Origin of the sequence: Pseudomonas sp. NPDC087598 (assembly GCF_044743525.1) — a bacterium.
Classification (GTDB): domain Bacteria; phylum Pseudomonadota; class Gammaproteobacteria; order Pseudomonadales; family Pseudomonadaceae; genus Aquipseudomonas.
Map to the genome: position 1 here is coordinate 57,672 of NZ_JBIUWQ010000004.1, position 49,445 is coordinate 107,116.

Below are 49,445 nucleotides of genomic sequence, written 5' to 3' on the forward strand. Positions count from 1 at the left end.
TGAATGCGTGGTATTGGGGCGCGGCAAAAAGAGGCAGCAATGGCGGTAAACAGAGTTATTCCGATGGGCGATACGCAGGACCCGCACGCGACGCCGGGGTCAGGGTTTGGCAACTTGCATTTAATCCGCTGGGCCAGGGAATACTGGCTGCTGCCAATCATGCTGTTGGCGGCAGCGGTGCGTTTTTATGACCTGACGGCGGCGGCGATCTGGGGTGACGAGGGATCCAGCCTGCTGCTGGCTCGTTATTCGCTGGGCGGGATCTGGCACCACGCGGCGTTCGATGTGCATCCGCCGCTGTACTTCATGTTGCTGCATGGCTGGATCGAGCTGTTCGGCGACGGCATTTTTGCCCTGCGCTGTCTCAGCGCGTTGGCCGGCATTGCCGCAGTCGGCCTCGGCGTGTGGCTGGTGGATCGACTGGCCACGCGCCGCGCCGCACTCATCGCCGGCGTGTTGCTGGCGTTGCTGCCGACGGCAGTGCGCTACAGCCAGGAAGTGCGCATGTATTCGCTGCTCGGGTTGCTGCTGATTGCGGCCACGCTGGCGCTGGTCTACTGGATCCGTCGTCCGCAGCGCCATCGCTATCTGGTGTTTTATGCGCTGTTGATGACCGCCGCGTTGTACACCCACTACTTCGCCGTGCTGGCGGCGCTGTGTCACTGGATTTATCTGGGGGTGATCCGCGTGCAGCGCGGTTACCGGTTCCGGCATATCCAGCGTGCCAGTTGGTGGCTGGCGAATCTGGCCATCGTTGTGCTGTACCTGCCGTGGCTGCCCAATCTGCTCGATCTGATGCAGCACATGGAGCAACTGAAAGTCGGTGGCGATGTCGGCTGGGAGGACCCGGTTACGCTGTCGTCGCTACCGTCGATGGTCTGGTCATGGCTGATTCAGGACGACGGCGAACAGCTGCCGCTCCCGGTCTTCCTGGCGCTGCCATTGGCGCTTTTGGGACTCGCGGCGGTGGCGGTGATGCGAGATCGCAGTGTGTCCCGTGGCAGTGTTCTGCTGGCGCTCTATACCGGGCTGCCACTGGTGCTGGTGTTTGCGGTGTCGTTTATCACGCCGATGTTCATCGAACGGTATCTGACCGCTTATGCGCTGGGCTTGCCGCTGCTGGCGGCACTGGCCATTGACCGTTTGTACAGTCGCACGCGGGCGTTCGCGCTGGCGGTGTTGGTGTCGTTGATCGGAGTTGAACTGATTGGCGTGAGCAACAACGCGATGGTCGACAGCAACGATCAACTCGACCATGTGGTGAATTACGTCAATCAGCATTTCCAGCCCGGTGACCGCATCGTCACCAGCGACATGCTCTGGTATCTGAGTTACGTCTATTACGATCGAACCGGCGTTCAAGTGCGCCTCTACACGCCACCCGCAGCCGACGGCCATTCAACGCGGCCGAATGAGTACGGTTTTGGCACGCTGGTGACCGACGATGTCTATCTCGACAGCCTTGCCGAGTTGCCCGGCAAGGACCGGGTCTGGTTGGTCGGGACCTTCGGTGATCCGGGAGAATTTCCGTCGTTGCCAAAGACTTGGCAAGCCGGCGGCGAAGCGCACGCGGGCGGGGTTCAAGCGCGATTGTTCGTGCCGAAATCGACGGCTGAATGAGCCTAGAATGGACTAAAACGTTTCACCTTTATATTCGCGATTAAAAATTAACTGCTTAGTCCTTTTTGCTCTGAATTGATATCAAAACACTACTAGTCGAAGGGTTACTGTTGAACTACGCTTTGTCGGACAAAAGGACTTCTGATTACGGTGAAGGGATTGCAGCAGTTCCACTTTATCTCCGGCTTGCCGCGCTCAGGCTCGACCCTGCTTTCTGCGATCCTTTTGCAGAATCCGCGCTTTCACGCCGGTATGACCAGCCCGGTCGGCTCCCTCTTCTCCAGCGTCCTCGAACAATGCAGCGCCGGCAGCGAATTCGGCGCGGTCATCGACAACCAGATGCGCCGTCGTCTGTTGCGTGGATTATTCGATTCCTTCTATGCCGACAAGGCCGACAAACCGGTGGTGTTCGACACCAACCGCCAGTGGAGCGCGCGCCTGCCGGCAATCAATGACCTGTTTCCCAAGGCCAAGGTCATTGCCTGTGTGCGCAACGTCGCCTGGGTGATGGACAGCCTCGAGCGGTTGTACCGGGCCAATCCCTACGAAAACACCAAGCTGTTCGGCGATGCCGTCGAACGCAACACGGTCTATAGCCGCTGTGAAACCCTCGCCCAGCGCAATCGCCTGGTCGGTTTCGCCTGGGCGGCGCTCAAGGAAGCCTATTACGGCGAACATGCCGATTCGCTGCTGATCATCGACTATGACTTGCTGACCCAGGCCCCGGAACGGGTACTGCGACTGGTCTACGAGTTCATCGGCGAGCCGTGGTTCGAACACGATTTCGACCATCTGGCCTATGACGCCCCGGAATTCGATCAAGCCCTCGGTGTGGCCGGCCTGCACAAGGTCAAACCGAAGGTGGCCCTGCAGTCGCGGCGCACCATCCTGCCGCCGGATTTGTTCAAGCAATACGCTGATTTGTCCTTTTGGCTCGATGGCTCAGCCAGCGCCGCCAATGTCATTCGTATGAAGTCCGACGCCGCGATCAGTTGATCGCGGCGTTTTTCATTGATGTATCAACAACTGTGTTCGAGTCCGGGTGAGCGACATGTGGTGGAGCAAGAAACAAGCGCAGGGAACCGCAGGCCAACGCACGCTGGCGGCGCCGATGATCATGCCGCTGGAACCGCGCATGCTGTTCGACGGCGCTGTCGCCGCCACCGTGGCCGACACCGCAGCCCAGGCCGATAGCCACCCCACGGCGGACGCGGCCAAGACGCCAACCGCCGATCACCCGTCGGTCAGCAAGGACACCCATGGGCAGGCCGACGCCGCTCCTGCCGCCAGCCCGGTTGCGGTGCCGGGCCAGAGCGTGGTGTTCGTCGATTCGCGGGTCAAGGATGCCGACAGCCTGCTCAAAGGGGTCGCGCCGGGCACACAAGTGGTCAAGCTCGATGCGAGCAAGGACGGCTTGCAGCAGATCGCCGACTACCTGGGGCAGCATCAGGGCGTCAGTTCGGTGCAGATCATTGCTCACGGCAATGCCGGTGACTTGTGGCTGGGCGACAGCTACCTGTCTGCCGACAACGTCGCGCAACGCAGCGCGATCCTTGGCGAAATCGGCAAGGACATGAATGTCGGCGGCGACATCCTGATCTACGGCTGCTACACCGCCGAAGGCGAGCGCGGTCTGAGCTTCGTTGACTCGCTCGCACAACTGACCGGTCGCGATGTGGCGGCTTCGAACAACCGTACCGGGGTGGGTGGCGACTGGGATCTGGAAATCGCCACCGGCACCATCGAAAGCGCCAACGTGCTGTCGACCAAGGCCATGAGTGAATATCAGTGGGGCCTGGCCACGTGGACCGCCACCAACAATGCGAACACCGGGGTTGGCTCGCTGCGCGCAGCCCTGGCCTCGGCGCAGAACGGCGATATCGTCACGTTCAGTAGCGGCATGACCGTGCAACTGACGTCTGAATTGCTGATCAACAAGAACATTACCGTCGATGGCGACCTGAACAATGATGGTGTCGCCGACGTCACTCTGGATGGTCAGTACAAAACCCGGGTCGTGGAAATCACCTCTGGCAGCACGGTGACGCTGGACGGTTTGGTGATCACTCGCGGCCTTGTTTCCGGTAACGGCGGCAATGGCGGCTACGGGGCGACCGGCGCCATGGGCGGCGGGATCTTCAACGCCGGTATTCTCACGCTGAACAACGTCTCGGTAACCGGCAACGCAGCAGCGGGCGGTGGCGGTGGCGGTGGTGTCACGGGCGCCAACTATGGCGGTGGCGGTGGCGGTGGTGGCGGCCTCGGCGGTCAGGGCGGCGGCCATGGCGGCATTGCCGGGCCGGGTACCGGTACGCTGGGCGGCCAGGCCGGCAGCGGCGGCGTCGGCGGTTACGGTGGCGGTTACGACGCGACGCACATGGGCGGTCGCGGTGGCAGCACAACCGGTGGTGTTGGCGGTGTCGGCGTGGCTGATTACAGCAACGGTGGCAATGGCGGCACGGCCAGCAACGGCACTATTTCCATTGGCGGCGGCGGTGGCGGCTCCGGCTGGGACAAGGTCGGCGGCGTCGGCGGCAATGCCGCCGGCGGTATTTACAACGCCTCGACCGGCACCCTGAAAATCGTCGGCACCTCGGTCATCAGCAACAACATCGGTGCGGGCGGCGGTGGTGGCGGTGGCAGCGGCCTGGGCAGCAACAATCTCAACGGCGGCGATGGCGGGCGCGGTGTCGGCGCGATCTGGAACCAGGGCGGCACGGTATTGATCACCGCTGCCAACTTCAGCGCCATCAGCGGCAACGCTGCCGGCAACGCTGCCGGCAGCGGCGCCGGTGGCACGGAACTCGGTGGCGGCGTGTCGGGTTCTGTGCCGTTGGCCTTCGCAGCGATCTACAACAACGGCGGCACGCTCAACACCGCCTATGTAGAGCCGCCGACCGCCACCATCGTGATGGCCGACACGGCGCTGAAAATCGGCGAAACCTCGCTGGTGACCATCACCTTCAGCCGCGCAGTGACCGGCTTCACCAACGCCGACCTGACGATTGCCAACGGCACGCTGACGGCGGTGAGCAGCAGCGACGGCGGCCTGACGTGGACCGCGACTTTCACGCCGACCAACAACATTACCGACAGCACCAACCTGATCACCCTCGACAACACTGGGGTGAATGCGATCAGCGACGGCGTGGCGGGCGTCGGTACGACCAGTTCCGTCAATTACGCGATCGATACCGCACGGCCGACCGTGACCATCGTGATGTCCGATACGGCATTGAAAATCGGTGATACCTCGCTGGTGACCTTCACCTTCAGTGAAGCCGTGACCGGCTTCACCAACGCTGACGTGACCATCGCCAACGGCACGTTGACGGCAGTGAGCAGCAGCGACGGTGGCATCACCTGGACCGGGACCTTCACCCCGACCGCGAGCATCACCGACACCACCAACCTCATTACCCTGGACAACACCGGCATCGCCGACCTGGCCGGCAACGCCGGCAGCGGCACCACCGATTCGGCCAATTACGCGATCGACACGGTGCGGCCGACCGCGACCATTGTCGTTGCCGACACCAATCTGGCGGCAGGCGAAACCTCAGTGGTGACCATCACCTTCAGCGAAGCGGTGAGCGGCTTCACCACCGCCGACCTGACCGTGGCCAACGGCACCCTGAGCGGACTGAGCAGCAGCGACGGCGGCATCACCTGGACCGCCACGCTGACGCCAACCACGAGCGTCACCGACACCACCAATCTGATCACTCTGGACAACACCGGGGTCACTGACCTGGCCGGCAACGCCGGCACTGGCAGCACCAACTCCAACAACTACGCGATCGACACCGCACGGCCGACGGCGACCATCGTGGTCGCTGACAACGCGCTGAAAATCGGTGAAACCTCGCTGGTGACCATCACCTTCAGCGAAGCGGTGACCGGGTTCACCAACGCCGACCTGACCATCGCCAACGGCACGTTGACGGCGGTCAGCAGCAGCGACGGCGGCGTTACCTGGACGGCGACGTTCACGCCGACCGCCAGCATCACCGACGCGACCAACCTGATCACCCTGAACAACACCGGCATCAGCGATCTGAGCGGTAACGCCGGCAGCGGCACCACCGATTCCAACAACTACGCCATCGATACCGCACGCCCGACCGCCACCATCGTATTGACCGACAACAGCTTGAGAATCGGCGAAACCTCGCTGGTGACCATCACCTTCAGCGAAGCGGTGAGCGGCTTTACCAACGCCGACCTGACCATCGCCAACGGCACGTTGACGGCGGTGAGCAGCAGCGACGGCGGCATTACCTGGACCGCGACGTTCACGCCGAGCGCCAACATCACCGATGCGACCAACGTCATTACCCTGGATCAGACCGGTATTGCCGATCTGGCCGGCAACGCTGGCAGCGGCACCGTCGATTCTGGTAACTACGCGATTGATACTCAGCGCCCGACCGCGACCATTGTGGTCGCGGATTCCAGCCTGAGCGCCGGTGAAACGTCGTTGGTGACCATCACCTTCTCGGAAGTGGTGAGCGGTTTCACCAATGCCGACCTGACGATTGCCAACGGTACGCTGACGGCGGTGAGCAGCAGCGATGGCGGCATTACCTGGACGGCGACGTTCACCCCGAACGTCGGTGTCAACGATGCCACTAACTTGATCGCACTGGCCAATGCCGGTATCGCCGATCTGGCGGGCAACGCTGGCAGCGGCACGACCAACTCCAACAACTACACCATCGACACCATACTGCCGACCGCGACCATCATCGTGGCCGACCCTGGTCTGAAAATCGGCGAAACCTCGTTGGTGACCATCACTTTCAGCGAGGCGGTGACCGGCTTCACCAATGCCGATCTGACGATTGCCAACGGTACTTTGAGCGCTGTCAGCAGCAGCGACGGCGGCATCACCTGGACGGCTACCTTCACGCCAACCAGCAACATCACCGATGCCACCAACCTGATTACGCTGGACAATTCCGGCGTGCAAAACCTGTCCGGTAACGCCGGCAGCGGCACCACTGACTCGAACAATTATTCGATCGACACTGTGCGCCCGACCGCCACCATCTTGGTCGCTGACACAGCGCTCGGCGTCGGCCAGACGTCGCTGGTGACCATTACCTTCAGCGAGGCGGTGAGCGGTTTCACCAACGCCGACCTGATCATCGCCAACGGTACGCTGAGCGCGGTGAGCAGCAGCGATGGCGGTATCACCTGGACGGCCACCTTCACGCCGGCACCGGGTATCACCGACACCACCAACGTCATCACCCTGGACAACACCGGCATCGCTGATCTGGCGGGCAATGCCGGGAGCGGCACCACCGATTCCAACAACTACGCGGTCGACAGTCAGCGTCCGACCGCCACGATTGTCATGAGTGATAGCGATCTGCGTCCCGGCGAAACCGCGCTCGTCACGATCACCTTCAGCGAAGCGGTCACTGGTTTCGACAATTCCGACCTGAGTGTCGCCAACGGCACCCTGAGCAATGTCTCGTCGAGTGACGGCGGCATCACCTGGACGGCGACATTCACCCCGACCATTGGCGTCAGCGACGCCACCAATCTGATCGTCCTGAACAACACTGGTATCAGCGATCTGGCCGGCAATAGCGGCACCGGCACCACCAGTTCGGCCAACTACGCGGTGCAGACCGAAGTGCCGACGGCGACGATCATTGTTGCGGACACCGCGCTCAAGGCCGGGGAAACTTCGACGGTAACCATCACCTTCAGCGAGGCCGTCAGCGGTTTCACCAACGCTGACCTGACCATCGCCAACGGCACGTTGAGCAACGTGGCCTCCAGTGACGGCGGCACTACCTGGACGGCGACGTTCACGCCAACCAGCAATATCACCGACACCAGCAACCTGATCACCCTCGACAACAGCGGCGTGACCAACGCTTCCGGCAACAGCGGTGTCGGCACCACCGATTCGAATAACTTTGCCATCGACACCGCATTGCCAACCGCGACCATCGTGGTCGCCGACAATCGCCTGGGCATTGGTGAAACCACCACGGTGACCATCACTTTCAGCGAAGCGGTCAGCGGTTTTGACCTGTCGGACATCAGCGTCGCCAACGGAACTTTGTCGAACCTGACCAGCAGCGATGGCGGCATCACCTGGACCGCAACCCTGACGCCGACCGCCAACGTCAACGACACCACCAACCTGATCATTGTCGACACCGCCGGTGTTCAGGACCTGGCCGGCAACCTTGGCGCCAGCATCGCGATTTCCAACAACTACGTGCTCGACGCGACCCGGCCGACGGTGGACATTGTCGTCGCCAATCCGCACCTGGGTATCGGCCAGACCACCACGGTGACCTTCACCTTCAGCGAGGCGGTGAGCAATTTCGACCTGTCCGACCTGAGCGTGACCAACGGCGATTTGAGCAACCTGAGCAGCAGCGACGGTGGCAAGACCTGGACCGCGACGTTCACGCCGACGGCCGATGTCACCGACCCGAGCAACTTCATTGCGCTGGACACCAGCAACGTCACCGATCTGGCCGGCAACGTCGGTAGTACCGTCGCGGTGTCGAACAACTACTCGCTCGACAGCGAACGGCCGAGCGCCACGGTGGTCATCGCCAACCCGAACATGGGCATCGGCCAGACCTCGCAGGTGACCATTACCTTCAACGAGGCGGTCAGCGGTTTTGATCTGGCGGACATCAACGTTGGCAACGGCACCTTGTCCAACCTGAGCAGCAGCGACGGCGGCAAAACCTGGACCGCAACCCTGACGCCGAACGCCAACGTCAACAGCGCCAGCAACGCGATCAGCGTCAACAGTGCCGGGGTCAGCGATGCGTCCGGCAACAGCGGCAGCGGTGTCAGCAGCTCCAACAACTACGCAATCAACACCGTGCCGGTGGTCATTCCGCCTACCGTGCCGACCACGCCGATCAGCGTCGTGATCCCGGATCCACTGATTCGCAGCAGCGACCCGGTGGTACCGCCACCGCCGCTGAACGTGCCGTTGCAACCGATCATCTTCACTCCGCCAACCGGCGACCTCGGCTCACCGCTGACCTTCGCGCCGTTGTTCGAGCAACGGGTGATCGGCAACGGTATTCGTCCGATTGGCGATATTTTCATCAATCACGGTGCCCTCAGCCGCAGCTTCATCGCGCAGGTGTTCGGCAGCAGTGACAGCGGCGGCGATGGTTCCGGCCACGGCTTCCTCGGCTTTGGCGGTGGTGATGGTGGCGTATTCGCCAGCAGCACGCTGTCGAGCCTGTTCAACCAGAACAGTGGTGCCGAGCGTGATTCCTTGAATGCCTTCGGCAGCCAGTCGCTCAAGGCCGGCGATGTTTCCCAGGGCCTGCGCGGCGTCTTTGGTGCGCCGACACTGGGGCAACAACTGCAAGAAATAAAAGACACCGAGCAACACCGGGTGGACAGCCTGGCGGCAGCTCTGCAACAGATCGGCATCAGCGAAATGTCGGCCTGAAAAAACAACTACTCAACACTGTGCGGGACCTAGGGGCGATCCAGGGATGAAGAAAAGTCAGAAGTTGTTCGGCGCCAGCCTGCTGGCGCTGGCGATCAGCGGATGTGCAGTAACCAGTGAGCCGATTGAACGCAGCGTCAGTGAGCAGCGGGCGAAAACCGATCTGCAAAGCATGTACAAGGATCAGGAACCGCTGCGCGGCCCGTTGACCCTGCACCAGGCCATGGCCCGAGCGGTGAAATACAACCTCGAAGGCCGTTTGAAAATCATGGAGGAAGCGCTGGCCAAGCGGCAGCTCGACCTCGCCAGTTTCGACATGTTGCCGCGTATGGCACTGGACGCCGGCTACGTCGGGCGTAACAACGTCAATGCCTCCAGCAGCCAGAGCGTGCGCACCGGCACGCAGTCTCTGGAGCCGTCGACCTCGCAGGATCGTGACCGCGATGTCGCCGACCTGACCATGGTCTGGAACGTCCTCGACTTCGGTGTCAGCTACATCAGCGCCAAACAGCAGGGCGATCAGCGTCTGATCGTCCAGGAACGGCGGCGCAAAGTGATCAACACCATCGTTCAGGACGTGCGCTCGGCCTATTGGCGGGCGATGGCCGCCGAACGTCTGCTCAAGCAGATCGACAGCCTGATGGCGCGGGTGCAAACCGCCCGCGACAACAGCCAGACCCTGAGTGATCAACGCATTGGTGATCCGGTGCAATCGCTGGGTTATCAGCGTTCGCTGATCGAAGCCACCCGACAGCTGGAAGAGCAGCGCCGTGCGCTGTCGCTGGCGAAAACCGAGCTGGCGACCCTGATCAACCTGCCGTTGGGCACCAACCTGACCCTGGCCACCGATGACGGCTATCAGATTCCCGAGCTCAAGGTCGATCTGGCCAAACTGGAACAGGAAGCCCTGACCAGCCGCCCGGAACTGCGCGAACAGGATTACCAGACGCGCATCAGCGCGGCGGAAACCCGCAAAGCCATGCTGCGTCTGTTGCCGGGCCTGGAGTTTTCGGCAGGCGGGCATTACGACAGCAACTCGTTCCTGGTCGAGCAGGGTTGGGCCGACTACGGCGTCAAAGTCACTTGGAACCTGTTCAACGTGATTTCCGCCCCGGCGGCGATCAACGTCGCCAAGGCCGGTGAAGAAGTCGCCACTGCGCGACGTCAGGCGATGTCGATTGCGGTGCTGGCGCAGCTCTATGTGGCCAACGCCAACTATCAAGAAGCCCTGCGCCAGTTCAAGACCAACCAGCAACTGTCGGACATCGACGGGCAAATCGTCGGTCAGTTGCGCAATCGGCATCAGGCTGCCGGGATTGGCGAACTGGAGCTGATTCAGGGTGAGCTGAACAACCTGCAGGCGGATCTGCGTCGCGACCTGTCGTACGCCGATCTGCGCAATGCCTACGGCCAGATCTTCGCCAGCGCCGGCCTCGATCCGTTGCCGGATCAGGTGCAATCCACTGAAGTGCAGTCGATCGCCACCGCACTGGCCAATCGCGAGTCGGCATGGGCGGCGGGGGATATTTCGGTGCGAGAGGTGACCCATGCTCCGGCGCAATAATGATGTGCTGGCGCCGAGCGCCAGCGTCAGTCGCACGCAAAGCGAGGCCCGTAACGGCCATCGCGGTGCGGCGATTTTACTGACCGGTTTACCGGCAGCGGGCAAATCGACGCTCGCCCAGGCATTGCATGCGCAATTGTTTGGGCTTGGTGTGCAGAGCTTAGTACTTGATGGCGATGGTTTGCGCATCGGCCTCAACCGTGACCTCGGTTTCACCGACAGTGACCGGCTGGAAAACATTCGCCGCGCCAGCGAGCTGGCGGCGTTGCTGGTGGAAAACGGGCAGATCGTGATTCTGGCGATGATCGCGCCGCTGGCAGAACTACGCGAAGTGTTTGCTGCGCGCTTGGGTGGGGACTATCGCGAAGTCTGGTGCAACGCAGCGCTGGCGGTGTGTGAACAACGTGATCCGAAAGGGCATTACGCCCGTGCGCGACGTGGTGAACTGCCTGGGTTTACCGGGGTGTCGGCGCCCTACGAGCCACCGTTGCAGGCATCTTTGGTGGTCGACACCGGCGCGCATTCGGTCGAGGCCTGCCTTGATCGTCTGCTGACCTGGCTCGGCGAATGTTCGGTGTTGCCAAACGCATGAACCGGCCGGCGTTTTCGCGTTTGCCGGTGACGCTGGATCTGCCGCTGTTGTTGCAAGCGCTGGCGGCGATTGCCGATGACGCTTGGCGCAGTCACTTCAATACGGACTACTTTTCGGGCGACTGGAGCGGCGTGGCGCTGATTTCGGCGGCTGATGCGCTGACCGAGTTATCCCCCGGACGCGGCGCGCCTTTGTGCCGCGCACCGTGGTTGCTGGATGATCGCTGGCAACAAGGGCTGCGCGATCTGCCGTTGACGATCGTCAGCGCCCGTTTGTTGCGCCTGGGGCCGGGTGGACGGATTCATGAACACCGGGACTACGATCTCGATGGCCCGGACGCCGATCTGCGCCTGCATATCCCGTTGCTCAGCCCGCCCGAGGTGGACTTCTGGCTAGATGGCCAGCGGATCCCGATGAGGGCGGGGGAATGCTGGTTTCTCGATCTGGCGCGAGCGCATCGGGTGGACAACCGCGATACATCGGCGCGGGTTCATCTGGTCCTCGACTGCCGGCCCGAAGCGTGGCTGGGGGAGAGAATTGCCGAAGGCGTGGCGAGTACGCCTGAAGCGGAGTTGGCCGAGACCACGTTGCAGTGTTTTCAACGGCTGGTCGCCAACGATGACTCGCTGTCGCTCGCCTTGCGCGAGCTGCACGATCCTGAGCAGTTCATCTCCCGAACCCTGGAACTGGCTGCCGCACAAGGCCTGCCGTTCTCCCGCGAAGAACTGCGCGCAGCGATGCGCAACGGTCGTCGGCAATGGAATGAGCAATGGAGCGGCTGAACTTCGATGGCTGGTTGCCGATTCGTATCTGGCCGGTTGCCGGGCAGTGGCAGGTGGACTGGTGCTGGTTCGGTGACAGGCCGCTGCACCAGCCGTTTTTCCGCGACGCGGTCGACGATGCACTGCGTCTGCCGTTCAATCAGGCTTTCCGTCGGCAGACACCGCTGGCGGCACTCAGCGATTGGCACGCGCAGAATCCGGGCTTGACGCCAAGCGCGTTCATTCTGCACGCCTCGCGCTGTGGCTCGACGCTGATCAGCCAGATGCTCGCCCGACTCGATGATCACATTATCGTCTCCGAACCGCCGCCGCTCGATGCGTTGTTGCGCAGTGATTTACCTGCGCCTGAGCGTCGGGCCGCGATCGTCGGGCTGCTTTCGGCATACGGGCAGCGTCGCCGCGGCGTGGAACAGCGCCTGGTGATCAAACTGGATGCCTGGAACATCGGCGAGTGGCCGCGGTTGCAGGAATGTTTTGCGGATACGCCGTGGTTGTTTGTGTATCGCGATCCATTGGAAATCGCCGTCTCCCATTTGCACCGCCCGGGCATGCACATGGTGCCGGGCATGCTCGGTGATTGCGTGCTGGAGGATGGTTTGCCGTTCGCCGGCCGCGAGGGTTTCATCGCCCGACGCTTGGGGCGGTTGCTTGAGGCCGGGTTCATCCATTGCCGCGACTCGGGCGGGCTGCCGGTGAATTACAGCGAGTTGCCAGATGCAATGGCGGGGCGGTTGGCGCGGTTCTTTCGCCTCGATGATGTACAGCGCGGGAAAGTGTTTGCGGCGGTGGATTTACATGCGAAGCAGCCGTCGCAACCCTTCGTTGCCGATGGTGAAGACAAGCGTCGCGAGGCTTCGGCGTTGATGAAAGAGCGAGTGCGTCACTTTACTCAGCGTTCTTTTGTGGATCTGGAGTTGCTGCGCAACTTGTGAAAGATCGCAGCCTTCGGCAACTCCTACACGTGTCCCTGTACGAGTTGCCTAAAGCTGCGATCTTTTGCTTTTCAGGATTTTCCGGACAAATCCGCCATCCCTTTAAGTAATTCGATCGGCAGCGGAAAGACAATCGTCGAGCTCTTGTCTCCGGCAATCGAGCTCAAGGTCTGCATGTAACGCAATTGCATGGCGCCAGGCTGGCGACCGAGCATTTCAGCCGCCTGCATGAGTTTTTCCGACGCCTGCAACTCGCCTTCGGCGTGGATCACTTTCGCTCGCCGCTCCCGTTCCGCTTCAGCCTGTTTGGCGATCGCCCGGACCATCGACTCGTTGAGGTCGACGTGCTTGATCTCGACATTGGCGACTTTGATGCCCCAGGCGTCAGTCTGCGCGTCGAGCACTTGCTGGATATCGATGTTCAGTTGCTCGCGCTCGGCCAGCAATTCATCCAGTTCATGTTTGCCTAGCACGGCGCGCAATGTGGTCTGGGCCAATTGGCTGGTGGCCGAAAGAAAATCCTCGACCTGAATGATCGCCTTCTGCGGATCGAGCACGCGGAAATACAGCACCGCGTTGACCTTCACCGAAACGTTGTCGCGGGTGATCACGTCCTGCGGCGGCACATCGAGGACGACGGTACGCAGGTCGACCCGGACCATTTGCTGCACCACCGGAATCAACAGGATCAGCCCAGGGCCTTTGACCTGCCAGAACCGCCCGAGCTGGAACACCACGCCGCGCTCGTATTCGCGCAGGATGCGGAACGTCGACCCGGCAAGGGCGATCACCAATAACAGCAGCGCAACAAAACCGATTTGCAGACCCATGATCACTCTCCGTGTTGAGCCGCGTCAGTCGCGGTGACTTTCAGCAATAAGCCTTTACGCCCGACTACGCGCACCGATTGCCCGCTATGCAGCGGCGTGGCGCTGAGGACCTGCCAATGTTCGCCTTGCAATTGCACCCAGCCGTTATGGGCGTTTTCCGGCTGAACACCGGTCACCGCCGTGACACTGCCGACCAGACCGGCATCGCCACTGACGGCGTGGCGCGGTCGGGTCTTCAAGGCGCGGATGATCAGTGCAAGGAGCAATAGGGCGCTGATCAGGCCGAGGCCGATCATCATCGGCACCGGCAGTTCGGCATTGCCCAGGATCAGCGCACCGATGATGAACATGATGATCCCGCCCAGGCCGATCACGCCGTAATTGGGCAGGGCGGCTTCGGCGATCAGGAAAACGATGCCCAACGTAATCAGCCACAACCCTATCGGGCTCATGGCTGGCAACGGCGTGTCGGCAGCGAGTACCGATCCGCTGATCAACAGAAGCAAGGCAAACGCACAACATCGGCTGTTCACGTGACCCTCCGCGAGAGTCCTGGCTGGTTCTTTCAGTCTAGTTGAGGGTTGCGCTGGATGAATTTTGATCAATGTGCGGATGTGTCCGGTGAGCGGATTTCCCTTCGGCGGCAGCCTGTCGAACTAGACTCAAAGACACAGGAACAAACGTTCAGCGCAATACCGAGGTGCATCATGCGTATGGCCAAAAAAGTGCAAGGCAGCCTGACCCGGGCGCATTGCGAGTACGACATCCTCGCCCATCCGCACTCGTCCAGCAGCCTGGAAACCGCCCGCGTTTCCGGGGTTCCGGCCGAGCGAGTGGCGAAATCGGTGATCCTCGACGACCATCACGGGCATTACCTGATGGCGGTGCTGCCGGCCAGTCGGCATCTGGACTTGAGCAAGGTGCGCAACAGCGGCGAATGGCAGATCACCCGCGAAAGCAACCTGGCGCACATCTTCGACGACTGCGAGCGCGGCGCGGTGCCGCCGCTGGGAGATTCCTACGGGCTGGACATGGTCATCGACCCGCTGCTGACCCGCCAGCAAGACATCTATCTGGAGGCCGGCAACCATCACAACCTGCTGCACATGAGCATGCCCGAATTCCTGAAAATGGTGCCGCATGCCGAGGTGCGGGAGTTGAGTCATTAGGTTTTTCAGCGCCAGTGCTGACGCCATCGCGGGCAAGCCACGCTCCCACAGGTTTTGAGGTGTACACACATTTTGTGTTTCCCTGAAAGTCCTGTGGGAGCGGGCTTGCCCGCGATTAATTTTCCTGACACCGCTAATTTCAAGGATCACTGCAATGGAAAGTCCAACCCATAGCCTTCCCTCCCTCTTCAAACAACTCGGCCTGGACAACGACCCGGTCAGCATTGATCAGTTCATCGCCACCCATTCCCCGTTGAAACCCGAACTGCATTTGGCGGACGCGTTTTTCTGGACGAAGTGCCAAGCGGATTTTCTGCGGGACGAGATTCTTGATGATGCGGATTGGGCGGAGGTGGTGGATCAGTTGAATGTTTTGTTGCGTAAGGGGCGTTCAGGTTAATCAACTTCTGCCCGTTGTCATTTAGCTAAAGTTGCCAGTTGTTGATGATCGAAAAATAGACCAAAATCACGACCTCAATAGAGGTCTTTTATTATGCAGAATGTTCTAGCCGATATGGCTGTCAGTGTTTCCGAACTAAAGAAAAACCCCTCCGCCGTTTTGAGCGGCGCTCATGGCGGCGCTGTGGCCGTTCTCAATCACAATCGCGTCATGGGTTATATGGTGCCTGCCGATGTTTACGAAGCAATGATGGAGAGGCTTGATGATCTAGAGCTTGCTGAAATCGTTCGCGCCCGCAGCCATGAGACGCCAATTTCGGTAAGCCTGGATGACCTATAAGCTCGAATTTCTGCCGTCTGCTCATAAAGAGTGGAATAAGTTGGGTCATACGCTTCGAGAACAATTCAAAAAGAAGCTTGGTGAGAGGTTGAAGCTGCCGCGGGTCTCTGCTGATGCGCTGCATGGAATGCCTGACTGCTACAAAATCAAGCTTAAGGCTTCCGGTTATCGCCTGGTTTATCAGGTGATTGATGAACGCGTTGTCGTCTCTGTGGTTGCAGTGGGCAAACGTGAGCGCAGTAGTGTTTACGAGAATGCGAAAAAGCGTTGAGTAGCCACTGAATAAAATTCTACTGGCTCGAATAGGTTCAATTGTTTCAAAACTTGACTGAATTTCCCCACCAATGCGATATTGATAGTTAGCAAACTAACAGTGTGCATTGTCCCGTGCCCGATACCCTCGACGCTCTCCAGATGAACATCAGCAGTGCCATGGTGGTGGCCGCCAGGCATTGGCGGAAGATCTGCCAGACCACGCTGGTCAACTATGGAATTTCCGAAGCCTGCGCCGTGCCGCTGTTGATGATCGGCAGGCTTGGCGAGGGTGTGCGACAGGTGCAGGTGGCGCAGGCGGCCGGGATGGAGAGTCCGTCGCTGGTGCGTCTGCTCGATCAGTTGTGTCATGCCGGGTACGTCTGCCGTACCGAAGATGCGCAGGATCGCCGCGCCAAGTGCCTGAGCCTGACCGACAGCGGTCGTGAACTGGTGCAGGCGGTCGAGATCGAACTGGTGCGCTTGCGTCATGAGGTGCTCGAAGGCATCGATCAAAGCGATCTGGAAGCTACGCTTCGGGTACTCAGAGCTTTTGAGGCGGCCAATCCGCCAGTGGTGGTCAATTCTTGAACGGTTTTTTCACTGGCATTCCGCCGGCCCGGGACTGGTTCTACGGGGTTCGTACTTTTGCAGCGTCGATGATCGCGCTGTACATCGCCTTGCTCATGCAAATGCCGCGTCCGTATTGGGCGATGGCCACGGTGTACATCGTCTCCAGTCCGTTCCTCGGGCCGACCAGCTCCAAAGCCTTGTACCGCGCCATCGGCACCTTTCTCGGTGCGGCGGCAGCGGTTTTTTTCGTGCCGATGTTTGTGCAGAGCCCGTATGTGCTGGTGGTGGTGATTGCGCTGTGGACGGGGATTCTGCTGTTCCTGTCCCTGCATCTGCGCACGGCCAACAGCTACGCGCTGATGCTCGCCGGTTACACCTTGCCGCTGATCGCCTTGCCGACAGTGGATAACCCGCTGGCGGTGTGGGACGTGGCGGAAGCCCGTACCGAAGAGATTTTCCTCGGCATCGCCGTCGCCGCTGTGGTGGGTGCGATGTTCTGGCCGCGTCGTCTGGCGCCTGTGTTCAACGATGCCGTGAGCAAATGGTTCGCCGACGCGACAACTTACAGCCTGAAATTCCTCAGCCGCGACGTGCAGCCCGAAGAAGTCACCACGCTGCGCATGGCCATGGTCGCCAATTTCAACAGTCTTGAACTCATGATCGGCCAGTTGCCCCACGAAGGTTCGCGGCCGCAAACCGTGCGCAACACCAAGGAATTGCGCGGGCGAATGATCCATCTGTTGCCGGTGATCGATGCCCTGGAAGATTCGCTTTACGCCCTTGAGCGACGCACGCCGGAGCTGGTGGAAAAGTTTGCGCCACTGCTCACCGCCACCCGTGAATGGCTCGGGCACAAGGATGCCGATCTCGACCGCTGGCAAGCCTTGAAAGATCAGCTCGAAGCCCTGCAACCGAGCGCCGAAGCGCTGGAAGATCGCAAGCAATTGCTGTTCTCCAATTCGATTTATCGCCTCGGTGAGTTCATCGATCTATGGCAGGACTGCCGCAGCCTGCAGGATGCGATTCTCTGCGAGCGTCAGGACAGTTGGCGCGCGGTTTACCGGCACTGGCGCCTCGGTCGCCTGACGCCGTTTATCGACCGTGGCCTGATGCTGTATTCGGTGGCCTCGACGATTCTGGCAATCATCGTTGCCTCGACGCTGTGGATTCTGCTTGGCTGGCCGGATGGCGGCAGTGCGGTGATTCTGGCAGCGGTGGCGTGCAGTTTCTTCGCCTCGATGGACGACCCGGCGCCGCAGATCTACCGGTTCTTTTTCTGGACCGGGATGTCGGTGCTGTTCGCCAGTCTTTATCTGTTTTTGATCCTGCCGAACCTGCACGACTTCCCGATGTTGGTGCTGGCGTTCGCCATCCCGTTCATTTGCGTGGGTACGCTGACCGTCCAGCCGCGCTTTTACCTCGGCATGCTGCTGACGCTGGTCAACACTTCGTCGTTCATCAGCATCCAGGGCGCTTACGACGCGGACTTCTTTGCTTTTGTGAACTCCAACCTGGCCGGCCCCATGGGTTTGCTGTTCGCGTTTATCTGGACCTTGATCGCCCGCCCGTTCGGCGTCGAACTGGCGGCCAAACGTCTGACCCGTTTCAGCTGGAAGGACATCGTGCACATGACCGAGCCGGCCAACCTTGCCGAACACCGGCAACTGGGCGTGCAGTTGCTCGACCGTCTGATGCAGCACTTGCCACGGCTGGCGATGACGGGCCAGGACACTGGCATCGCCATGCGTGAAGTGCGCGTGGGTCTGAACCTGCTCGACCTGCTCGCCTACACCCCGCGAGTGACCGGCGCACCGAACGTTTTGTTGCAGCAAGTGGTCAGTGAAGTCGGCGAGTATTTTCGCGCCTGCCTCAAGGCCGGCGAACGCTTGCCGGCGCCTGCCGCATTGCTGATGACCATGGATCGCGCTCGCCGCGCACTCAATGGTCACGGCGATGATGAAACCCGTCTAAACCTGTTGCACGCCTTGAGCGGTTTGCGTCTGGCGTTGCTGCCCGGTGTTGAATTCGTTTCCAGCGCCGAGCCCGAAGAACCGCTGCCCGATGGAGCGCCCCTATGATCGGTGATCTGGACATCAGCGGCATTTTCCTGCCGACCTTGCTGGTGGTGATGGGCATCACTTATGTGCTGTTTTTGTTGGTGCACGGCGTGCTCACGCGCGTGCACTTTTACCGTCTGGTCTGGCACCGGGCATTGTTCAACGTGGCCCTCTACGCGGTACTGCTGTACGGCGTGGACTCACTCAGTCGATACCTGATGACATGAAAAAACCGTTTTTGACCATTGGTCGCGTGGTACTGACCCTGCTGATCGTGACTTTTGCCGTTGTCCTCGTCTGGCGCATGGTGATGTATTACATGTTCGCGCCGTGGACCCGTGACGGCCATATTCGCGCCGACATCATCCAGATCGCTCCGGACGTGTCCGGTCTGATCCAGCAGGTTGAAGTGAAAGACAACCAGTTGATCAAGCGCGGCCAGGTGCTGTTCAGCATCGATCAGGACCGTTTCAAACTGGCCCTGCGTCAGGCCAAGGCAGCCGTCGCCGACCGCGAAGAAACACTCGCCCAGGCGCAGCGTGAAGCCAAGCGTAACCGTGGCCTCGGCAACCTCGTGCCGGCCGAGCAACTGGAGGAAAGCCAATCGAAAGTCGCCCGTGCGCAATCGGCGCTGGCCGAAGCGCTGGTGACCGTGGACAGCGCCCAACTCAACCTCGACCGCTCGGTGATCCGCAGCCCGGTGGACGGCTACGTCAATGACCGTGCGCCGCGCCCGCAGGAGTTCGTCACCGCCGGACGTCCGGTGTTGTCGGTGGTCGACAGCAACTCGTTTCACATCGACGGTTATTTCGAAGAGACCAAACTCGACGGCATTCATGTCGGCCAATCGGTGGATATCCGCGTGATCGGTGACAAAGCCAAGCTGCGCGGGCATGTCGAAAGCATCGTCGCCGGTATCGAAGACCGTGACCGCACCAGCGGCAGCAACTTGTTGCCCAACGTCAACCCGGCGTTCAGCTGGGTGCGGCTGGCGCAGCGGATTCCGGTGCGGATCGCCTTTGATGACGTGCCGGAAGACTTCCGCATGATCGCCGGGCGTACGGCCACGGTGTCGATCATCGACGATCAGCCAGTCGACAATCGCAAGCAGGAGCCCGGGAAATGAACAGGGCGCTGATGATCGCCGGATTGGGCGTGATGCTCTCGGCCTGTCAGATGGTCGGGCCGGATTATCACGTGCCCGAAGACGCGGCAGTCCAGCGCAAGGACTTTCAGGGCGAATTGGCGGTGGACGGCAAACCGGTGGTGTCGGCGCCCGTGCCGGCCGACTGGTGGCGCTTGTACAAGGATCCGCGTCTGGATCAACTGGTGCAGCAGGCCATGGCCTCGAACACCGATCTACGCGTTGCGGCGGCTAACTTGCAACGAGCCCGTGCTCAGGTCGATGAGGCCGAAGCGGCCGGTGGCTGGAGCGCTGGCGTGAAAATGGGCGCGCAGCGTTTGCAGGAATCCGGACAGGCATTCTTGTTGCCGGAAAAAGTACCGGTGGCCAATGTCGGCGATATTGGCATCAGCGCGTCGTACCAGTTCGACCTGTGGGGCACGCTGCAACGCGGGATCGAAGGCGCAAAGGCCAATGCCGACGCGACTCAGGCTGCCGCCGACACCGCACGCATCACGTTGGTGGCGGACGTGGTTCGTGCCTACACGCAAGTCTGCGCGGCCAACGAAGAACGGGAAATTGCCCAGCATTCCCTTGATCTGCAATCGCAAGGCACCACGCTGATCCAGCGTTTGCGCGATGCCGGCCGTGGCGACGAAACCCAGGTCACCCGCTCGCAAACCCAATTCAAATCCCTGCGCGCCGACATGCCGCGTTATGAAGCGACGCGTCAGGCCGGGCTGTTCCGCCTGTCGATGTTGCTGGCGAAACCGGTCGATCAGCTGCCTGCCGGCACCGCGACCTGCGCCGATTTGCCGAAAATCGCTCAGTTAGTTCCGGTCGGTGATGGTGCTGCGCTGCTCAAACGTCGTCCGGACATTCGTCAGGCCGAACGACGTCTGGCGGCCGCGACCGCCGGCATCGGTGTTGCCACCGGCGAGCTGTACCCGGACATCAGCATCGGCGCGACCATCGGCACCGTCGGCATCATCGACGACCTCGGTGATCCGTCGACCAACCGCTGGGGCTTCGGACCGTCGCTGAGCTGGAAAGTACCGACCAACGGCGCTCGTGCGCGCATTCGCGAAGCAGAAGCGACCACACAGGGCGCGCTCGCGCATTTCGATGGCATAGTGCTTAACGCCATTCGCGAAACCCAGACCGGCCTGGCCCAATACACGGCGTTGCTGCAACGTCGCGATGCGCTGGCCGATGCCGAGCAATCGGCGAAACTGGCTGCAGACCAGACTCACCGCTTCTTCCAGGCCGGCCGCGAGTCGTTCCTCGCCGACTTGCAAGCGACCCGCACCTACACCGATGTCACCGCGCAACTGGCCGCAGCCAATACGCAAGTTGCCATGAGCCAGATCGATTTGTTCCTTGCCCTCGGCGGCGGTTGGGAAAGCGGACGAACGCAAGCTTCAAGCGCGAGCAAACCCTGACGCCGTAGCTATGCTTTGAAGTGTTGGAAGGGTGCCTCGAGCAACGCACCCTTCCAGCGCACATTGCTAGCGCTGGTCTAGGGGAAACCAATAATGAAAAACCCTTACGCTCTCGGCTTCTGGTGCGCCCTCGCAGCGCTGGTGCTGCTCTCGGCCACCTATTTCTACGGCATCATGCTGGCCCATCAGATCGACAAGGCGATGGTGTTCCTCGACAGCGCGACGGCGCTGATCGCGGTCATGGCCATCGTCGTCGTGGCGTGGGCCTCGGTTCAGGTGCAGCGCGTCAAGAAAAGACAACTTGAGCAGGGTAAAACCCTGGTGTTGATCTGGGACACCAAAGTCGCCCTGCGTCGGGTCGAAACCGTGTTCGACCGGTATTTCTGGGGCAGCTACTGGCAGCCTGGGCGAACTTTCGCCGAAGTCATGGGCGAACTCACCGGCACGCCGCTGGAAAAAAGCCTCGAAGCGCTGAAGAAGCAGTGCCTGGAACTCGACAAACAGATCGCCGATGAGGGCTGGCACTGGTTGAACAATGCCCGCGAACTGTCGGACGTTGCCACGGCCATGGCCCGTGAGCGTTATCAGCTGGATTTCTGCGACCCGCGCGCGGATGGGCCGGGCGGGGCGGTGATCGATCGGGATTTTGAAGTGCTGGTGTACACCTGGACCGCGCGGCTGAAAAGCTTTGATCATCAACTGGATGAGATCGAGGTTCAGTATTCCTGATTCTTCGCTAAGTCATCTGACCCCTTCGCGAGCAGGCTCGCTCCCACAGGTACAGCGTTGTCCTTGTGGGAGCGAGCCTGCTCGCGAAGGCGGACTGAAAAACACCGAAACTCTTCGCACCTGCCCACTGTCCACTCTCCCCATAGACACTCTTTCACCTTTAAACATTGGGCCGCCTCGTGCCGCCAGTGCTAATCTCCACCGCTAATTCAAGCGGAGTCGAGCCGCGACCCGGTCACGGGTTCAGGGAAGACGACCACACTCACAGCCACGGAAATCGATCAGGTCATTCATGAATAAATCAGCAGGCGTGCTTCTCGGAATTGTTGTTGCCATCGGCGCGATCAGCGCAGGCGGGGCCTGGTACACCGGGACCAAGATCGAAGGCGTACTGAATAACGCCGTCAGCAATGCCAACAAAGAGCTGCAAACCGCCATGGCCGGCTCCAACGGCACCGCGTCGCTGGAACTGGTGTCGCTGGAGCGTCACACCTTCACCAGCACCGCGCACTATCGCCTCAAGGGCGAAGGCGAGATGTTCGGCGACAAACCGGTCGAGCTGCTGTTCGTTGACCACATCGAGCATGGTCCGCTGCCGTTCTCGCGTCTGGTCTCGCTGAAATGGCTGCCGGTCATGGCTACCAGCAACTATGAGCTGGAAAAGAATCCGGCCACCGAGAAGTGGTTTGCCGCCACCAAAGGCGCCGCACCGCTCAAAGGCGTGACCAGCATTGGCTACGACGAATCGACCACCAGCACCCTCGACCTGCTGCCGTTCGAAACCGCGCTGGATGAGCAGTCGAGCCTGAAGTTCTCCGGCCTGACCATGAATATTTCCGCCAGCGCCCAGGCACAGAAGGTCAAGGCTGACGGCTACATGGACAACCTGAAGCTGGTGACCGTGGCCGAAGATCAGGCACCGGTACAGGTCGAACTCAACGGTCTGACGCTGGCCAGCAACCTCGCCAAGAGCAGCTATGGCTACTACACCGGCGAAAACACCCTGGTGCTGACCAACAGCAAAACCACCTTCGGCACCAAGCAATCGGTGCTTGGCGTGAAGAACTTCGAAATGAAGAACCTCACCGAAGAAAATGGCAGCAATGCGTCCGGTCGTGCTGACTACAAGATTGGTGAAGTCAGCCTCAACGACAAGAAAATTGGTTCGGCAAACCTGGCCTTGAGCCTGAAGAACCTCGACATCCCATCGACGATGTCGCTGATGCAGATCTACCAGACCAAATTGCAGCCGTATGAAAAGGCTGCCGCCGAGGCCACCGCTCAAGGTTTGCCAGCACCCGAGCTGAACCTGACCGACGCTGAAAATGCACAGGTCAAAGCCGATCTGCAAAAACTCCTCGCGGCCGGCCCGCAGATTGCCCTGGAAAACCTCTCGTTCAACACCGCCAACGGTGAGAGCAAGGCCAATCTCGTCATTGACCTGACCAAACCGCAATCGATGGATCTGCCGCCGGATCAACTGGGCAAACAACTGATCGCGTTGCTCGACCTGAATATCCAGGTGTCCAAGCCAATGCTGGTCGATTTGCTCAGCGTACAGGCGCAACTGGATGGTCAGACTGACGCCAAAGCCATCGTCGATCAATCCAAGGAAGCGGCCGACATGTTCGCCGGCATGGCGGTCGGTTCGCAATTGGCCGTCGTCGACGGCACCAACGTCGTGACCAAGCTGCATTACGCCGCCAATCAGGTGGAATTCAACGGCCAGAAAATGACCGTTGAGCAGTTCGTCGGTTTCCTGATGAGCAAGTTCGCAGGCGTCACGCAAGTGCAGTAATCCTGCGTTCTAAATAGCTACGCCCGGCCTCTGTATTGCACAGACGCCGGGCGTTTTGCTGTGTGGCGTTCGGGTTTTCACTGCTTCGGCTGAGCCGCCCCCACGATTCTGAACAATTATTGTGTTCTGAATACTGGTCTACGCTTGCATGCAAGACTGCCTGACTAAGCTTGGCCGAGATGTTGTATGTCCCGGCCAAAGTTACGAATGGGCAAGGAGGGCATTGCGACCCGGCTGGCCATGTAAGGATGCTGACGAATGCCGCGTATTGATGTTCCCGTATTACATCGTGGTTTACGCCCTTTGTTTCGAGTCGCGCTGTGCAGCCAGTTGCTCTGGCCGGCACTGGCGTTTGCCGACACACCCTACGATCAGATGGTGCGCGACGCCCGTGCCGGGCAAACCACGCCTGCGCTGAATGTGCTGCGTCAAGTGCCGCCGGGTCAGTCGACTACCGGCCAGATCAGTGATCACCTGCAGATTGCCAGTTGGGCCGGGCTCGACGCCGAAGTGGTGCAGGTCTATGAAACCCAGGGCCGCGACCGCGTCCTGCCGGTTCAGGCGCTGACCGCCACGGCGCGCGCCTATCGCAATCTCAAGCGTTGGGATCAGGCCACTCAGGTCTACAACAAAGCCCTGGCGCTGGAGCCGGATAACGCCGACCTGCAATTGGGTTTGGCCCTGACTCAGGCTGACGCCGGTAAACCCGACGAAGCGGTGACCCGCGCCAAAGCGCTGGTGGCGGCCAAACCTGATGATCCTTCGCGCCGTCTCGCCTTGGGCTACGCCCTGACCCGCGACAACAAGCCATACGATGCCCTGTTCGAATACGATCAGGCCTTCAAGCGAGCCGGCACTAAACCGGAAGTCGCCCGCGAATACGTGGTCGCCCTGCAAAAGGCGCGTCTGCCCGAGCCGGCGCTACGCCTGGCCAATCAACGTCCGGGCCTGATCGATCCGGTCACGTTGCGCCGCCTCGAAGGTGATCTGGCGGCCGAGCGCGTACGCCTCGCCGAATACGCCACCCGCAGTGAGAAAGAACGCTACGTCATCGCCGACCGTGCGCTGGCCGATTACGACAAACTGCTCGCCACCTGGACGCCTGATGCGACGGCTCACGATGATGTAATTCGCTGGCGCATCGACCGCATGGGTGCACTCAAGGCCCGCGCACGCACGGCTGACGTCATCACTGAATATCAGAAGCTGCAAGCCGAAGGCGTGAAGATTCCGACTTACGCCCTGCGCTGGGTGGCGGCGTCGTATCTGGATCAGCGTCAGCCGGAAATCGCCACCGATCTCTATCGCCAAGTGCTGTCGGCGCCAGACGCCGATGTCGGCGACCGCCTCGAAGACACCACCGCGCTGTACTACTCGTTGCTGGAAAGCGATCGTGCCGACGAGGCGCGCAAAGTCGCCGAAGACCTGGCCAAGTCCCAACGCCCGCGCATTGAGCTCAAAGGTTTGCCCATCGGCAACCCCAACGATGAATGGATGGACGCCCAGCAACTGGCGGCGCAGGCCGGCACCTATGGCTCCGACTTGCCCCACGGTGAGGAGCGTTTGCAGACCCTGGTCGATCAAGCGCCGGGTAACGTCGGGTTGCGTCTGGCTCAGGCCGATTTGTACCTGGCCCGCAACTGGCCGCGCCGCGCCGAAATGCAGCTCAAGGAAACCGAGAGCATGGTGCCGCGCGACATGGGCCTGGAAATTGGCCAGGCTCACACGGCCATGGAATTGCAGGAATGGCGGCAAATGGATGCGCTGACCGACGACGTCGTCGCCCGTTATCCGGATAACCGCCAAGTGCAGCGTCTGGCCCGTGAGCGCGAAGTGCATGATATGTCCGAGCTGCGCGTCGAAGCCTACGGTGGCAAGGCCAACGGTGGTGGCAGCGGCAATGCCGGTGCAGTCAGCGGCAGCCGCGATTTCGGCATCCAGACAACGCTGTACAGTCCGCCGATCGATGAAGACTGGCGCGTATTTGCCGGTGCCGGTTATGCCACCGGCGATTTTGCCGAAGGCACTGGCAATCATCGCTTCCAGCGTGTCGGTCTGGAACGTCGCACCCGCGACATGACCCTTGAAGCCGAAGTCTCCAACCACTCCTACGGCTACGGCGATAAGCAGGGCGCGCGCCTGGCGATCGCCCGCGATATCAATGACAACTGGCAGTACGGCGGCAGCCTCGAGTACCTGTCGGCCGAGACGCCGTTGCGCGCGCTCAACAGCGACATCAAGGCCAACGGCGGCAGCGGTTTCATCCGCTGGCGCGCCAACGAGAGCCGCGAGTGGAAACTGTCGGTGAGCCCGTCGCACTTCAGCGACGGCAACAATCGCGTCGAAGCTTTGCTCACCGGTCGCGAGGGCGTCTACAGCGCGCCGAACGTGCAGGTTGATGCGGGTCTGGAAGTCGGCACCAGCCACAACTCCAAATCCGATGACGTGCCTTACTTCAATCCCAAATCCGACTTCAGCGTGATGCCGCTGGTCAACGTCAATCACGTGCTCTACCACCGCTATGAAACATCCTGGAGCCAGCAGTTCCAGGCCGGCGCGGGGACGTATAGCCAGCGTGATCACGGCACCGGCGGCATGGCGCTGCTCGGCTACGGCCAGCGTTATGCCTGGAACGACGTGTTCGAGGTGGGCGGTTTGTTCAGTGTGATCAACCGGCCCTACGACGGTGATCGGGAGACCGATCTGCGTCTGCTCGTCGACCTCACTTTCCGCTTCTAGAAGAGTTTGAAGATGCCTTTGATTTCGCGTTTCATCCTTCTGCTGGGAGTGCTGCTGGTCAGCGCTTGCGCCCAGCAAGCTCCGGCCTTCGCGCCGCCGTCCGAGCGTCCGCTGGCGGCCAGTGAAAAACCGTGGCCGAAAAATCACGTGCTCGGCATTGCCTATCACGACATCGAAGACCGTGATCCCGATCAGGCCGTGGTGGCGGTGCGCACCGAGCGCATGATCGAGCAACTCGCCTGGCTGCGTGAAAATGGCTACAAACCGGTCACGGTTGATCAGATCATGGCGGCGCGCAAGGGTGGCCCGGAGCTGCCGGCGAAAGCCATTCTGCTCAGCTTCGACGATGGTTATTCGAGTTTCTATAACCGTGTGCTGCCGGTTTTGCGCGCCTACAACTGGCACGCGTTGCTGGCGCCAGTTGGCACCTGGATCGACACGCCACTGAATCAACCGGTGGATTTCGCCGGCGCCCCGCGTGCGCGTTCCGACTTCCTGACCTGGGATCAGGTGCGTGAAATCTCGCAATCCGGGCTGGTGGAAATCGCCGCCCACACCGATGCCAACCACAAAGGCATCCTCGCCAACCCGCAGGGCAACATGCAGCCCGCCGCTGCGACCCGGCGCTACGACCCAGTGACCAAACGCTACGAGTCCGAGGCTGATTTCCAGGCGCGGATTCGCACCGACGTGAACAACATCTCGGAGAAGATCCGCAAGGTCACCGGTAAAAAGCCACGCGTCTGGGTCTGGCCTTACGGCACGGCGGACGGCACTTCGCTGACTGTGGTCGGTGAGGAGGGCTACGAAATGGCCCTGACCCTCGACGATGGTCTCGATGCCCTCGACAACCTGATGAGCAGCCCGCGCTTCCTCGTTGCCTCCGATCCTGACGGCGAGCATTTCGCTAACAGCGTCGTTGCGGTGCAGTCGGATTTCGCCATGCGCGTGGTGCATGTCGATCTCGACAACGTCTACGATCCGGATCCGGCGCAGCAGGACATCAACCTTGGCAAACTGGTGCAGCGCATGGCTGACATGGGCGCCAACACGGTATTCCTGCAAGCCTTCGCCGATCCGAAAGGCGATGGGCTGGTGCATTCGCTGTACTTCCCCAACCGCCACTTGCCGGTGCGTGCGGACATCTTTGACCGGGTCGCCTGGCAGTTGCGCACTCGGGCTCACGTCAAAGTTTTTGCGTGGATGCCGGTGCTGAGTTTCGGTCTTGATTCGAAGTTGCCGCGTGTGACGCGCTGGGACCCGAAAACCGGCACCACCTCGGTCGATCCGGCGCAGTACCAACGCCTGTCTCCATTCGATCCGCAAGTGCGGCGGATCATCGGCGAAATTTACGAAGACGTGGCGCGCCTGACATCGGTCGACGGCATCCTTTATCACGACGACGCAGTGCTCTCGGACTTCGAAGATGCCAGCCCTGAAGCCTTGAAAGCCTACGCCGCCCAGGGCTTGCCCGGTTCGATCGCCGCGCTGCGCGATGATCCGGCAGCGATGCAACGCTGGACGCGCTTCAAGAGCAAATACCTCATCGACTTCACCAACGAGCTGACCGCCAAAGTCCGTGCGATTCGCGGCCCGCAGGTGTTGACTGCGCGCAATATCTTCGCCGAGCCGATGCTCAATCCACACAGCGAAGAATGGTACGCGCAGAACCTCGACGACTTCCTCGCGACCTACGACTGGACGGCGCCGATGGCCATGCCGTTGATGGAAAAGCAGACCCAGGCAGAGTCCGGTCCGTGGCTGGAAGCCTTGGTGGCCACGGTCAAGAAACGCCCGGGGGCGCTGGACCGCACGGTGTTCGAATTGCAGGCCAGGGACTGGACGAAAAAGGATCAGGCCAATATCGATGGCGCGCATCTCGCGGACTGGATGGGTCGCCTCAAGCGTCAGGGCGCGACCAGTTTCGGTTACTACCCGGACAACTTCCTCGACAACCTGCCGGACCTGAAAACCGTAAGGCCTGCGCTCTCCAACAAATGGAACCCATGACATGCTGGATAGACTGTTAGCCCTGCTTGTTCTGGCGATTGTCCTTGGCGTACCGCTGGGGTTGATCTTCCTGGTCACCGGGCAGTTCCTGATGGACTTCGTGTTCTTCTACCCGTTGTTCATGTCCGGTTTGTGGATCGCCGGCGGCCTGTATTTCTGGCTGCACTGGGAGCGCCACTGGCCGTGGAAGGACGACACGTTGCCACCGCCGCTGGAAGGCGAACCGCTGATCTCGATCCTGATTCCTTGCTACAACGAAGGTGACAATGCCGCCGATACGATCCACGCGGCGCTGGCCCAGCATTACCCGAACATCGAAGTCATCGCGATCAACGACGGTTCCAAGGACAACACCGCCGAAGTGCTCGACCAACTGGCCAAGGAAGATCCGCGCCTGCGTGTGCTGCATCTGGCGGAAAACCAGGGCAAGGCTGTCGCCCTGCGCATGGGCGCCATTGCCGCGCGCAGCGAGTATCTGGTGTGCATCGACGGCGATGCGCTGTTGGCGCCGAACACGGCGGCTTATCTGGTCGCGCCGATGCTCGACAACGCACGGTTGGGCGCAGTGACTGGCAACCCGCGGATTCGTACGCGGTCGACGCTGGTCGGGCGAGTGCAGGTCGGTGAGTTCTCATCGATCATCGGTCTGATCAAACGTACGCAGCGGGTGTTCGGACGGATCTTCACCGTCTCCGGAGTGATCGTCGCGTTCCGCCGCACCGCGCTGAACCGGGTGGGTTACTGGAGCCCGGACATGATCACCGAAGACATCGACATCAGCTGGAAGCTGCAACTCGATCACTGGAGCATCTTCTACGAGCCGCGCGCGCTGTGCTGGATTCTCATGCCGGAAACTCTCGGCGGTTTGTGGAAGCAGCGACTGCGTTGGGCGCAGGGCGGCGCCGAAGTGTTGTTCAAGAACATTCGTGGCATCTGGCAGTACCGTCATCGTTACCTGTGGCCACTGCTGTTCGAATACTGCCTGTCGACCGGTTGGGCCTTCACCTTCCTGTTGTCGGTGATTTTCTGGGGCGTCGGCAAGTTCGTGGTCATGCCGGAAGCCATCGCGGTGGATCACCTGATGCCACCGGCATTTACCGGGCTGCTGCTGGCCTTTGTCTGCCTGGTGCAGTTCGCCGTCAGCATCATCATTGACCGTCGCTACGAGCCGGGTCTGGGCAGGACCATGTTCTGGGTGGTCTGGTATCCGTTGGTGTTCTGGTTCATCAGCCTGCTGACCACGCTGGTCAGTTTTCCCAAAGTGCTGTTCGGCCAACATCAGAAACGTGCGCGCTGGGTCAGCCCTGACCGGGGAATCAAACCGGTCGGGGACGACGAAGAGGAGGTCATCAAATGAAAATCATCCGGACCCGCCAACGACCATTTCTGGTTGTGATCGATGTGATTCTCACGGTACTGGCGTGGATTGGCCTGCTGTTGCTGCTGGTACGCGGGCTCTGGCCGCTGATCGAAACCCATGCCGGCGGGCCGCGCATCGACAACTCGGCGTTCGAAGCGCTGGGTACGTTGCAGATTTATCTGTGGGTGGCGTTGGTCAACGCGGTGATCCTGATTTCCTGGGCGCGTTATCAGCAGCGCAAAAGCAGAAGTTTTGCCCAGCGGCGTTTGCCTTCGCCGGTGATCGACGATGAAGGGCTGAGCAAGAGTTTCAAGCTTTGTGATGACCGCTTTCAGAAGCTGCGCACGCCTGGGGTGATGACCATTCACAACGATCAGGAAGGCGACATCAGCCATGTGGTGACCAACTTCATGCCGGTTAAACCCGCCGAATTACCGCCGCCCCTGGCGCCGTTGGAGCACCCGCGAGTGATCTTTCTGCACGCCGAGGACGACGATAACCGCGAGCCGATCAATCGGCCGACCTGATTACGAAATCCCATGTGGAGCTGCCGGAGGCTGCGATCTTTTGATTTTGAAGATCAAAAGATCGCAGCCTCCGGCAGCTCCACATGGGAAGGTCATTAATCGCTGATCAGTTTCCACGCCTCTGCAATGGATAACGGCTGCTTCATGCGTTCAGCCAGCATCGCCATCGCCCGTTCTTTCTCGCACGCAACGGCGGCAACAACGATGCCGTTTCGGCTAAATAGACCGATGAAGGGTAGCTGTTCGGGGGCGCCGAGAAACTCCACTTCATCCCAGTGTTTGGCGTGGCCGAGGTAGTCGTAATTCCTGCCGAAATGCCAGGTCCAGAAATACGGCACGTCGAGGTAATGCTCCTCGCCCCCGAGCATATTGGCCGCCGCGATCCGCGCGTGTTGCTGGGCCAGACGCCAGTGTTCGATGCGCTGAGGCTGCCCGTTCAGCGGGAACGTGGCGATGTCGCCAATCGCCCAGAGACCTTCGGTCACGCGCATGCCTTCATCGACGCGCAGTGATTGGTCTTTTTCGCGGGGGAGCGAAGTGAATGCCTCGGTGGCCGGGTGTACGCCTATCCCTGCCAGCACCAGATCGGCTGAAAGGCGCAAGCCATTGTCCAGCAACACCGCCTCGACTTTGCCGTCACCGATGATCTCTGTGGCCTCGTGCTCGGTGATGAATTTCACGCCGTTTTCTTCATGCAGAGCGCGGATCGCTTTGCCCACCGCTTCGCCGAATTGAGCTACGAAGGGCACCGCATGGCGGGCGATGACGGTCACGTCGAGGCCGAACTGGCGCAGTGCCGAGGCGCATTCGAGGGCGATGAAGCTATCGCCGATGATCACTGCGCGTTGATCAGGCTTCGCGGCGTTGATGATTTGTTCGGCCTGGGCTTTGGTGCGCAGAACGAAGACTTGCGCAAGATTTGCACCGGGCAGTTCCAATACATTGGGCGTGGCGCCGGTGGCCAGCACGGCTGCGCTGTAGTTGAGCGTCCGGCCATCTTTCAAGTGCACGGTTCTGCTCTCGACGTCGAGCGCGACGACTTCGCCTGCGACCCGATTGATGTGTTGTGCGCGATAAAAATCGTCATCGCGCAACGCTGGAGTTTCGTCCGGCGGCATTTCACCGGCGAGCACGAATTTGCTCAACACGGTGCGGTCGTAGCCGGCATCCGGCTCGCGGTCGATCAGCACGATACGGCCGCCAAAACCCTTTTCTCGCAATGCCGCCGCACACGCCGTTCCCGCCGCACCGGAGCCGACGATGACGAACGTGCGCGAGTCATCAGCCGGCGGCGTGTGCGGGTCGGGCAACGGTTGATCGTCCACCCAGACTTCTTCGCCACGCAGTTCCAGCGGATAGCGCTTGAGGCTGTCGAGCGCTGGCGGTTCGCATAACGCGCCGTCCTCGATGCGAAACGCCGCCTTGTGCCACGGGCAGATCAGGCGTCCGTGGCACAACGCGCCGTCAGCCAATGGCGCTCCGGCATGTGGGCATTCACCCTGAAATGCGCGTAATTGACCGGCCGTGCGCAGCAAAACAATCTTGCACTCGCCTATTTTGACTTCCAGGCCACGGTCTTCAGGGACATCGGCGAAACGGGCGACACGGTGCAGGGACATATTCGGCTTCCTCGCGGGCATTTCTCTTACGAGTTTGCGCGACAGTGCGAGGTTCAGCCATTTGCCACTGCCACGGCACGAACGGTACGGCTATAGTTTGCAAGCCGACGACGGCCTCACTGCACAAGGTGCTCCCGGAATGACCCGATTGACCTCTCTCAACCCTTGGCTGGCGGCCGTTGCCGTTGCCCTTTGCGTGCAGTTTCCGGCGCAGGCGGCCCAGGAGCGCTTCACCCTCGACATCCCCGGTGTCTCGGACAATCGCCTGTTCACCTCGGCGGCGGCCAGCGATGCGGCAGGTTGCGGCGGCAAGAACCAGTCGCCGGCATTAAGCTGGAACGCCGGGCCTGCCGGCACCCTGAGCTACGCGATCGTCATGCACGACCCGGACGGCCAGAAAGGCCTGGGCGTCGATCACTGGATTCATTACGGCATCAAAGCCACGACTCACCAGATCGCGGCGGGTGTCGGCGCCAAATCCGCCTTCGAGGGCGTCGGCGGCACGAATAGCAAGGGCAACACCCATTACATGGGGCCGTGCCCTCCGGTTGGCGACAGCGCACACCACTACATCATCCAGATTTACGCTCTGGATCTTGCGCCGGACGCCTTGCCTGCCGGTCTGACCCGCGCCGAGCTGATGGAAAAAATCAAAGGCCATGTGCTGCGCAACAGCAGCGTGGTGCGGCGTTATCACCGCTGAAAATTTTTTTAGCGGCGTTTAACCCGAACTGAAAGGGCTGGCCGTCTCAGTGGATGAATGATCACTTTCATCCCGAGGTCAGCCCCATGTCCCTTCCTCTGTCTTTTCTGCGACCTGTAGCGGTCGGTGTGCTGCTGGCCGTCGCCGGTTGCGGCGCTTCTTCCACGCCGGAAACCGGCGCTGTGCGAGCGCCCGTTCCGTCTGCGCCGCCTGTTGCACAGGAAGCGTTGAAGGCCGAAGTCTCACTGGCCAAGCGTGCCGTGTACACCCTGCCCAATCCTGGTTTTGCGCCCATGCCCCGTGACGAAAGTTATCCACAGGGCTATCGCGACGAGCCGCGTGAGCAATATCAAACGCTTGCCGACAATCCGATCCACAGCGTCGCCGAAACTCCGGTTTCGACTTTTAGCGCCGATGTCGACACGGGCGCTTACGCCAACGTCCGCCGCTTGCTCAATCAGGGGCGCCTGCCGCCGGAAGGCGCGGTGCGACTGGAGGAAATGGTCAATTACTTTCCCTACGATTACGCATTGCCGAGTGATGGCTCGCCGTTTGGCGTGACCACCGAACTGGCGGCTTCGCCGTGGAACCCGCACACGCGTTTGTTGCGTATCGGCATCAAGGCCTCCGATCGTGCGGTGGCGGAACTGGCCCCGGCCAATCTGGTGTTTCTGGTGGACGTGTCGGGCTCGATGGATCGTCGCGAAGGTCTGCCACTGGTCAAGAGCACGCTGAAATTGCTCGTCGATCAATTGCGCGAACAGGATCGCGTGTCGCTGGTGGTGTATGCCGGCGAATCGAAAGTGGTGCTGGAGCCGACGTCCGGACGGGAGAAAGCGAAAATTCGTACTGCCATTGATCAGTTGACCGCGGGCGGCTCGACCGCTGGCGCCTCCGGCATCGAACTGGCTTATCAAATGGCGCAACAGGCGTTTATCGCCAAAGGCATCAACCGCATCCTGCTGGCCACCGACGGTGACTTCAACGTTGGTGTCAGCGACTTCGACAGCCTCAAACAAATGGCTGTGGATAAACGCAAAACCGGGATTTCTCTGACCACCCTGGGTTTTGGTGTGGATAACTACAATGAACACTTGATGGAGCAACTGGCCGATGCCGGCGACGGCAACTATGCCTACATCGACAACCTGCGCGAGGCGCGCAAAGTGCTGGTGGATCAACTCGGCTCGACCCTCGCCGTGGTGGCGAAAAACGTCAAGTTGCAGGTGGAGTTCAACCCGGCGCAGGTCAGCGAGTATCGTCTGCTCGGCTATGAAAACCGCGCTTTGAAACGTGAGGATTTCAGCAATGACAAGGTCGATGCTGGCGAAATCGGCGCAGGACACACGGTGACTGCGCTTTACGAAATTGTCCCGGCGGGGGAGAAGGGCTGGCTGGAGCCGCTGCGTTACGGTAAGTCGGAGTCGGTTGTTTCCGGGAAGAACGGAGAATTAGCGATGCTGCGTGTGCGCTATCAACAGCCTGAAGGTGGGAAAAGTCTGCTGATCGAGCGGCCGATTGCCAATCAGGTCGCATCGGCCAGCGAGGACCTGCGCTTTGCCGCCGCCGTTGCCGCGTTTTCCCAGCAGCTCAAGGATGGTCGCTATACCGGCGATTTCAGCCTGAAAGACACCGAAGCACTGGCTCGTGGCGCCCGTGGCGACGACCCTTTTGGCCTGCGTAACGAGTTTGTGCAACTGGTCGAACTGGCGCAGAGCCTGCGTAACACCACCGCATCGAATACGCTGCCCACTCAACGTCGGGTTGAATAAGTGAGTCGTCTGAAAGGCTTCATCAGTCAGCTGTTTGCTTCGCCAGACAGCCCGACCGCCAGCAGCGATGAATCGCTGCTGGCGCGTTATCGCGAGGGTGACGGCGCAGCGTTCGAGATCTTGTACGCGCGCCATCGCCAGGGCCTGTATCGATTTTTGCTGGGCTTGAGCGGCAAACCGGAACTGGCCGACGAGGTCTTTCAGGAAACCTGGTTGAGCCTGATTCGCAGCGCCAGTCAGCCACAAGGACGGGCGACATTTCGTACGTGGCTGTTCCAGATTGCCCGCAATCGCCTGATCGATCACTGGCGCAAACACGGCGCCCAACAACCGCTGCACGACAGTTACGATGAACAGGTTCACGCTTTCAGCGATGAGTCGACCGATCCTGCAGAACTGCTGAGTCTCAGCCGCGACAACCAGCGCCTGGAAAACGCCCTGCAAAACCTGCCCGCTGACCAGCGCGAAGTGTTTCTGCTGCGCGCTCATGGCGATCTCGACCTGGCACAAATCGCCAGCCTCACCGAAACACCGCTGGAAACCGTCAAGAGCCGCTTGCGCTACGCCCAGCAAAAACTGCGTCGGCTGCTGGCCGAGGAGGTACTGACATGAACGACGCCCGCCAGACACCCGAAGAGCAACTGCTCAAGCACTATCGTGAGCAACAAGGCAGCGAACCGCCTGCGCACCTCGATGCGTTGATCCTCAATGCTGCCCACCGCAACGCCCCGGCCCCGAAACCAGGCCTGCGGCAACGCTGGCTCGATGCTTGCCGCAAACCGCGCTGGCAAGTCGCGTTCGCCAGCGTAGTGGGTGTGGCCCTGATGTTATCGCTGGTGCAACGCACGCCCGAGCCGCTGCCTCGATACGAATACACCCCGGCCCCCAGCCTCTCGGTACCCATGGCCGAACCGGGTGGCGCGCAACTGCACCGCTTGTCTGCCCCGGCAGCCCCCCGGCCCGCACCTGCGCCGATGATGGAACTCGCTGCGCCAATGCAAAGCGAAGCGTTCAGCGCCGACACCGCCGACCAAACCAAAGCCGCCAAACGCGCTGCGGCCCCGGCCAATGGTCTTGACGAACAACTGCGCGAAGTCCTGCGTTTGCGCGAATCCGGTCAGGCGCAAGCCGCTGATACGCTGTATAAAAATCTGCACAAACGCTACCCGAACGCCGACCTCGACGCCCGACTCGAACAGTTGCAGGAAAAATGAGCGCTTGATCCCCCAGCCATTTGGCATTGCCCGGCAAAAACGCGCACTATCGGGCCATAGCTGAATCGCTGGAGAACACCGTGGCACCAAAAATCGACCGCATCGCCCAACTCCTCAACTGCCCGGAAAAGGGTGAGCAGATGCGGCGCGCGATTACCGAAGCACGTAAGGAGTTTCTGCTGAGTCAGTCGGAAGAAGACGTCGTTGAGGAAGACGAGGTTTTAGAGGAGGAAGACGACGAGGATGATGATTACGATGAGTTTGACTGGACGACGGAGTGACGCCGATTTGCCCGGGGTTTACTTTCAAGAATATCCAAACCCCTGCTTACGATGACGCCCGACTACATTGCTCAAGTGAATGTGAAGAACGACACACTCGATCATCGAATCAAAGCCGATCTGCATTCGCAGGTAATAATCGGTTTCGAGACGCGTGCAGCCACTGAGTACTGAATTGCTTGGTCACGTTGCGCGTTGACCGTTCACGCCAAAAAAGAGCACTATAAAGTACTATTTTTTGTACCTTTGGAGCCGTCATGGAGCAGTTGCTAGCAAGTCGCTCGGTGAGCATTACCGAATTGAAACGCAGCCCTAGCTCCGTGATCGAGCAGGCTGGCTCGGAACCTATTGCGGTTCTTAACCATAATCGTCCCGCTGCCTACTTGTTGGCGCATGCGACTTATCAGGAATTGCTGGATCGTTTGCGAGCGGCTGAGTTGCGTGAAGCGATTGCTGCAAGTCGCAATGATCCTCGTCCGGCGGTCGCTGCCGACACAGTTTTTGCTGAGCTTGATGCGCTTATAGATGACATCGAAGCTGAGCAAAATCGTCTATGAGGCGATTGTTATTCTCCGCATTTGCAAGAGAGGACCTGCAGCAGATTGCCCGGTACATTGCTCGCGACAACCCCGGACGTGCTCGAAGCTTTGTAGGTGAGTTGCGTGTGCGCTGTGTTCAATTGGCCAGCCAGCCGAATCAAGGAATTTCCCGAGAGGATTGTGCCAGAGGGGTGAAAATGATTACTCACGGTCGATACCTGATTTTTTACTCGATTGTTGAGAGCGATATTCAGATAGAGCGGGTCCTCCACAGCGCGCGAGACATTGCTCGACTATTTGATGCAAACAATCCGGATTGATAGCCAGAACAGCTGAAAAACAGCCGCCCACAAAAAAGCCCCGGACCATCACAGTCCGGGGCTTTTTCACTTCTATTCATGGTGCACCAGGCGGGATTCGAACCCACGACCCCTGCCTTCGGAGGGCAGTACTCTATCCAGCTGAGCTACTGGTGCAGCGGGCGACATCATACCTAGGTCGGCTCGGGGCGTCCATGCTGGGTTTCGGCGGGTTTTGTCAGTGCGCGTGTCGGTTTGAGTGCCTGCATTCCATAAAGCTGTAACGTCCTGCAAAACCCTCGCTTGGCGCTTTCTCGGGGCTGATCTATGGTTTCGCTGCGGCGGATGCTTTTTGCACGTTGATCTGAAAATTTCCACAAATACGCCGTTTTTGTTCTTTTTTTCGAACGCCCTATTGTCCTTTAAACCCTTTGCTCCTACGATCCGTTTGAGATTTCAAACGCTCGATGATCGGGTGTTGAAGCGCAGGTGTTTCGAGTCGTGCACTATTGAAGCGCCTCACCCGGTCACAGATTTCCCTGACGGCAGCCTTGCGAGGCGCCTTTCTACAATCATAATTTGCTCCGCGCAGGCCGCGGTGCTGTTAAGGAAAGCCGACATGCAGCTTAAAGACACCCTGTTGTTCCGCCAGCAAGCCTTCATTGATGGCGCTTGGGTCGATGCGGACAACGGTCAGACGATCAAGGTCAACAACCCGGCCACCGGCGAAATCCTCGGCACCGTGCCGAAAATGGGCGCTACCGAAACCCGCCGAGCCATCGAAGCCGCCGACAAGGCGCTGCCGGCCTGGCGTGCACTGACCGCCAAAGAGCGTGCTGGCAAGCTGCGTCGCTGGTTCGAACTGATGATCGAGAACCAGGACGACCTCGCTCGCCTGATGACCCTCGAGCAGGGCAAGCCGCTGGCCGAAGCCAAGGGCGAAATCGTTTACGCCGCTTCGTTCATCGAGTGGTTCGCCGAAGAAGCCAAGCGCATTTACGGTGACGTGATCCCGGGTCATCAGCCAGACAAGCGCCTGATCGTGATCAAGCAGCCAATCGGCGTGACCGCCGCGATCACCCCGTGGAACTTCCCGGCCGCAATGATCACCCGTAAAGCTGGCCCAGCGCTGGCCGCCGGTTGCACCATGGTGCTCAAGCCTGCTTCGCAAACTCCTTTCTCCGCTTTCGCACTGGCCGAACTGGCCCAGCGTGCGGGCATTCCTGCTGGCGTGTTCAGCGTGGTGTCCGGCAGCGCCGGCGACATCGGCAGCGAGCTGACCAGCAACCCGATCGTGCGCAAATTGTCCTTTACCGGTTCGACCGAAATCGGCCGTCAGCTGATGGCCGAATGCGCCAAGGACATCAAGAAAGTCTCGCTGGAACTGGGCGGCAACGCGCCGTTCATCGTGTTCGACGACGCGGACCTGGATAAGGCCGTCGAAGGCGCGATCATTTCCAAGTACCGCAACAACGGCCAGACCTGTGTCTGTGCCAACCGCCTGTACATTCAGGATTCGGTCTACGACGCGTTCGCCGAGAAGTTGAAAGTGGCTGTGGCCAAGCTGAAGATCGGCAACGGTCTGGAAGACGGCACCACCACTGGCCCGCTGATCGACGAAAAAGCTGTCGCCAAAGTGCAAGAGCACATTGCTGACGCCGTGGCCAAAGGTGCCACCGTACTGGCCGGCGGCAAGCAAATGGAAGGCAACTTCTTCGAACCGACCATCCTCACCAACGTGCCGAAAAACGCGGCAGTGGCCAAGGAAGAAACCTTCGGTCCGCTGGCGCCGCTGTTCCGCTTCAAAGACGAAGCCGAAGTGATCGCGATGTCCAACGACACCGAGTTCGGTCTGGCGTCGTACTTCTATGCTCGCGACCTGGGCCGCGTGTTCCGTGTTGCTGAAGCGCTGGAATACGGCATGGTTGGCGTCAATACCGGGCTGATCTCCAACGAAGTCGCGCCGTTCGGCGGCATCAAGGCATCGGGCCTGGGCCGTGAAGGCTCCAAGTACGGCATCGAAGATTACCTGGAAATCAAATACCTCTGCCTGGGCATCTAAACCGGGGAAGGGATCGCTGCAAACGCAAAGGGCACGAGAGCGCTGTCCCTTTGCGTCGTTTCAAACCGGAATTTTCTCTGCGGCCGGAAACGCCGTGGCAGTCGATCATCGCATGCTGCCACCGTCGATTTCTCCCGCTTAATCCTTGAACCACGCCGCCCGATGAGCGGTGAATGAGGACTGTAATGAGCAAGACTAACGCTGAACTGATGGCCCGCCGTACCGCTGCCGTACCTCGTGGTGTTGGCCAGATTCACCCGATCTTCGCCGAATCGGCGAAGAACGCTACCGTGACTGACGTTGAAGGTCGTGAGTTCATCGACTTCGCCGGCGGTATCGCTGTGCTGAACACCGGCCACGTGCACCCGAAAATCATCGCTGCCGTGACCGAACAGCTGAACAAGCTGACTCACACCTGCTTCCAGGTACTGGCTTACGAGCCGTACGTTGAGCTGTGCGAAAAAATCAACGCCAAGGTGCCTGGTGATTTCGCCAAGAAAACCCTGCTGGTCACCACCGGTTCCGAAGCGGTCGAAAACGCCGTGAAAATCGCCCGGGCCGCCACTGGCCGTGCCGGCGTGATCGCTTTCACCGGCGCTTACCACGGTCGCACCATGATGACCCTGGGCCTGACCGGTAAAGTCGTGCCTTACTCGGCCGGCATGGGCCTGATGCCAGGTGGCATCTTCCGCGCGCTGTACCCGAACGAACTGCACGGCGTGAGCATCGACGACTCGATCGCTTCCATCGAACGCATCTTCAAGAACGACGCCGAGCCGAAAGATATCGCTGCGATCATCATCGAACCTGTTCAGGGTGAAGGTGGTTTCTACGTCGCGCCGAAAGAATTCATGAAGCGTCTGCGCGCTCTGTGCGACCAGCACGGCATCCTGCTGATCGCTGACGAAGTACAGACTGGCGCTGGCCGTACCGGTACCTTCTTCGCCATGGAGCAGATGGGCGTTGCTGCCGATCTGACCACCTTCGCCAAATCCATCGCTGGCGGCTTCCCGCTGGCCGGTGTTTGCGGCAAGGCCGAATACATGGACGCCATCGCTCCAGGCGGCCTCGGCGGCACCTACGCCGGTAGCCCGATCGCTTGCGCTGCTGCTCTGGCAGTGATGGAAGTGTTCGAAGAAGAAAAACTGCTGGATCGCTGCAAGTCTGTCGGTGAGCGTCTGGTCACTGGCCTGAAAGCCATCCAGGCCAAATACCCGGTAATCGGCGAAGTCCGTGCTCTGGGCGCCATGATCGCCGTTGAGCTGTTTGAAAACGGCGACAGCCACAAGCCGAACGCTGCCGCTGTGGCATCCGTGGTGGCCAAGGCTCGCGACAAGGGCCTGATCCTGCTGTCCTGCGGCACTTACGGCAACGTGCTGCGTGTACTCGTACCGCTGACCTCGCCGGACGAGCAACTGGACAAAGGTCTGGCGATCATCGAAGAGTGCTTCTCGGAGCTGTAAGGCTCAGAGCTGTGTGATCGGATCGACAAAAAACCCGCTTCGGCGGGTTTTTTTACGCCCCTTGAAACACATCGAGCGCTTTAGCGCTGTATCGAATGGCCAGCATTGGCTAAGGTTCAGGCATTGCAAGGGAGAGCGTGCATGACTGCCGTTGAATTACCCGCCGTACCCCGAGTGCTGATTGCCGAGGCTGATCCGTGGTCTCGGGATTTGCTCAAACAAGTATTGCTGAATGTGCGTTGCGACGCGCGGCTGGACTTGTGTGCCGATGGCCAGCAAGCGATGTCGATGCTCAGCGAAATTCCCTATGACCTGGCCATTGTCGACTGGGAATTGCCCGGTATCGATGGCTTGAGCGTTTTACGCAGCGTGCGTCAGCGCAAACGCAATCCACCGCTGCCATTCATTCTGATGAGCAGTCGCAACGACAGCGCCAGCGTGCGCGAAGCCCTGCCGCTGGCGCCGACGGCGTACCTGGCCAAACCGCTGAACATGGAAAGCCTGACCGAGCGTTTGCAGGGTTTGCTGCTCAATGCCGGCGAAGAAGTGTTCTGTGAAATCCCGGCATTGGCGCCGGGCATGACCTTGTCAGTGTTTCTGGAGCGGCGCCGTGAGCAGGCGGATGGCGCGCCGTTGATGACTGATGTGCAACTGGCGGTCAAACGCAGCCTCAATCCCAGCGGACTCGATCTGAAGCTGCTGGAAGATGAGATCAAAACCGATCCACAAATCACGGCAGTGCTGATCGCAGCGGCCAACAGTGCTGCGCAACACCATGGATCGCCGGTGCAGACGCTGGCGCAGGCGCTGCATAGGCTTGGCACCGGACAAAGCATGAATCTGATTCTGGGGCTGGCGCTCAAGCGCAGCGCCAAACTCAGTGACCCGTGTCTGGCGGACTACGCCGAGCGTTATTGGGGGCTATCGCTGCACACGGCCGAATACGCCCGCACCCTGGCGCGCCTGTTGGATCTGGATCAGGAGCGCTGCTACTGCGCGGGTATGCTGCATCGTCTGGGTGATCTGGCATTGCTGCGCTGTTTGCAGGAGTGGCAGCAGGCCGGCGGCGCACTGGATGAGCTGGAGGAAGTGGGCGAAGCACTGGCGGAGTTTGGTGCGGCTTATGGTTCGGCGCTACGCACGCGCTGGCGTTTGCCGCTGGAGCTGCGTGAGTTGATCGCCTCGGTGTACCAGCTCGGTGGCGGAGTGTATTCCCGTGAGGCGCTGGTGATGAACATGGCGGCGCAGATGGCGCGCCTGACCGAGCATGAAGGCGTCGAGGAATTGGCGAAGAGCCGCACGGCACGGTTGCTGAAGATCGGTTTGCCGGAGTTGATGCGGATGCGCAAATAACCTGACTTACGCAAACCTCCTACAATGGATCTCTGTGTAGCTGAGATACGGGTCAGGCAGAAATGATGCGGTTCTTGCCCTGGCGTTTTGCTTCGTACATCGCCGCGTCTGCGCGGGCGAACAGGCTGTCCAGGCTTTCGTCGGCTTCGCTGAGGCTGGTCAGACCCTGGCTGACGGTGATGCCGAACGTCTGGCCTTCATGGCTGAAGCTCAAACGCTGAATCTCCTGTTGCAGTCGCTCGGCCACCTGCATGGCCATGTCTGGAGCACAGCCCGGAAACACGGCGGCAAACTCTTCCCCGCCAATTCGACCGAACAGATCACCCCGGCGTAACGAACTGCGCCCGCACTCGGCGATCTGTTGCAGCACGGTGTCGCCCACGGGATGCCCGTAGCTGTCGTTGATCACTTTGAAGTCATCGATATCCAGCAGCAGGAAAGCCAATGGCGCACCCTGCAAACGCGCTTCTTCGAACTCGCGATTGGCGCACTCGAAGAAATGCCGACGATTGCTGCTCTGGGTCAGCACGTCGGTGGTGGCCAGGCGTTGCAGCTCGTTTTCCATCTGCTTTTTGTCGGTGATGTCCTCGGCGATGCCGACAATGATCACCGGTTGCCCGGGTTCATCCTGACGGTTGATGAAGCATTTATCGCTGAGCCAGCGCACCTGACCGTCGGCGGCGATGATGCGGTATTCGCGATTTTCGACGGCGCCGGTGTGCAGGACTTCGGCGAGGCTGCGTTCGGCATACTCCAGATCGTCTGGGTAGATGCTGTCGCGCCACTCGTTGTAGTCGGCCAACAGCAGGCCTGCGGAGCGGCCGAAAATCCGTTCATAGGCAGGACTGACATAGAGCACCTGACGGGTTTCCCAGTTGAAAGCCCAGAGTACGGCGTTGACGCTGACCAGCAGCGAGCTGAACAGTTGTTCGCGTTCGCTCAACCGCGCCACTTCGCCTTGGGCGTGCATCAGGGCCATCAGGGTTTGCGCGGCCTCGGGCCATTGCGGAAGAGATGAGTCTTTTTGATTGTTGTTGACCATCGGCACAGTTCTCAAAGGGCGTGCCGCAATTCGACAACGGCCACAGTACAGCCCGCCAGGATGGCGAAGTGTCTTTGAGATAGGGGAATGGAAGCGAAGTTCCCAGCGGCAGAGGGGTTCTGCCGGGCGGTAGTGGCGACGCGTTTCAACAATGAGAACGCGTCGTCAAAATTGCGCTAGCTACGCTACCGATCGGGGATAAATCCCCTCGCCACAGGGGATTCATACAACACAATCAGGCTGCGGCGGGGCGCAGTGAGTAGGTTTTCAACTGGTCGGCAAATTCGCGCAGGGACTGTATGCCGCTGGCCTCGGCCTCGTGTACCCATTCCTTGATGGCGGCGAGCATGTCGTGACCATTTGCGCTGGTCTTGACCCAGATCTGCTGCAGGGCCAGGCGTTTTTCGTAAATTACCTTCAGCGCCTGGCTGTGCTCGAGGATGTTCTGGATACGTGCGTGGTGACGATCCTCCAGCAAGCTGGTTTCCCGCGACAACAGGCGTTTGGCCCGGTGGAACTGGTGACGCACCGAATGATCGACCTTGGCCAGTTCCTGCTTGACCAGCGGCCCGATGACCAATTTGCGGTACTGGGCCATGATCTGGAAGCGGTTGTTGAGGATCGCCATGGCGGTGTCCATGTCCAGGCTGCCTTTGCCTTCGACACGGTGAGCAATCGGCGCAACACGCTGCACCTTGGCCAGACGCAGGAAGCTGAAGACTTTGATCCACGCCCAACCGAGGTCGAACTCCCACTTCTTCACCGACAGCTTGGCCGAGTTAGGGTAGGTGTGATGGTTGTTGTGCAGTTCTTCGCCACCGATCAGGATGCCCCACGGCACCAGATTGGTCGCCGCGTCACGGCATTCGAAATTGCGATAGCCGACCGCATGACCCAGACCGTTGATGACGCCGGCAGCCCACACCGGGATCCACATCATCTGGATCGCCCAGATGGTGATGCCGATGGTGCCGAACAGCAGCAGGTCGATGACGCCCATGATCGCCACGCCCAGCAGCGGGTAGCGGCTGTAGACGTTGCGCTCGATCCAGTCTTCCGGGCAGTTCTTGCCGTAGATGCGCAGGGTTTCCGGATTCTGGGCTTCGGCGCGATACAGTTCGGCGCCGGTACGCAGCACGGTGGACAAACCTTTGATGACCGGGCTGTGCGGGTCGTCTTCGGTTTCGCATTTGGCGTGGTGTTTACGGTGGATGGCCGTCCACTCGCGGGTGTTCTGCGCCGTGGTCAGCCACAGCCAGAAACGGAAAAAGTGCTTAAGGCCGGCATTCAGCTCCAGCGAGCGATGGGCCGAGTAACGGTGCAGATAGACCGTGACGGCTACAATTGTCACGTGGGTCATCAGCAGGGTGACGGCGACCAGTGACCAGGCCGACAAGCCAAGAAAACCTTCGTACCACATAGGCTATAGGGCCCTCGATAAAGATAAAAACAGCCGTTGCATTATCACCAAGCACACAGATAAAACCAGTCGCCCTTTCAGATAAGAGTCGCTGGATGTTTCTTGACCTATAATTCCAACCTTTTTGTAGGGACATGGACGGCCGAATGTCTGCCACTTATCGCGATGCCTTGCGTGCAGCGCTGCTCTATCTCGTACTTGCGGCGGTCTGGTTGCAAGGTACTGGTTATTTATTAAACAGTTTCTTCGATAACTCCGCCGATCTTGCCCGATGGCAACTGATCAACGGTTATGTTTTCGCGGCGGTCAGCGCCGGGCTGATCTTTCTGGCGCGGGCGCGGCTGTGTGAGTTTCTCGGGATTGGCGCGCGATTGCGTGAGCGTCACGCTGACCGTGAACGCTTGCGGCAAGCGGCTGCCGTGTTCGATTGCACCCGTGAAGGGGTGCTGGTCACCAACCATCACGGGCTGATCGTTCACGTCAACCGTGCGTTTATCGAGATCACCGGTTATCAGCGTGAAGAAGTCCTCGGCCAGCAACCGAGTCTGTTCAAATCCGGCCATCATCCGCCTGAGTTCTATCAGGCGATGTTCACCACCCTGGAGTCTCGGGGCGAATGGAGCGGCGAGATCTGGAACCGTCGTAAAAGCGGTGAGATTTATCCACAGTGGCAAACCATCCGCGTCATTCATGATGATCAGGGCCGACTCAGCCATTACGTGGCGGTTTTTTCCGACATCAGTGCAATCAAGCATTCCGAACATGAGCTCAAGCACCTCGCCCACCACGATCCGCTGACCGATCTGCCCAATCGCCTGCTGTTCGGTGACCGTGCCGAGCAGGCGCTGGCGTCGGCGCAGACCCACAAGCGCGGTTGTGCACTGCTGTTGCTCGATCTGGACCACTTCAAGATGATCAACGACAGCCTCGGGCATAACGTCGGCGACCGCCTGCTTAAAGCGGTGGCCGCGCGTTTGCAGGCGTTGTTCGGGCCGGGCATCACGTTGGCGCGCCTCGGCGGCGACGAATTCGCCGTGCTGGCGGAAAGTTGTCCACAGCCCGGCCAGGCAGCGGCGCTGGCCCAGCGAATTCTCGACGCGCTGAAGGAACCGTTCTGCATCGATGGCCACGAGTTGTTCATCAACGCCAGCATCGGCATCAGCCTGTTCCCCAGCGATGCGTTAAGCGCCGATCAGTTATTGCGCAATGCTGATGCGGCGCTGTTCAAAGCCAAGGGCAGTGGGCGAAATGGTTACGCGCTGTACACCGAAGAACTTACCGCCCACGCCCAGCAACGGGTGGAAATTGCCTTCGAGCTGCGCCGGGCCTTGGAACAGCAGGAACTGCGGGTCTATTACCAGCCGGTCCACGATCTGCAGACCAGTCGCCTGATCGGCGTCGAAGCGTTGGTGCGCTGGCAGCATCCGCAGCGTGGTCTGGTGTCGCCGGCCGAGTTCATTCCGATCGCCGAACGCACCGGGTTGATTGCCGAAATCGATGCCTGGGTGATGCAGCAGGCTTGCCGGCAGATGTGCCAGTGGCAACTGGACGGTGTGGTGCTGTCGTTTGTTGCGGTGAATGTGTCGTCGCGACTGTTTGCCCGGCGCGAGTTGTATCAACAGGTGGCGCAGGTGCTACGCGATACCGGGCTGGATCCGGCCTATCTGGAGCTGGAAGTCACCGAAAGTGCGGTGATGGACGACCCGGAAGTGGCGCTGGAGCAGATGCATCGTTTGCGTGAATTGGGCATTCGTCTGGCGATTGATGATTTCGGTACGGGCTACTCTTCGTTGCTGCGACTCAAGCGCCTGCCGGTGCAGAAACTGAAGATCGATCAGGGTTTTGTTGCCGGGCTGCCGTGGGACGAAGATGACGCGGCGATTGTCCGGGTGATCATCGCGCTGGCCCGGAGCATGGGGATGCAGGTGCATGCCGAGGGGATCGAGCAGGCCGAGCAGGCGGCGTTTCTGCTGGAGCAGGAATGCGATCTGGGGCAGGGCTACTGGTTTGGCCGGCCGGTACCGACCGAGCAGCTTGATTGGACGAAAGCGCCTGTTATTGGTTGAGCCCGATTTTGTGGCGAGGGAGCTTGCTCCCGCTTGAGTGCGCAGCGCTCGCAGTTTTTTTGGGCCTGCTACGCAGTCCAGCGGGAGCAAGCTCCCTCGCCACAGGGGATGTGGTGCTCTTTTTAACCGAGAACACCGCGCAAACCCTTGCCCTGCCAAATAATATTTTCTGGTTATATAAACATTCTTAAATAGTCTTTTTAAGAATATCTGCGCCTCTCTTATATTGCTCCCACGCCGAACGCAGTGCCGCCCACTGCCAGGCATATTCCATTCAAAGGAGCAGCACCATGAGCGCATCCCTTCGCAGCGTTGACGGTCAGGACGAAAGCACCATCTTGCGTGAAATCCAGAGCGCCCTGCGCGATCTGCGTTTCGGCGCGGTGGAGATCACTGTGCACAACGCGCAAGTCGTGCAGATCGAACGCAAAGAGAAATTCCGCTTGCAGCAACCGGGTAAACAACCGGGCTAAAAGATCGCAGCCTGCGGCAGCTCCTACAGGGGGCTGTGCGTACGAGCTGTCGAAGGCTGCGATCTTTGAACCGGCACCACGATTTCCGAAATACATAAGAAAAAGCCACCACCCAGAATTCCAGGAGCTTTCACCATGTCGTCGATTCGCCGTTACGCTTTGGCCGCCCTGGCCAGCGCTGTGTTTGCCGGTTCCGCGGTTGCCAAGGATTACGAACTGCTCAACGTATCGTATGACCCGACGCGCGAGCTGTATCAGGACTACAACGCCGAATTCATCAAGTTCTGGCAGAAGGACCATGCCGGCGACACCGTGAAAATCCAGCAGTCCCACGGTGGTTCGGGCAAGCAGGGTCGTGCGGTAATCGACGGTCTGCGCGCTGACGTGGTGACCCTGGCGCTGGCTGGCGACATCGACGAAATCGCCAAACTCGGCAAGACCCTGCCCGCCGATTGGCAGAAGCGTCTGCCGGAAGCGAGCACGCCGTACACCTCGACCATCGTGTTCCTGGTGCACAAGGGCAACCCGAAAGGCATCAAGGACTGGGGCGACCTGGTCAAGAACGACGTCTCGGTGATCACCCCGAACCCGAAAACCTCCGGCGGTGCCCGCTGGAACTTCCTCGCCGCGTGGGCCTACGGCCTGAAAGCCAACGGCGGCGACGAAGGCAAAGCCAAGGAATACGTACAAACCCTGTTCAAACACGTGCCGATTCTCGACACCGGTGCCCGTGGCTCGACCATCACCTTCGTCAACAACGGTCAGGGTGACGTGTTGCTGGCCTGGGAAAACGAGGCGTTCCTGGCACTGAAAGAAGATGGCGGCGCCGACAAGTTCGACATCGTCGTGCCTTCGCTGTCGATCCTCGCCGAGCCGCCAGTGGCGGTGGTCGACAAGAACGCCGAGAAGAAAGGCAACGAGCAGATCGCCGAAGCCTATCTGAAGCACCTGTACAGCCCGGCCGGTCAGGAAATCGCCGCGAAGAATTTCTACCGTCCACGTGACAAGGACGTGGCCGCGAAGTACGCCCAGCAGTTCCCGAAACTGGAACTGGTGACCATCGACAAGGACTTCGGCGGCTGGAAAACCGCGCAGCCGAAATTCTTCAATGACGGTGGTGTGTTCGACCAGATTTATCAGGCGCAGTAATCTCACCCTTACCAGCCTGATGTCTGGGCACATGAAATGTGGGAGTGAGCTTTTGTGGTGAGGGGATAAATCCCCTTGCCACAGGGCTCGCTCCCACATTGATGCGTTTTTAACCAAGGACTTTTATGTCGCGTCGTATCTCCCCCGTCATACCCGGCTTCGGGCTGACGCTGGGTTACACCTTGGTGTACCTCAGCCTGATTGTGCTTATCCCGCTGGCGGCGATGTTCGTCCACGCTGCCCAACTCACCTGGGATCAGTTCTGGACGATCATCTCCGCACCGCGGGTGCTGGCGGCATTGAAGCTGAGCTTCGGCACTGCGCTGTGCGCCGCGATCATCAACGGCATCATCGGTACGTTGCTGGCGTGGGTGCTGGTGCGCTACACGTTCCCGGGGCGCAAGGTCATCGACGCGATGATCGATCTGCCGTTCGCGCTGCCGACGGCCGTCGCCGGTATAGCGTTGACTGCCCTGTACGCGCCGGCCGGTCTGGTCGGCCAATTCGCCGCCGACCTCGGTTTCAAAATCGCCTACACCCCGCTGGGTATCACCCTCGCATTGACCTTCGTGACCTTGCCTTTCGTGGTGCGCACGGTGCAACCGGTGTTGGCCGACATTCCCCGTGAAGTCGAAGAAGCCGCTGCGTGCCTGGGTGCGAAGCCATGGCAGGTATTCCGCCATATTCTGGTGCCGGCGCTGTTGCCGGCCTGGCTGACCGGTTTCGCTCTGGCGTTCGCCCGGGGAGTTGGCGAGTACGGTTCGGTGATTTTCATCGCCGGCAACATGCCGATGAAAACCGAGATTCTGCCGCTGCTGATCATGGTCAAACTCGACCAATACGACTACACCGGCGCCACGGCCATCGGCGTGCTGATGCTGGTGGTTTCCTTCGTCCTGTTGCTGCTGATCAACTTGCTGCAGCGGCGTATCGAAACCCCATAAGGAGGCGCGAACCATGTCCCAATCGTCTATTGCGGCCGCCTCTTCGGCCAACGCTGCACGCCGTGGCAGCGCCACTTCGCGCAGAGTTTTGATCGGTCTTGGCTGGCTGGTGTTTTTCCTGTTTCTGTTACTGCCGTTGTTCATCGTGGTATCGCAAGGTTTGAAGAATGGCCTCGGCGCATTTTTCACGGCGATCTTTGAGCCGGATGCTCTGTCGGCGCTGAAACTCACGGTGTTCGCCGTGCTGATTTCGGTGCCGCTCAACCTGGTGTTCGGCGTCAGCGCCGCGTGGTGTGTGAGCAAGTACTCGTTCCGTGGCAAGAGCATGCTGGTGACGCTGATCGACCTGCCGTTCTCTGTGTCGCCGGTGATCGCCGGTCTGGTCTATGTGTTGATGTTCGGCGCCCAGGGCCTGTTCGGGCCGTGGCTGCAGGATCACGACATCCAGATCGTCTTCGCCCTGCCGGGCATCGTGCTGGCGACGATTTTCGTCACCGTGCCGTTTGTGGCCCGTGAGCTGATCCCGCTGATGCAGGAACAAGGCACGCAGGAAGAGGAAGCCGCACGCTTGCTCGGCGCCAACGGCTGGCAGATGTTCTGGCACGTCACCGTCCCCAACATCAAGTGGGGCCTGATCTATGGCGTGGTGTTGTGTACTGCGCGGGCGATGGGTGAGTTCGGTGCGGTGTCGGTGGTTTCCGGGCACATTCGCGGGGTGACCAACACCTTGCCGCTGCACGTCGAGATCCTCT

General features: G+C 60.2%; 42 protein-coding genes and 1 tRNA gene. 37 read left to right on the plus strand and 6 right to left on the minus strand.

The window, feature by feature from the left end:
• Nucleotides 1-39: 39 nt before the first annotated feature.
• The 7 genes from ACIOWE_RS03755 to ACIOWE_RS03785 all read left to right on the plus strand — a co-directional run bounded on the left by ACIOWE_RS03755 (nucleotide 40) and on the right by ACIOWE_RS03785 (nucleotide 12,946).
• Complete coding sequence (locus ACIOWE_RS03755; protein ID WP_401387531.1) at nucleotides 40-1,620, plus strand: glycosyltransferase family 39 protein; 1,581 nt, start codon at nucleotides 40-42, stop codon at nucleotides 1,618-1,620.
• 150 nt (nucleotides 1,621-1,770) lie between these two features.
• The gene (locus ACIOWE_RS03760) at nucleotides 1,771-2,616 is read left to right on the plus strand and encodes a sulfotransferase family protein (protein WP_401387534.1); all 846 of its coding nucleotides are present in this window, start codon (nucleotides 1,771-1,773) and stop codon (nucleotides 2,614-2,616) included.
• Between the two features lie 55 nt (nucleotides 2,617-2,671).
• Nucleotides 2,672-9,076 (plus strand): Ig-like domain-containing protein, encoded by a 6,405-nt coding sequence (locus ACIOWE_RS03765; protein WP_401387771.1) that lies wholly within the window; start codon nucleotides 2,672-2,674, stop codon nucleotides 9,074-9,076.
• 46 nt (nucleotides 9,077-9,122) lie between these two features.
• The gene (locus ACIOWE_RS03770; protein WP_401387537.1) at nucleotides 9,123-10,640 is read left to right on the plus strand and encodes a TolC family protein; all 1,518 of its coding nucleotides are present in this window, start codon (nucleotides 9,123-9,125) and stop codon (nucleotides 10,638-10,640) included.
• Nucleotides 10,624-11,232: an adenylyl-sulfate kinase gene (cysC, locus tag ACIOWE_RS03775; protein WP_401387539.1), complete on the plus strand. Its 609-nt coding sequence runs from the start codon at nucleotides 10,624-10,626 to the stop codon at nucleotides 11,230-11,232. The genes ACIOWE_RS03770 and cysC overlap by 17 nt, the downstream gene beginning before the upstream one ends.
• Nucleotides 11,229-12,014, plus strand: coding sequence for an aspartyl/asparaginyl beta-hydroxylase domain-containing protein (locus ACIOWE_RS03780; RefSeq protein ID WP_401387774.1), 786 nt, complete (start codon nucleotides 11,229-11,231; stop codon nucleotides 12,012-12,014). The genes cysC and ACIOWE_RS03780 overlap by 4 nt, the downstream gene beginning before the upstream one ends.
• Nucleotides 12,002-12,946 carry a sulfotransferase family protein gene (locus ACIOWE_RS03785; protein ID WP_401387542.1) on the plus strand — a complete coding sequence of 315 codons (945 nt, stop codon included), beginning with the start codon at nucleotides 12,002-12,004 and terminating at the stop codon, nucleotides 12,944-12,946. Before ACIOWE_RS03780 ends, ACIOWE_RS03785 begins: the two co-directional genes overlap by 13 nt.
• Before the next feature lie 71 nt (nucleotides 12,947-13,017).
• Here ACIOWE_RS03785 and ACIOWE_RS03790 read toward each other — a convergent pair whose 3' ends face one another.
• Together ACIOWE_RS03790 and ACIOWE_RS03795 are read right to left on the minus strand one after the other, a co-directional pair.
• The gene (locus tag ACIOWE_RS03790) at nucleotides 13,018-13,776 is read right to left on the minus strand and encodes a slipin family protein (RefSeq protein WP_003220464.1); all 759 of its coding nucleotides are present in this window, start codon (nucleotides 13,774-13,776) and stop codon (nucleotides 13,018-13,020) included.
• Nucleotides 13,777-13,778: 2 nt separating this feature from the next.
• Nucleotides 13,779-14,309 (minus strand): NfeD family protein, encoded by a 531-nt coding sequence (locus ACIOWE_RS03795; RefSeq protein ID WP_401387545.1) that lies wholly within the window; start codon nucleotides 14,307-14,309, stop codon nucleotides 13,779-13,781.
• A gap of 174 nt (nucleotides 14,310-14,483) precedes the next feature.
• Here ACIOWE_RS03795 and ACIOWE_RS03800 point away from each other — a divergent pair, with 174 nt between their 5' ends.
• From ACIOWE_RS03800 to pgaD, 15 genes are all read left to right on the plus strand, one after another.
• The gene (locus ACIOWE_RS03800; protein WP_401387548.1) at nucleotides 14,484-14,945 is read left to right on the plus strand and encodes an aminoacyl-tRNA deacylase; all 462 of its coding nucleotides are present in this window, start codon (nucleotides 14,484-14,486) and stop codon (nucleotides 14,943-14,945) included.
• Between the two features lie 154 nt (nucleotides 14,946-15,099).
• A complete protein-coding gene (locus ACIOWE_RS03805; RefSeq protein WP_401387550.1) occupies nucleotides 15,100-15,345 on the plus strand; it encodes a DUF2789 domain-containing protein in 246 nt (81 codons plus the stop codon).
• Nucleotides 15,346-15,438: 93 nt separating this feature from the next.
• Complete coding sequence (locus ACIOWE_RS03810; RefSeq protein ID WP_064389060.1) at nucleotides 15,439-15,684, plus strand: type II toxin-antitoxin system Phd/YefM family antitoxin; 246 nt, start codon at nucleotides 15,439-15,441, stop codon at nucleotides 15,682-15,684.
• A complete protein-coding gene (locus ACIOWE_RS03815; protein WP_064389059.1) occupies nucleotides 15,674-15,955 on the plus strand; it encodes a type II toxin-antitoxin system RelE/ParE family toxin in 282 nt (93 codons plus the stop codon). Before ACIOWE_RS03810 ends, ACIOWE_RS03815 begins: the two co-directional genes overlap by 11 nt.
• Nucleotides 15,956-16,098: 143 nt before the next feature.
• Nucleotides 16,099-16,527 (plus strand): MarR family winged helix-turn-helix transcriptional regulator, encoded by a 429-nt coding sequence (locus ACIOWE_RS03820; protein WP_401387554.1) that lies wholly within the window; start codon nucleotides 16,099-16,101, stop codon nucleotides 16,525-16,527.
• A complete protein-coding gene (locus tag ACIOWE_RS03825; RefSeq protein ID WP_401387557.1) occupies nucleotides 16,524-18,587 on the plus strand; it encodes an FUSC family protein in 2,064 nt (687 codons plus the stop codon). The genes ACIOWE_RS03820 and ACIOWE_RS03825 overlap by 4 nt, the downstream gene beginning before the upstream one ends.
• Nucleotides 18,584-18,793 carry a DUF1656 domain-containing protein gene (locus tag ACIOWE_RS03830; RefSeq protein WP_401387559.1) on the plus strand — a complete coding sequence of 70 codons (210 nt, stop codon included), beginning with the start codon at nucleotides 18,584-18,586 and terminating at the stop codon, nucleotides 18,791-18,793. Before ACIOWE_RS03825 ends, ACIOWE_RS03830 begins: the two co-directional genes overlap by 4 nt.
• Complete coding sequence (locus ACIOWE_RS03835) at nucleotides 18,790-19,692, plus strand: efflux RND transporter periplasmic adaptor subunit (protein ID WP_401387562.1); 903 nt, start codon at nucleotides 18,790-18,792, stop codon at nucleotides 19,690-19,692. The genes ACIOWE_RS03830 and ACIOWE_RS03835 overlap by 4 nt, the downstream gene beginning before the upstream one ends.
• Nucleotides 19,689-21,131: an efflux transporter outer membrane subunit gene (locus tag ACIOWE_RS03840; RefSeq protein ID WP_401387565.1), complete on the plus strand. Its 1,443-nt coding sequence runs from the start codon at nucleotides 19,689-19,691 to the stop codon at nucleotides 21,129-21,131. Before ACIOWE_RS03835 ends, ACIOWE_RS03840 begins: the two co-directional genes overlap by 4 nt.
• A gap of 93 nt (nucleotides 21,132-21,224) precedes the next feature.
• Nucleotides 21,225-21,860: a hypothetical protein gene (locus ACIOWE_RS03845; protein ID WP_064117438.1), complete on the plus strand. Its 636-nt coding sequence runs from the start codon at nucleotides 21,225-21,227 to the stop codon at nucleotides 21,858-21,860.
• 292 nt (nucleotides 21,861-22,152) lie between these two features.
• Complete coding sequence (locus ACIOWE_RS03850; protein ID WP_401387568.1) at nucleotides 22,153-23,658, plus strand: YdgA family protein; 1,506 nt, start codon at nucleotides 22,153-22,155, stop codon at nucleotides 23,656-23,658.
• A gap of 258 nt (nucleotides 23,659-23,916) precedes the next feature.
• A complete protein-coding gene (pgaA, locus tag ACIOWE_RS03855) occupies nucleotides 23,917-26,397 on the plus strand; it encodes a poly-beta-1,6 N-acetyl-D-glucosamine export porin PgaA (protein WP_401387571.1) in 2,481 nt (826 codons plus the stop codon).
• A gap of 12 nt (nucleotides 26,398-26,409) precedes the next feature.
• On the plus strand, nucleotides 26,410-28,407 hold the full coding sequence (gene pgaB / locus ACIOWE_RS03860; protein WP_401387574.1) for a poly-beta-1,6-N-acetyl-D-glucosamine N-deacetylase PgaB: 1,998 nt from the start codon (nucleotides 26,410-26,412) through the stop codon (nucleotides 28,405-28,407).
• Between the two features lies 1 nt (nucleotide 28,408).
• Nucleotides 28,409-29,764, plus strand: a complete 1,356-nt coding sequence (gene pgaC, locus ACIOWE_RS03865; RefSeq protein ID WP_401387577.1) for a poly-beta-1,6-N-acetyl-D-glucosamine synthase — start codon at nucleotides 28,409-28,411, stop codon at nucleotides 29,762-29,764.
• Nucleotides 29,761-30,294, plus strand: a complete 534-nt coding sequence (pgaD, locus tag ACIOWE_RS03870; RefSeq protein WP_401387580.1) for a poly-beta-1,6-N-acetyl-D-glucosamine biosynthesis protein PgaD — start codon at nucleotides 29,761-29,763, stop codon at nucleotides 30,292-30,294. The genes pgaC and pgaD overlap by 4 nt, the downstream gene beginning before the upstream one ends.
• Nucleotides 30,295-30,389: 95 nt before the next feature.
• Here pgaD and ACIOWE_RS03875 read toward each other — a convergent pair whose 3' ends face one another.
• Nucleotides 30,390-31,913 carry an FAD-dependent oxidoreductase gene (locus tag ACIOWE_RS03875; RefSeq protein WP_401387584.1) on the minus strand — a complete coding sequence of 508 codons (1,524 nt, stop codon included), beginning with the start codon at nucleotides 31,911-31,913 and terminating at the stop codon, nucleotides 30,390-30,392.
• Nucleotides 31,914-32,052: 139 nt separating this feature from the next.
• Between ACIOWE_RS03875 and ACIOWE_RS03880 the strand changes: the two genes are divergently transcribed.
• The 7 genes from ACIOWE_RS03880 to ACIOWE_RS03910 all read left to right on the plus strand — a co-directional run bounded on the left by ACIOWE_RS03880 (nucleotide 32,053) and on the right by ACIOWE_RS03910 (nucleotide 36,742).
• Nucleotides 32,053-32,616, plus strand: a complete 564-nt coding sequence (locus tag ACIOWE_RS03880; RefSeq protein ID WP_103306505.1) for a YbhB/YbcL family Raf kinase inhibitor-like protein — start codon at nucleotides 32,053-32,055, stop codon at nucleotides 32,614-32,616.
• Nucleotides 32,617-32,702: 86 nt separating this feature from the next.
• A complete protein-coding gene (locus tag ACIOWE_RS03885) occupies nucleotides 32,703-34,388 on the plus strand; it encodes a von Willebrand factor type A domain-containing protein (RefSeq protein WP_401387587.1) in 1,686 nt (561 codons plus the stop codon).
• A 30-nt stretch (nucleotides 34,389-34,418) separates the two neighbouring features.
• Entirely contained in the window at nucleotides 34,419-35,000 is a 582-nt protein-coding gene (locus tag ACIOWE_RS03890; RefSeq protein WP_401387777.1) for an RNA polymerase sigma factor, read from the plus strand.
• Entirely contained in the window at nucleotides 34,997-35,602 is a 606-nt protein-coding gene (locus ACIOWE_RS03895) for a hypothetical protein (RefSeq protein ID WP_401387590.1), read from the plus strand. Before ACIOWE_RS03890 ends, ACIOWE_RS03895 begins: the two co-directional genes overlap by 4 nt.
• A 20-nt stretch (nucleotides 35,603-35,622) precedes the next feature.
• Nucleotides 35,623-35,883 carry a hypothetical protein gene (locus ACIOWE_RS03900; RefSeq protein ID WP_401387593.1) on the plus strand — a complete coding sequence of 87 codons (261 nt, stop codon included), beginning with the start codon at nucleotides 35,623-35,625 and terminating at the stop codon, nucleotides 35,881-35,883.
• A gap of 257 nt (nucleotides 35,884-36,140) precedes the next feature.
• Nucleotides 36,141-36,440: a type II toxin-antitoxin system Phd/YefM family antitoxin gene (locus ACIOWE_RS03905; RefSeq protein ID WP_201231904.1), complete on the plus strand. Its 300-nt coding sequence runs from the start codon at nucleotides 36,141-36,143 to the stop codon at nucleotides 36,438-36,440.
• Complete coding sequence (locus tag ACIOWE_RS03910) at nucleotides 36,437-36,742, plus strand: type II toxin-antitoxin system RelE/ParE family toxin (protein WP_401387596.1); 306 nt, start codon at nucleotides 36,437-36,439, stop codon at nucleotides 36,740-36,742. The genes ACIOWE_RS03905 and ACIOWE_RS03910 overlap by 4 nt, the downstream gene beginning before the upstream one ends.
• Before the next feature lie 79 nt (nucleotides 36,743-36,821).
• Here the strand turns inward: ACIOWE_RS03910 and ACIOWE_RS03915 are convergent.
• A tRNA-Arg gene (locus ACIOWE_RS03915) sits at nucleotides 36,822-36,898 on the minus strand.
• A 442-nt stretch (nucleotides 36,899-37,340) separates the two neighbouring features.
• Here ACIOWE_RS03915 and gabD point away from each other — a divergent pair.
• From gabD to ACIOWE_RS03930, 3 genes are all read left to right on the plus strand, one after another.
• Nucleotides 37,341-38,783, plus strand: a complete 1,443-nt coding sequence (gabD, locus tag ACIOWE_RS03920) for an NADP-dependent succinate-semialdehyde dehydrogenase (protein ID WP_201236040.1) — start codon at nucleotides 37,341-37,343, stop codon at nucleotides 38,781-38,783.
• Nucleotides 38,784-38,968: 185 nt separating this feature from the next.
• Complete coding sequence (gabT, locus tag ACIOWE_RS03925) at nucleotides 38,969-40,246, plus strand: 4-aminobutyrate--2-oxoglutarate transaminase (RefSeq protein ID WP_201236039.1); 1,278 nt, start codon at nucleotides 38,969-38,971, stop codon at nucleotides 40,244-40,246.
• A gap of 141 nt (nucleotides 40,247-40,387) precedes the next feature.
• The gene (locus ACIOWE_RS03930; RefSeq protein WP_401387600.1) at nucleotides 40,388-41,599 is read left to right on the plus strand and encodes an HDOD domain-containing protein; all 1,212 of its coding nucleotides are present in this window, start codon (nucleotides 40,388-40,390) and stop codon (nucleotides 41,597-41,599) included.
• Nucleotides 41,600-41,651: 52 nt separating this feature from the next.
• Here ACIOWE_RS03930 and ACIOWE_RS03935 read toward each other — a convergent pair whose 3' ends face one another.
• Both ACIOWE_RS03935 and desA read right to left on the minus strand, forming a co-directional pair.
• Nucleotides 41,652-42,641 (minus strand): sensor domain-containing diguanylate cyclase, encoded by a 990-nt coding sequence (locus ACIOWE_RS03935; protein ID WP_201236037.1) that lies wholly within the window; start codon nucleotides 42,639-42,641, stop codon nucleotides 41,652-41,654.
• A gap of 235 nt (nucleotides 42,642-42,876) precedes the next feature.
• Nucleotides 42,877-44,061 (minus strand): delta-9 fatty acid desaturase DesA, encoded by a 1,185-nt coding sequence (gene desA / locus ACIOWE_RS03940; RefSeq protein WP_201236036.1) that lies wholly within the window; start codon nucleotides 44,059-44,061, stop codon nucleotides 42,877-42,879.
• Between the two features lie 146 nt (nucleotides 44,062-44,207).
• Between desA and dibA the strand changes: the two genes are divergently transcribed.
• From dibA to cysW, 5 genes are all read left to right on the plus strand, one after another.
• On the plus strand, nucleotides 44,208-46,127 hold the full coding sequence (dibA, locus tag ACIOWE_RS03945) for a phosphodiesterase DibA (protein WP_401387603.1): 1,920 nt from the start codon (nucleotides 44,208-44,210) through the stop codon (nucleotides 46,125-46,127).
• Nucleotides 46,128-46,417: 290 nt separating this feature from the next.
• Entirely contained in the window at nucleotides 46,418-46,600 is a 183-nt protein-coding gene (gene oscA / locus ACIOWE_RS03950; protein WP_007917682.1) for a sulfur starvation response protein OscA, read from the plus strand.
• Between the two features lie 135 nt (nucleotides 46,601-46,735).
• Complete coding sequence (locus ACIOWE_RS03955) at nucleotides 46,736-47,749, plus strand: sulfate ABC transporter substrate-binding protein (RefSeq protein WP_401387606.1); 1,014 nt, start codon at nucleotides 46,736-46,738, stop codon at nucleotides 47,747-47,749.
• Between the two features lie 125 nt (nucleotides 47,750-47,874).
• Nucleotides 47,875-48,693 carry a sulfate ABC transporter permease subunit CysT gene (gene cysT, locus ACIOWE_RS03960; RefSeq protein ID WP_007917680.1) on the plus strand — a complete coding sequence of 273 codons (819 nt, stop codon included), beginning with the start codon at nucleotides 47,875-47,877 and terminating at the stop codon, nucleotides 48,691-48,693.
• 13 nt (nucleotides 48,694-48,706) lie between these two features.
• A partial coding sequence (cysW, locus tag ACIOWE_RS03965; RefSeq protein WP_401387609.1) for a sulfate ABC transporter permease subunit CysW occupies nucleotides 48,707-49,445 on the plus strand: 739 nt, incomplete at its 3' end.

What these genes read in the sequence shown, in the direction of transcription:
- ACIOWE_RS03780 (WP_401387774.1), top strand. Translation starts at nt 11,229, where the DNA reads ATGAACCGGCCGGCGTTTTCGCGTTTGCCGGTGACGCTGGATCTGCCG.
- ACIOWE_RS03935 (WP_201236037.1), bottom strand. Translation starts at nt 42,641, where the DNA reads ATGGTCAACAACAATCAAAAAGACTCATCTCTTCCGCAATGGCCCGAG.
- pgaC (WP_401387577.1), top strand. Translation starts at nt 28,409, where the DNA reads ATGCTGGATAGACTGTTAGCCCTGCTTGTTCTGGCGATTGTCCTTGGC.
- gabD (WP_201236040.1), top strand. Translation starts at nt 37,341, where the DNA reads ATGCAGCTTAAAGACACCCTGTTGTTCCGCCAGCAAGCCTTCATTGAT.
- dibA (WP_401387603.1), top strand. Translation starts at nt 44,208, where the DNA reads ATGTCTGCCACTTATCGCGATGCCTTGCGTGCAGCGCTGCTCTATCTC.
- ACIOWE_RS03875 (WP_401387584.1), bottom strand. Translation starts at nt 31,913, where the DNA reads ATGTCCCTGCACCGTGTCGCCCGTTTCGCCGATGTCCCTGAAGACCGT.
- ACIOWE_RS03830 (WP_401387559.1), top strand. Translation starts at nt 18,584, where the DNA reads ATGATCGGTGATCTGGACATCAGCGGCATTTTCCTGCCGACCTTGCTG.
- ACIOWE_RS03885 (WP_401387587.1), top strand. Translation starts at nt 32,703, where the DNA reads ATGTCCCTTCCTCTGTCTTTTCTGCGACCTGTAGCGGTCGGTGTGCTG.
- ACIOWE_RS03880 (WP_103306505.1), top strand. Translation starts at nt 32,053, where the DNA reads ATGACCCGATTGACCTCTCTCAACCCTTGGCTGGCGGCCGTTGCCGTT.
- ACIOWE_RS03810 (WP_064389060.1), top strand. Translation starts at nt 15,439, where the DNA reads ATGCAGAATGTTCTAGCCGATATGGCTGTCAGTGTTTCCGAACTAAAG.
- gabT (WP_201236039.1), top strand. Translation starts at nt 38,969, where the DNA reads ATGAGCAAGACTAACGCTGAACTGATGGCCCGCCGTACCGCTGCCGTA.
- pgaB (WP_401387574.1), top strand. Translation starts at nt 26,410, where the DNA reads ATGCCTTTGATTTCGCGTTTCATCCTTCTGCTGGGAGTGCTGCTGGTC.
- ACIOWE_RS03850 (WP_401387568.1), top strand. Translation starts at nt 22,153, where the DNA reads ATGAATAAATCAGCAGGCGTGCTTCTCGGAATTGTTGTTGCCATCGGC.
- pgaD (WP_401387580.1), top strand. Translation starts at nt 29,761, where the DNA reads ATGAAAATCATCCGGACCCGCCAACGACCATTTCTGGTTGTGATCGAT.
- ACIOWE_RS03800 (WP_401387548.1), top strand. Translation starts at nt 14,484, where the DNA reads ATGCGTATGGCCAAAAAAGTGCAAGGCAGCCTGACCCGGGCGCATTGC.
- ACIOWE_RS03955 (WP_401387606.1), top strand. Translation starts at nt 46,736, where the DNA reads ATGTCGTCGATTCGCCGTTACGCTTTGGCCGCCCTGGCCAGCGCTGTG.
- ACIOWE_RS03770 (WP_401387537.1), top strand. Translation starts at nt 9,123, where the DNA reads ATGAAGAAAAGTCAGAAGTTGTTCGGCGCCAGCCTGCTGGCGCTGGCG.
- ACIOWE_RS03820 (WP_401387554.1), top strand. Translation starts at nt 16,099, where the DNA reads ATGAACATCAGCAGTGCCATGGTGGTGGCCGCCAGGCATTGGCGGAAG.
- ACIOWE_RS03905 (WP_201231904.1), top strand. Translation starts at nt 36,141, where the DNA reads ATGGAGCAGTTGCTAGCAAGTCGCTCGGTGAGCATTACCGAATTGAAA.
- oscA (WP_007917682.1), top strand. Translation starts at nt 46,418, where the DNA reads ATGAGCGCATCCCTTCGCAGCGTTGACGGTCAGGACGAAAGCACCATC.
- ACIOWE_RS03785 (WP_401387542.1), top strand. Translation starts at nt 12,002, where the DNA reads ATGGAGCGGCTGAACTTCGATGGCTGGTTGCCGATTCGTATCTGGCCG.
- desA (WP_201236036.1), bottom strand. Translation starts at nt 44,061, where the DNA reads ATGTGGTACGAAGGTTTTCTTGGCTTGTCGGCCTGGTCACTGGTCGCC.
- ACIOWE_RS03815 (WP_064389059.1), top strand. Translation starts at nt 15,674, where the DNA reads ATGACCTATAAGCTCGAATTTCTGCCGTCTGCTCATAAAGAGTGGAAT.
- ACIOWE_RS03755 (WP_401387531.1), top strand. Translation starts at nt 40, where the DNA reads ATGGCGGTAAACAGAGTTATTCCGATGGGCGATACGCAGGACCCGCAC.
- cysC (WP_401387539.1), top strand. Translation starts at nt 10,624, where the DNA reads ATGCTCCGGCGCAATAATGATGTGCTGGCGCCGAGCGCCAGCGTCAGT.
- ACIOWE_RS03845 (WP_064117438.1), top strand. Translation starts at nt 21,225, where the DNA reads ATGAAAAACCCTTACGCTCTCGGCTTCTGGTGCGCCCTCGCAGCGCTG.
- ACIOWE_RS03765 (WP_401387771.1), top strand. Translation starts at nt 2,672, where the DNA reads ATGTGGTGGAGCAAGAAACAAGCGCAGGGAACCGCAGGCCAACGCACG.
- ACIOWE_RS03895 (WP_401387590.1), top strand. Translation starts at nt 34,997, where the DNA reads ATGAACGACGCCCGCCAGACACCCGAAGAGCAACTGCTCAAGCACTAT.
- ACIOWE_RS03805 (WP_401387550.1), top strand. Translation starts at nt 15,100, where the DNA reads ATGGAAAGTCCAACCCATAGCCTTCCCTCCCTCTTCAAACAACTCGGC.
- ACIOWE_RS03790 (WP_003220464.1), bottom strand. Translation starts at nt 13,776, where the DNA reads ATGGGTCTGCAAATCGGTTTTGTTGCGCTGCTGTTATTGGTGATCGCC.
- cysT (WP_007917680.1), top strand. Translation starts at nt 47,875, where the DNA reads ATGTCGCGTCGTATCTCCCCCGTCATACCCGGCTTCGGGCTGACGCTG.
- pgaA (WP_401387571.1), top strand. Translation starts at nt 23,917, where the DNA reads ATGCCGCGTATTGATGTTCCCGTATTACATCGTGGTTTACGCCCTTTG.
- ACIOWE_RS03930 (WP_401387600.1), top strand. Translation starts at nt 40,388, where the DNA reads ATGACTGCCGTTGAATTACCCGCCGTACCCCGAGTGCTGATTGCCGAG.
- ACIOWE_RS03835 (WP_401387562.1), top strand. Translation starts at nt 18,790, where the DNA reads ATGAAAAAACCGTTTTTGACCATTGGTCGCGTGGTACTGACCCTGCTG.
- ACIOWE_RS03910 (WP_401387596.1), top strand. Translation starts at nt 36,437, where the DNA reads ATGAGGCGATTGTTATTCTCCGCATTTGCAAGAGAGGACCTGCAGCAG.
- ACIOWE_RS03840 (WP_401387565.1), top strand. Translation starts at nt 19,689, where the DNA reads ATGAACAGGGCGCTGATGATCGCCGGATTGGGCGTGATGCTCTCGGCC.